The organism is Spirosoma horti, from assembly GCF_054776595.1.
Genome location: NZ_BAAHBQ010000004.1, coordinates 115,343 through 173,013, shown reverse-complemented (window position 1 = coordinate 173,013; position 57,671 = coordinate 115,343). Strand labels below are relative to the sequence as shown.

Below are 57,671 nucleotides of genomic sequence, written 5' to 3'. Positions count from 1 at the left end.
GAAACTTTTGGGGTTCTTCAAAGCAAAGATGATGGGCCGACTCCTCGAACCAAGTCACTTCTTTGACGGGCGCTTGCAAGCTTGTGTAATAGTCGGCTACCACGGTGGCCGGCACATGATGATCATAACGACCTAAACAAAAATATACCGGCACATTGACCGCTGAAATTTGACGTTTCAAATCAATGGTGGGCCAAATGGCATGATCCATTGGCCAGTTTAACCGATATATCTTTTTGGCTTTCAGGTAATCAAATAGGTTGTATTTTTTGGATCGCCACAGGATTCGATAAAATGTCCCCCCTAGGTCCTGATGATAGGAGCCCCCATACTTTTGGACTAAGTTTCGTTCTTGCAGGGTAGCGTCAAATCCGCCTTGGTAGAGTCCGTTAACCGGCGGGCCGATTCGCTTTAAGGTGCTTAAGCCAGCGGTGTCTTGACGTTGTTGAGCCTGAGTAAGAGCGAACTCATACGACACCTGTTCACTGCGTGGGCCATCGGTGATGGGGGAAACAGCCACTAAGGCCGCGTAATCGGTAGGATATTTATTAATGACGTGTAGGCCTAGGAAGCCGCCCCAGGAGTGCCCCACCAGAAATAGCTTATCTTGATGAAAGTACTTTTTTAGCCAAGTAGTCAGTTCATGCGTATCGTTGACAAACTGATCGAGTGTCATGCTGGCTGGTGAGATGTGGGAGGAATAGGACTTCCCCGATCCGCGTTGATCCCAGTAAATGACCACAAATTGCTCTTCTAAGGCGGCACTATGGTGCATATATAAGGGCATAGCTACCCCACCCGGCCCTCCATGCAGCCACAACAAGATAGGCTTGGTTCGATCGGCTCCCCTTATGGTGAGGAATTGTTTAGTACCATTGATTTTTAGTCGCCGGACTTCAGCAATGCTATTGGGTAGCCTCTTGCCATCGCTGGTTCTAATGGGTCGGGTGGTGCTACAAGCGGCACAAAAAACAAGCAGAAGGAATAATAAAGTTTTCCTCATCGTAGCAGTAAACGAGTGAACAAGTAAAGCGAAGATGCAGAAAACAATACTTGGGTTGCGTGTAGGTAGACTTAATCAGCAATGAGCCTTGTGCCAATAAAAACAACTTTCGATTTACAAGTTGAGTTTGTCTTTTTAAACGCCCCATTTTGAACGACGGTCGCCAATCATCTATTGATTATAATAATTTTAGATATGCACAATCTCAAATTGCCATCTCACTTGTCAATGTATCATTTACAGAATTGCACCTGAGTTTGTGAGGTACTCGACTTATGAAAACTGAGTTGAAATGTACCATAGTTTCACCAATCCACTATCGAGATAAACGTAACCGATCTAGCCTCAATGCTCCGCTTTGTACCGAACGGCCAGCCCGCTCATAATGTACCCGTTGTCGGTTGTGGATGTGTAATAGGTATAGCGCACCGACACGAGGGCGTCGGCACCCAGCTTTTTGGCTTGAATCGTCAGGCGGGACAGCATGAGCTCTTTCTGCTGCATATCGTTGCCCCGACTGACCATCCGGCGGTTCGCTGACTGGCGCTCATCCAGAGGTACTTCGCCTTTTACTTCTAAATCCTGCAGCGGGTCGAATGGGCGTTCGGGACGTTGATTCTCGTAAAACACATCCACCGGGTAACTGGGCTTATTTTGCAGGTAGACCATTGGCTTAAAGCAGCCGGTCAAACCCAGTAAGAGCATCGCTACAAATAGTTTTTTCATCGTTTTGGGGTGGAGAGGGTAGCCAATACCTCGGCGACAACGCGTGGATAATGTAAGTGCTCCAGTGCCTGCACACTACGGGCAATATCGTCGGGCGTATCGGATGGAGAAACTGGACAGGAGGCCTGAAAAATGATCTGCCCTTCGTCGTAATGCTCATTAACGAAGTGGATCGTAATGCCCGATTCCGTTTCACCGGCTGCCGCAACGGCCTCATGAACAAAATGGCCATACATGCCTTTACCACCAAATTTAGGCAATAAAGCCGGGTGAATATTAATAATCTTATTCGGGAAGGCTTGTACCAGGTCAGCAGGCATCAGCCACATAAAACCGGCCAGCACAATCAGGTCAATGTGCTGATTGTGCAGGAGATCGACAATCTGACTGGTAGTATAGAACGTTGTTCGATCAAAAAGCAGGACGGGAATATGGAGCCGCCGGGCGCGTTCGATAACCCCCGCCTTCGGGTTATTCGACAGAATGAGCGAGACGGTAACGTCGGTATTATCAGTAAAATAATCAGCAATTTTTTCGGCGTTTGAGCCAGAACCGGAAGCGAATAGGACGATGTGTTTCAAGGCAGGTGAAAATGTAATGGATTGACAGGCCGTGTCGGCGTCTTAAACCCGACACCACATAACACCATCAAAATTACAACTTTTGCCTATTTTTGTCAGTACTTGCTCAAATCCAATGCTGGCAACCCATCAACTCACGTTTGACTATAGCCCTTCGAAACAGTTCACGTTTCCCGACGTACACTGCGCTAATCGCGAAGCCTTCCTGATTCTGGGACAGTCGGGCACCGGGAAAACCACGTTCCTGCATCTGCTGGCTTTGCTGCTAAAGCCCAAAAGTGGGTCGGTTATTATTGACCAGACGGACCTAACCAAACTCAGTGCGGCCGAAACGGCGGCTTTTCGGGCTAAACACCTGGGTATCGTTTATCAGAAACCTCACTTCGTCAGTTCATTATCGGTGCTGGATAACCTGTTGATGTCAAATTACCTGGCCAATAAACCGCAAGATAAAAGCCGGGCGCGGGAGTTGGCCGGTCAACTTGGTTTTGCCGACCATCTGGCCAAGAAAACAAATCAACTCAGCCAGGGCGAACAGCAACGGGTCAGTATTGCCCGCGCCGTGATGAACCAGCCAGATGTTATTCTGGCCGATGAACCCACATCCAGCCTCGATGATGAGAATACCAGTCGTGTTGTAACTCTCCTGCGCCAGCAGTCGGAACAGATTGGGGCCAGCCTGATTGTCGTTACCCATGATCAGCGGTTGAAAGATGCTTTCCAGAATCGCGTAAATCTCTAATTTTTATTCTGTCCGTTCGGGTCTGTTTTTAGTTGTCAAAAACATTGATAAAACGTCTATGCGTAAACTTGTACTTGTCCTTTTGCTAATTCCGGTTCTTTCCATTGCTCAAAACCGAAAGAAAAAAGATTATCTTGTTTCGCTTACTACCTCCTATGGGACAATGCGGCTCGTGCTATATGACCAAACGCCGAAGCACAAGGAGAATTTCATCAAACTCGTTAATCAGAAGTTTTACGACAGCCTGTTGTTTCACCGCATCATTCCGCTGTTTATGATTCAGGGGGGCGACCCGAACTCCAGAAAGGCGCAGGACGACCAACCACTTGGCAATGGTGATGTGGGGTATAAAATTCCGGCGGAGTTTGTTCCGACTCTGTTTCATAAAAAGGGGGTGTTGTCGGCTGCCCGTGATAACAATCCCGAAAAAGCGTCGAGTGGGTGCCAGTTCTACATTGTTCAGGGGCGCGTTTGGGACGACGCTGGATTGCAGAAACAGATCGACCGTATCCAGACAATGAAGGGCCATGTGCCTACGGATGAGCAGAAGCAAGTCTATAAAACACTTGGTGGCGCGCCCCATCTCGATGGCAACTACACTGTTTTTGGCGAAGTCATCGACGGGCTAGCCATTGTCGACAGCATTGCCAAACAACCCCGGGATGAAATGGACCGACCGCTAAAAAACGTGCGCATGACCATGACCGGCGATTGGATCAAGAAAAAGAAAATTACAAAACAGTATCACTATCAGTATGTAGGATACAGGAATGAGAAGTGAGGAGTTGCTGACGCCAGCAAGTATCTCGCGTCGGCAACTCCTCACTTCTCACTCCTGTATCCTTACTCCTTTTTATGAAAAAAATTCTTCTCACCGGGGCCAATGGGCTGCTGGGCCAGAAACTGGTTGGCTTGCTTACGCAGCAACCGACTGTTGAACTAGTCGCTACGGCACGGGGCGAAAACCGGTTGCCCTTTTCAGACGGATATACGTACCGGTCGATGGACATTACGGACCGCCAGCAGGTGCTCGACGTGATCGGCGAGGTGCGGCCGGATGTCGTTATTCATGGGGCGGCTATGACCGATGTGGATAAGTGCGAAGTACAGAAAGATGCCTGCTGGGCGCAAAATGTGCATGCTGTCGAGTACATCATTGAGGCTTGCCAGAAAATTAACGCCTTTTTGCTGCACGTGTCAACCGATTTCATTTTTGATGGGGCCGCCGGTCCTTATGACGAAGCGGCTGAAGCTAACCCCATTAGTTTCTACGGCTGGAGCAAGCAGGCGGGCGAATCGGCCGTTCGGCACTCCAACCTTCGGTGGGCCATTGCCCGGACGGTGCTAGTGTATGGCATTGCCCACGATATGAGCCGAAGCAACATTATTTTGTGGGTGAAAAAATCGCTGGAAGATGGAAAAAATATTAAAGTCGTAACCGACCAGTGGCGTAGCCCAACGCTGGCCGAAGACCTGGCAATGGGGTGTTACCTGATTGCCGATCAGGAAGCGGAAGGTATTTTCAATATTTCCGGAAAAGAAGTGCTAACACCTTACGAAATGGCCATTCAAACGGCAGATTACTTCGGTCTTGACAAATCGTTGATCGCCCAGGCCGATGCGTCGACCTTTACGCAGGTGGCCCGTCGCCCTCCACGTACAGGATTCATTCTGGACAAGGCTAAAACGGTATTGGGCTACAATCCGCACAGTTTTGCCGAAGGTATTGCCGTGCTGGCTGAGCAACTTAACTAACGTACACGGATGGGTCAGGTGAAAATTTACGGGGTGCGGGAACAGCTACAGCCCATTCGGCAAGCGCTCTCCGATGTCATTCATTCGTGTGTGGTAGAAGCTCTTCAGTTTCCGCAGGACAAGCGGGCACACCGTTTTTTTTACCTTGATCAGGAAGACTTCTTCAGACCCGCTACCGCTTCAGAGCGCTACATAATTCTGGAGTTTATAATGATGGAAGGGCGCACGGTGGAGACCAAAAAGAAGCTGATTCATCTACTGTACCAACGCATCGATGAACAAATTGGGCTGGCGGTTACTGACCTCGAAATCTGTATACTGGAAAGCCCGGCTCACAATTGGGGGTTTCGGGGCCTGACCGGCGATGAGATCAAGCTCAACTATTCCGTTACTATCTGAACCATGACGCTCCATCTTCGCGTAAAGCCGGGTAGCAAAGTGGATCAGTTGTTTTACGATGCGGCTGGCCAGCTGAATGCCAAAATCCGGGCTCCGGCGCAGGATGGAAAAGCAAACGTCTATCTCGTTGATTTTCTGGCCAAACAACTTGGCGTTGCCAAGTCGAACGTCACGATAGTCGCTGGATTTACAAATCCGCACAAACGGCTTGAGATTGACGTAACGGCCGATGTGTATGCCGCATTTTTAGCGAAACTAAGTCAGGATAGGACTTAGTTTCGCTGTTTTTTACATCATCTTGATGCCGTTTTCCTTGAATCGCCGGTAGATGCTCAGTAGCACCTGGCTGCGGAACTGATCCTCCTTATTGACCGAGTTGATCCAGACCCTCACTTTCAGCTCAATCGCATCGCTGGTAATGGTCGACAGGAAAATTTCGGGAGCAATGCGTTTCACCGCATTTGGATGCTTCATGATCTCTTCTTTGATGAGTGGCTCAAGCGTATGAAGATCATGTTCGGCATCGGCTTTGAGCGTTAGTTCAATGCGTTTGGCTTTGTGATTGATGGTCCAGTTAACGACCTGCCCGGACAGGAGATCCCCATTAGGGATGATCACCTCCGATCCTTCCGTAGTCAACAGGCGGCTGGAGCGAATACCAATCGTTTTGACGCGTCCTTTTTTAGTCGCAATTTCAATGAAATCGCCAATCTGGAAGGGCTTGTCGAAGATCAGAATAATGCCGGAAACAAAGTTATTGACAATGTTTTGAAGGCCCAGGCCGATCCCCACGCCCAGCGCGCCTACCATAACGGTTACTTTATCCAGCCCAATTCCAGACGCAACCACCGCCATCAGCAAGCCACCAACCAGGATAACCAGCCGGACGATCACCAGCCGCGAATCGGAATTACTGATCGATCCGCCCACTTCGTCCTCGGTTTCCCCGAAAAAATACCCAATGTATTTCCGCATCGTGCTGGATATATAGAGCACAATAGCGAACATGATCATGTTGGCCCAGGTAAATGTGGTACTGCCTACGTGGCGTTCGGCAGAAAGGAAGTGTTCGATCCGGCCATAAATGGCATTATAGATATACAGGTTATTCGTGAAAATAACGACCCAGGCAATCAACGAAACAAAACTAAGAAAGGCGTGTAAGCCGATTTTGATCTTTTCGTAATTGAAGCGTGAGGCAATGCCTTTTGATAAGCGACCGCTAATGACCTGAAGGGCAAATGCCTCGTTAATAATCTGCACGAGCGTAAACAAGCCAATCGCCTGGGTCAACCCAAAAATAGCGGCCGTGCTGAAGATCTTGGCCAGACTAAGTCGGCCGAATAGGTTGCAGAATACGGCCAGTATATTCAAAATAATGTAAAGAATTGACACCTGTTTGATGAAGCCGGTTAGGGCCAGCGCTTTTCGGATTCGAAACAGAAACAGGAAGCCAAACAGGATGGAAATCAAGCTTAACAGCAGGAACCACAACCGAAAAAGTAAGCCGGGGTCAATAATCGACGATCGGGTGATGACCACCAGCATATACAAACCCACAATGGCCAGCCAGTAGTAGAACAATTGCCTGGTCCAGCTTCGATAAAACAGAAACGTGAGGGCAATGAGCAGAATGAACTGCATCAACTCGACATAAACGGCTGGTGGACGCAGGTCGAAAAAAGGGGCAATGTTAAAGACAAGAACTAGGGTCGCAAAGACAGGTACCGGTTTGAGGTAGCGGATTTTTGCTTCGGCGAGAATGTTCTCAATGGGTTCATGTCTCTTGATCGTGGTGAAGTTTGAATAGGCCCAGCCAAAAAACACCAAGCCAATAACGAGCATGTAGAGCCAGTTTTCGGCACTTCGGTTGATGTAATAGGACAGCATGTACCGCTGGCCTTCATACGATTTGGCCACCAGGTTGTCCAGCGATTCATCAGACCCTTCGCTTTTCGGAATCGACCAGAGAACGTCGTATTCTTTACCAATAATCTTGGCATTAAACTCCCGAATTCGCTCGTTGACAACGTTCGATAGTTCGGCTGTTTCGAAGTAACCATCCGAAACAGCGGCCTGCAATTTATTGATTCGGGTCAGATTTTTGTTCGTCGATTCGCTAGCGGCTATCCATTGCTGGCGCAAATCTTTTAGCGACTTGGCGTACAGGGCTCGGTAATTACTATCGGCCGGGACAACAAAAATCGAATCTTTCGCCAGGCCGATCAACTGGCCGTTCATAGCCGATAACTGAGTTTCGTAATCAGATAGTCCTTCTCGCCAGCTCTTGAGTTGTTGCTGAATATCGCCCAGTAAAACCTGAAACATGAGCATGTTTTTCATGTCATGTACTTTGCTGTACAGCGCCAGGTTAGTGCGTATGGTCTTTATATACGACTGAACTTCAGGCAGGTCTTCATCAATTTGCCAGGTATTGAATCCCCGGCGCGTTCGATTATTGATGTCATTCAGCGCCGTGTGCCCTTTCTCAAGCCGGGCAATGATACTATCGACGGGAATACCTGGTTGTGGAATAATGGGTAAGCTATCGACCTGACCCGTTTTAATGCCCTTCTGTGCGGACACTGACGATGTGAAAAGAAAGAAAACCGTTAAGAAACTGCTGAGAAAAAGAGGAAGCCGCGTGAAAAAAAGACACGCAGGCTGGCGATTGTTTAGTTGCATCATTGCAATCCACTATTAACTGGAAGTGCTGATGACCATTGGGCTTTTCGTACTTACTATTGGTTATGGCCACACAGTTAAGATAGGGTACCAGATACGAAAACGATACGGAATCGTTCTGGCAGCTATCCTCACTTCTCTTCACATTTGCCCTTCACACACTGGAGTGGTACCGAAGTTAATACGGCTAAACGCCCGAATTGTTATAATATCAACCCTATCCAATTGAAATAAGGACGAGGTTAACCCTGGCAGAATTAGCGACATTTACCCCTAAATCCCCTGAAGGGGACTTTACTCACGCGGGGACTTTGTTCCCTTCAGGGGATTTAGGGGTAAAATGGACCGGCGAACAAACACGTTTATTCACCCAAAGAATAATCCTAAGCAGCCTCAGTGAGTTATGACACGGCGTCGACCGGTTCTTCGACCTTCTTTGTCGATTCCCGGCGGGGAATATAGTGCCGGAAAAAACTGCTGATTTTCATCTGGAGAACACCAAATACGGCTTCTTTGAAGATCTTGGACGACATTTTGGACACGCCCCGCGTACGGTCGGTGAAAATGATGGGCACCTCCCGGAGTTTAAAGCCGTATTTCCAGCAGGTAAACTTCATCTCGATCTGGAAGGCGTACCCCACGAATTTGATTGGGTTGTGCAGAATCACTTCCAGCACCTCGGCCCGGTAGCAGATAAATCCCGCTGTTGGGTCCATGATCGACATACCCGTTATGAAGCGGACATAGACCCCCGCAAAGTATGACATCAGGACCCGGCCCATTGGCCAGTTCACCACATTGACGCCCCGAATGTAGCGTGATCCCACGGCTACGTCCGCCCGGTTAGGGCCTTCGTTGGAGCAGGCATGATATAGTTTGATTAAATCCTCAGGGTTATGAGAGAAATCGGCATCCATCTCGAACAGATATTGGTACCCCCGCGACAAAGCCCATTTAAACCCGTCAATATAGGCCGTACCTAAACCTAGTTTGCCCCGTCGTTCGAGCAGATGCAGCCGGGCCATCGACCCCCGTGGCGAAGAGCCGGTCACTAAAAACTCATCCTGTAAATCACGGACACGTTGAGCCGTTCCGTCCGGCGAGCCGTCGTCAACAATAAGAACATCGAAAGGCTCCGGCAGGCTAAACACCTTCCGAATGATGGCTTCGATATTCTCGATTTCATTATAGGTTGGGATGACGACCAGGCGCTCTTTCACAGGATTTTGAGTAAGTTAGGGGAGGGTATATGACTACAACAGCAAAGTACTCCTTTTTTGTCTAATAAAATCATTAAAAATTGTTAATCTGTAGGTGCTCAGCCAGTTGAGTCACTAGTTTCTTGGCTTTTCCGATACAATCTGACAACGAAACGCCACCATACCAGTTAGCACAGACAAACAATTGATCGGCCTCGGCGGCTTTTAGCGGTTGTTTAATGGCTACAATACGCGCGTCGTACTGGGGAATGGCGCGTTCCCAACGCGAAATTTTCCGAAAAACGGGTTTGTCCGCCCTAATCCCGAACCCACTAACCAGTTCCTGATGGACGTTATCTGCCAGTACGTTGTCCGGAAGCTGAGCGTTGCGGGCGCTCGTTTGGCCCCCCACAAAAGTGGTGAAAAGTACTTCGTTGGCCGGGCAGCGCCCATCAAAAATTGAGCTGCTCCAAATATGTCCGGCGGCAAACCGATCTTCGATTTTTGGATTCAAGCCTCCGAATCCATCCAGCGGGTGCTGCACATCGGCGCGCTTATAGACCGAATGGACGGCTGTCATGGGGGGATAGATAACCTGACGAAGCGAACGGGCGAAATCGCTATAATGTGGCTCTACCAACCGGGCGGCCGCATCGGTACCAACGGACAGAACCAATTTATCAACAAATTGAACGCCTGAACTGGTTTCGACTTGCCATCCACCGTTGGTCTGGCTAATCGACTTGACGGCCTCATTGAGTGACAGACTCGTTAAGTTGGCGGCCAGAGCGTTGGGCAGCATTTGCATACCATCCCGAAAACTGAAGGATTGGCGCCTGCCCGTAGCCGATTGGTTTTTGATCAGCCCACGCAGCACAGACCCATACTCTTTCTCGTAGGTTAGCAATACGGGAAAGGTTTCTGAAACCAGCAACTGCTCGGGGTCACCGGCGTAGATGCCCGCCACAAATGGCCCCAGGGCGTAATCGACAATCTCGCTGGAAAACCGCCGTCTGAAAAAGTCGGCCAGTGTCTCGCCGGGAGGAGAAAGCGTTTTGTTGTTTCGCTCACGGAAAATAGCGAGCTTGGTTTTCCAGCTAAAAAAAGGAGGTTCGCCAAAGGTGCCGAAGAGGAGAGAGAGCGGGCCGGAAGGCATTTTCCGGTACTTGCCCGCCCGAAATATATAACGGGCTTTGCTGACGGGTCGGCTAAAGGTCAGGTTGGGTGTTAGGCCAAGTCCATCGAGCCAGGCCAGCAGATCGGCATCGCCAAGCAGAGAATTGGGACCAATTTCGCACAGGTATTTTCCGTGATCAGGGTTTTCGGGTGTGGTAGGGCCTTCCCATTGGGATTGAATATAGCCGCCCGGCTGGCTGGCTGCTTCCCAAAGTCGATAATCAATGCCTTGTTTTTGTAATTCGTAGGCTACTGTCAGGCCCGAAATCCCCGCTCCGATAATACCGATTGTCATAAGGGCTTCTTTGTTTTCGTATTGATCTTCTTCTGCAATTTCTCGGTCACCTGCTTATAAATTGCTTCCATATCGGCCGGGTGCGACGAATAGAAAATATAACTTTTGCGGTAGGTAGCCGTATCGACGCCAAATTTTTTGAAAACCTGGCTCTCCATGTGCTTATACACAATATGCGACGAATCGACAGACCGCAAATTGATTCGGCTAATGCGGGCTTCGGCCAGATGTATGTCCGTCAGGATGTCGGCCATTTTCGCTTCGCTGATCAGATTCTCGGGTGGTTTGTTCTCGGGTGCCGTGCAAGCCGATACCAGCCAGCCGCTGAGCAGCAGACTCCACAGATGCCGTTGAAATAGGTTTCGATGCATACGCTGAAATGGGTAACTTTGTAAGGTAATCTCCGGTAGCAAAGTTCGGGATTGACTGTTAAAATAGTATAACGCCTGTTCTGCATGGACGAGTTCTTGGCCCGGCTCCGTAATTTTGATATCCGAATCCGCAAGGCGGTCAACTCGCAGATGCGTGGTAGTTTTCGGTCGGTGTTTAAAGGAACAGGCTTGGAATTTAGTGATTTACGAACGTATCAATATGGCGACGACGTGCGGGCTATCGACTGGAACGTGTCATCGAAAGGCCACGGTACTTTCGTGAAGGTCTTCCGGGAAGAGAAAGATCAGACCGTTTTTTTTATGGTCGATGTCAGTGCATCCCAGCAAGTTGGGGCGCGCCACCGCGACAAATTAAAGACAACCAAAGAGGTTTGTGGTGTATTGGCCCTGTCGGCAATTCGGGAAGCCAGCCATGTGGGGATGTATTGCTTTTCGGATCAGAAAGAGAAATATATCAAACCGGGAAATGGCCTGAAGACGGGTTATCAATTGATTATGAGCCTGTATAAACTACAGCCTCAATCGACCCGAACCAGCATTGCCGATGCGCTGCTTTTTACACTCAATGCTCTAAAACGCCGTAGTGTCGTTATTTTGCTCTCCGACTTTATTGATCTCAGTTATGAGCATAACCTGAAGGCGCTGGCCAAAAAACATGATCTGGTCGTTATTCACCTGTACGACCAGCGGGAAGTTAAGCTCCCCAAACTGGGCATTATTCCGGTGCACGACACGGAAACTGGGCGCACGGTCTGGGTAAATACGTCGTCGGTTTCGTTTCGGACGGAGTTGTACGATACCTTCCGACAGAATCAACTGCGGCTCGAACGTCTGTGCAAACAATACAATGCGAATTACCTGGCACTTGATTCGCAGGAGGATTTTGTGCCGAAACTTGTCGAATTATTTAGAGTCAGGAAATATTGATGAACCAATTCGGCTTTCTCCTCCTTGCTTTTTTCTGCTTTCTACCTAGTGTGGAGCAGGCAAAACCATTATCAGGCAAGTCGCCACTTGGACAGGATGCACCCAAACAGAGTTCTCCAGGGCAGTATCCACTGCGGGGCTATTTTCTGGTGGATAGCATTGAGATTGGTCGGCCATTTCGGTATTCGCTGACGTATCGTCACCCCGCCAATATCGATGTGTTATTCCCGGACACGGCCCGTTATTTTGCCCCTTATCGGGTACAGAAAGTAGCTGTGTTTGCAACCAGCACCACGGGAGTCGGACCTGCTGCCGTTAGTCGGGACAGCGCCGTTTATACACTGGTTTCGTTCGAAACCGATTCCATTCAATTGTTGCAGGTGCCTGTTCGAGTGCTCAGTGCCACCGATTGTACGGCCCAATGGACCCAGCTAGATACCGTTTTTCTACGGTCGAAACTACCACTGACGTTGCCCGATTCACTGGCCGCGCAATCGCTTCGGCTGGCTACCGACACCAAACTGGCACCCCTCCAACAGCAGTTTAATTATGTGGCGCTGGCCGCTGGTTTTATCAGTGCGAGTCTGGGGCTGGGTGTACTGTATCTGCTATTCGGGCGATTAGCGCGTCGACAGTGGCGGCTTTATCTTTTCAATCGGCGGCATGCCCGTTTTCTGGGTGAATACACCCGATTAAGCGACCAGCTCAGTTCATTTACAGCCGCCGAAACAGCCAATGAGGCTGTTTTGGCCTGGAAAGCTTATCTGGAGCAGTTGGACCCGCAGCCCTATATGTCATTGACCACGCCCGAACTGGCTGATCGGCTGCGTGATGAGCGTGTTGCCAGCGCTCTTCGGGAAGCTGACCGGATGATTTATGGGGGCACCTACACGCCACAATCACAATCGGCCTTACAGGTATTGAAGGAGGTAGCTACCCAGATGTACCTGCAGGGCCGAACAAAATTAATGCAGTCCGATGGCCGCAGGAAGGAGTCCGTATCCGCTTCTTCGACCGAACCGGCTTCTCTATCCTGATCCTATGCACCCCTGGTATTCACTTCATTGGTTCAGTCTGGCGCAGTGGCAGCAATTTCAACTGGCGCAGCCACTGGCGCTTTGGTTGATTCCGGGCATTTTGTTTCTGTTTTTCCTGCGCTACTATTTGTACCGGAATGCACAACAGCGGTTGAATATGTCAATGGGGCAGCTTAACGCACACAGTAGTAGAGCAGGGCGTCTGCAGGCATCCCGTTCATTACTAAGCATAGGGCGTTATCTGCTTCCAGTCAGTGTGTTCCTGAGCCTTTCCTGTTTGCTGATTGCATTGGCCCGTCCGCAAATCATTAAGCAACAACGTAGTGAACAAGCCGAGGGCATCGACATTATGATGGCGCTGGACGTATCGGAGTCGATGAGTGAAACAGACCTGCGCCCCACGCGTCTGGCGGTAGCCCGTCGGGTAGCCCAGACGTTCGTGAACGGCCGCAAAAATGATCGCATAGGCCTGGTTGTTTTTGCGGGGGAAGCGTTTTCCCTTTGCCCGCTCACCACCGATTATGGCCTTCTAAAACAGTACTTAAGCGACCTGAACGACCGAATGATCCGCACCTCGGGTACGGCTATTGGCGACGCGCTGGCTCGCTGCATTAACCGCATGCGCGACCGTACGGTATCGGCAACAGATACTGTGCAACGGGACGATGATGCCTGGAAAGTGGAACGTAGTAAAGTGATTATTCTCCTCAGCGACGGTGATAACACGGCCGGAAATCTGGATCCGATTACCGCTGCCAAGTTGGCTAAAGCGTTCGGTATCAAACTCTATACCATTGCCGTAGGCCGCCCGACTGCGTCGGCAACGAAGGCAACTACGGTTGATGAAGGCGTTCTGAAAACCATTGCAACCATCGGCAACGGAAGTTTTTTTCGGGCTACCGATGCCGGCCGCTTACAGGCTGTCTTTGCCCAAATCAGCCGACTGGAGAAGTCGCCAATACGCGTACAGGTTTATGAAGATGTTCAGGATTATTACAGAGTTTATGTGTATTGGGGCATCACCTTTTTACTGATTGCCCTACTCCTGAAAAACACAATCTTCGGGAATGTGCTGGAAGATTAATGGTCTTTGGTTTGTCGCTACCACACAAAAGCTGCACATGCGTAAGCGCCCAAAAACCGTAAACCACAAACCGAATACCAATAAATTATGCTGAAATCCTATTATAATGCCGAGGCTATTGAAGCAGGCTTGGATGAAGTGGGGCGGGGCTGTTTAGCCGGACCTGTGGTGGCGGCAGCGGTTATTTTGCCAAAGAATTACACGCATTCCATCCTGAATGACTCGAAGCAGTTGTCTCGCGTTCAGCGCGAAATGCTGAAAAAAGATATAGAACGCGATGCGCTGGCGTGGGCTGTTGCCGAAGTATCGCACGAAGACATTGACCGGATCAATATTCTGAACGCCAGTTTTCTGGCCATGCACCGGGCGGTGGATGCGCTGGCGATCAAGCCGGAGCATTTGCTGGTCGATGGGAATCGGTTCGTGCCCTATCCCATGATCCCGCACACCTGCATCATCAAAGGCGATGCCCATTATCTGTCCATTGCTGCGGCATCGGTGCTGGCCAAAACCTACCGCGACGACCTGATGGAACAACTCGGGCTGGAGTTCCCTGCCTATGGATGGGCCAGAAACGTAGGCTACCCGACGCCTGTCCATCGAGCCGCCATCCGGCAATTCGGGCCTACCAAATACCATCGAATGAGTTTCCGATTGGTGTGAAAATCCCCCGCCAATTCAGGCGGGGGATTTTTAATTCCCATGCTTTATTTTAGCCAGAAGTTATCTTCCTGGGCTATGTCGGCGGAGTATACTTTCGCCTTAACAATTTGCCCATTCTCTACGGTATACACGTCAATATTATCGACATCGAGTAGACCACCATTTGGCTGAACGGCTTTCCAGTGTACCAGACAGGCCACGCTGTTGGCGTTGGCTGTCAGTATCTTAATGTCGGTGAGCACCAGGCTGTTGGATGATACCTCAAACATGCCGCCTACCATTTTGAAGACATCCGCACTTGAGTTTTTGATACCCGAAAATCGGTTGTTGCCGGGTTGATCCCATTCTACATTCGGGTGGAGCGATGCGGCTAATTTCGCCTGATTTCCTTGCTGAACGGCGGTCAGAAAATCACGAACGACCTGCATAGATTGCGTTTCCATTGTTTTTGCGTTTGATTGGTTAATGGCGTTTTGATGTGTTGATCGAGTTGGTTTGCTGCTGGTTGTAGGTGTATTTGCCAATTGAGAAAAGGCCAGTATACCGGTGACTATGATTGTTTTCATGGCGTTTTTTTGACAAAGGTATTAGGCCGGATGCGGGTGTATTTTACCTTCAAACGCCAACCCGTTACCACTTTGCGACAAGGAAAATCCGAGATAAAGTATTTTCGTATGTTTACGTCATGCAAGACTATCAGAAACAGTTGGCCCTTAGCCTGCTGGCCTATGCTGTACAGAAAAATACCTCCCTGGAGGATTTATGTAGCTCTTCGGGTCTGATATTGAATGAGTTGAAACGGGAGAACGGTGTTTCTCCGGCAAGCCAGCAGATCAATTCACTCTGGCTTAATGCAACCCGGTTGAGCAACGATCCATTATTTGGCCTGCATTTTGGCGAATCGATGCAGGTGACTGCGCTGGGCGTTGTGGGTGAGTTGATCCGGCACAGCCGGACAATTGGTGAAGCGCTGACGCATGCAGCCTCCTTCTCCCAGTTGATTACCGATTTGTTGACGATGGATGTGGTTTCAGGGCTGGAATCGTTCACGATTCAGTTCAGGCCCAGCGTCAGTCGGCGGGCTGAGTCGCCCATAGTCTTTCGGCAGGTAATGGACTTTTTTATGGCCTTTACGCTCCACGAGGTCGACGGACTTATTCTGGAAAAAATTCAGCCGATTAAAGTGGAAATGCCCGTCAATGGCGACTATCTGACTGAATACGAACGCGTGTTACGTTGCCAATCGATTCAGAATAGCGATGCGTACATAATGGAGTTTAAGGCCAGTTTCTGGAATGAGCCTATCCTGACCGCCGATTATGAATTGCAGGCCGTGTTATTGCGAAAGGTAAGTGTACTGGAAGAAGCTCATAGGCAAGCAACGTCCTTAAGCGAACGGATCACAAACTATTTATTAGCGAATGCTTATCTGGGCCTCCCCACGCTGGATACCATTGCGTCGAATCTTAACCTGAGTAGCCGAAGTTTGCAGCGGAAACTGCAGGAAGAGGGTGTAACGTTTCAGCAACTGGCGGATTCCATGCGTAAATCGCTGGCGCTACATTACCTTCAGGCTGGTCGGCATCCGGTAAAAGAAGTGTCTTATATTCTTGGGTACAACGAGTTGAGTGCTTTCAGTCGGGCGTTCCGACGGTGGACGGGCACCACGCCGGTCAGCTACCAGAAAGGACAGTTTTCCACGGCAAAGCTTGACAAGGCCTAAGGATACAGCGTTCATAAAATCATGAAGCTGTTTGAGCTTTCAAAAAGATTTGGAAATAATTGTTTTTCTGTCATTCCGACGAAGGAGGAATCTGCGGTAAAAACGAAAAATTAGTCTTCCTACCGCAGATTCCTCCTTCGTCGGAATGACAGAAAAAAAGCTACTTCGTCATATAAAACAAAAGTTTAAGCAGCCTCCATAACACGCTACCGATAAGGAGTAATTACTAGTCAAGCCTTATACCAATTCAGGCGTTCGAGCCCGATTTCGCAGTTGTTCCGTTGGCCGGAAACGTTCGCCATATTGGTCGGCCAGCCGATCACAGGTGCTGACAAACGTCTCGATGCCAACAAAATCGACGAACGATACCGCTCCACCCGTGTAGGCCGGGAAGCCCCAACCTAAAATTGAACCCAGGTCAGCGTCCAGTTTGGTACGGACGACATTTTCCTCAAAACAGCGTACTGCTTCGATGGCTTGCCGATAAAGCAACCGTGTTTTCACCTCATCGAGCGTGGGCTGCTGCTCGGCTATTGGGAATAAATCCTGCAATCCCGGCCAAAGTTTTTTGCTTCTATCGTCGGCATAGTCATAGAAACCCGCCTTCGACTTCTTACCGAAGCGGCCCAGATCAACGAATTTTTTGGCGACTTCATAGCTCGTGTCGTCTTCACGAACGGCACCGTCTTTAATACCTTGTCCTGCGATTTTGTAGACCAGATCCAGCGCTACTTCGTCGGTTACGGCCAATGGCCCAACAGGCATTCCGGCATCTTTTCCGCCATTTTCGATCAGAACCGGGTTGACGCCATCTTTCAGCAATTCCATTCCTTCCGATGAATACGTACCGAAACAACGCGATGTGTAGAAACCACGGGCGTCATTGACAACGATGGGTGTTTTGCGAATCTTGCGGGTGAAATCAATGGCAACGGCAAGCGCATAATCTGACGTCTGTTTACCCATGATAATCTCCACCAGCATCATTTTGTCGACCGGCGAGAAGAAGTGAATGCCAATGAAGTTTTCAGGGTTGGCCGATGCCTGCGCCAGTCCGCTAATGGGTAGGGTGGAGGTGTTAGAGCCGAAAACGCGGAGGCCGTCCGGTGCCAGCATCGGTTCGGCCTCTTTGGTTACCTGCGCTTTTAGCTCGCGGTTTTCGAAGACGGCTTCGATGATGAGGTCGCAATCCTGCAACATCTGCACATCGGCCGTTGGTTTGATCAGGTTCAGAATGCTGTCGACTTTAGCTGGATCGACTTTGCCGCGTTCAACACCTTTCTGTAGGAGCCCACGCGAATAGTCTTTCCCTTTTTCAGCCGCTTCTACTGATATATCTTTCAGAACGACCTCGATACCTGCCTGGGCTGAGACGTAGGCAATGCCCGCACCCATCATGCCCGCGCCCAGAATACCCAGTTTTTTGACATCCGTTTTCGGGTGGTCTTTGGGTCGGCTCGCGCCTTTATTGGCTTCATTCATCCCCAGAAACATTGTCTGGATAAGGTTTTTGGCCACTTTCGAGGTCGCCACCTTTACGAAATGGCGCGCTTCAATAACCAGTGCCCGGTCGATATTGACTTGTAGTCCTTCGTACACACACGCCATAATTTCGAGTGGAGCGGGGGAGTTGCCTTTGGTTTTGTCCATCAGCATGGCTGTGCCAGCCGCGAATGTCTGAGCCCCTACCGGACTCTGGACATTGCCGCCCGGAACCTTGAAATTATCCTTGCCAACAATCTTGCCTGTCTTACGGTCAATCTCGTCCCATGGTTTAATCGGTTTTGGCCGGCCGGATGTTCCGTTGGCCTCGATCCAGGCATGGGCTTTCGCCATCATGTCGGCGGGGCTGTCGGCAATATCATCGATCATCCCCAGGTTTTTTGCTTCCTGAACACCCACCTTTTTTCCTTCGAGGAGCAATGGTAATGCGGCCTGAATGCCAATCATGCGGGGCAGTCGCTGCGTGCCACCTGCTCCGGGTAGTAAGCCGATGGTTACCTCAACCAGGCCAATGAGCGTTTTGGGGTTGTTCAGGGCAATGCGGTGGTGGCAGGCCAGGCAGATTTCGTAACCACCGCCGAGGGCCGTTCCGTTAATAGCGGCTACGGTTGGCTTGCCGGAGGTTTCAATGCTGCGAAAAATACGATTCAACTCCGACGAGACGTTCAGCATCTCCGTTGGTTCTTTATCATTGTTACGCAGAATCATTTTCAGGTCCGCACCAGCCACAAACTCAGGCTTGGCCGAGGTGATGATCAGCCCCTTGACCGACTCGTCGGCCATTGCCTGTTGTAGAGCCGCTTCGAACTGAGGTATCGACTCGTCGTTGAGAACGTTCATCGGCGACGAAGTCATTTCCCACGAAATAATAGCTACGTTCTGGTCTATGCTATACTTAATCATGCTTGAGAAGTTTGTTGTATTTTTACAAAAAACAAAGTTGATATGGGCGCCATAAGACTTATTCAAAAGCCAGAAAACGGCCAGATTACATTTAAGGTACCCGATGAGATGCGTGATGAGACCATCATTATTGAGTTTCGCCCGGTTCAGGACGAAGATCGAGCGTCATTGCTGGATATGTCGCGGCAATTATTCGATAAATTACCCGCTCTGAATCCAGACCTGGACTGGAATTCTTTGAATGTTTATGAGCAATAAGATATTCTTAGACAGTTCTATTTTAGTTGAATGGGCTAAGAAAACGCAACCTGACTTATTCAATCATTTACTACGTTCTTCATTTGACTTGTTCATCAGTCAAATCACACTTAGTGAGTTTACTTATTATTGGTTGGCTGTTGGTGGCGGGAAGGCTCCGGTGACTCTAAAAAGAGACGGAACCATTCCCGACGTTTTACGGCTGTACAGCCCTGCCGCTTTATTGAGTAAGTTGAAGTGGCTCGATGCAGACAAAACGATCATACCGCTACATCTTGGACTGATGGAAAAGTATAATCTGTTGCCCAACGACGCGCTTATTCTGGCTACCTGCAAACTCAATGGAATTGAGCAAATTGCCAGTTATGATGCTGACTTTGAAGCTGCCTGTCTTGGCGAAAACATACGGCTTGTTCAGTCGGTTAGTGAATTGGCGGCCTAATTGACGCGTTCGAAAATCGTGGCGATGCCCATGCCGCCCCCGATGCAAAGCGTCGACAAGCCGAATTGCTTACCCGTTCGTTCCAGTTCATCGAGCAACGTAGCCGAAATAATGGCTCCGGTTGCCCCCAGCGGGTGGCCCAGGGCAATGGCTCCTCCATTGACATTTAACTTGCTGTGGTCGACATGAAACTCATCCATAAACAGCATAGGAATAGCTGCAAAGGCTTCGTTTACTTCAAATAAGTCAATATCGCTGATCTGCATGCCTGCCCGTTTGAGCACTTTACGCGTAGCGGGAATAGGGCCCGTGAGCATAATCGTTGGTTCAGAACCCACAATCGCAAAGGCTTTGATACGGGCACGAGGTTTTAACCCCGATTGCTCCCCAAAAGCCGCGCTGCCAACTAATACGGCAGCTGCTCCGTCAACAATTTGCGACGAGTTTCCGGCATGGTGAACGTGGTTGATCTTATCAAATTGGGCGTACTTGAGCAGCGCCAGGGCATCCAGTCCCATCTGGCCCATGGCTTCGAAAGCGGGCTTGAGTTTACTCAGACTCTCGGTTGTGGTGCCGGGGCGGACACCCTCGTCGCGGTCGAGGACTGTGATACCAATTTCGTCTTTTAGCGGTATAAGGGATTTATGAAAGCGATTATCAGCCTGGGCCTGAACGGCCCGGCGGTATGATTCAGCCGCAAAACCATCCACATCGGATCGGGAGTAGCCGTACTTCGTCGCGATTAAATCGGCTGAAATGCCCTGTGGAACAATGTTATGCCGTGCAATGATTTGTGGATTCATGAAAATGGCACCCCCATCGGAACCCATCGGGACCCGTGACATCGACTCGACACCACCGGCGACGATAGCGTCGATCTGGCCCGACATGACGTAAGCCGCGGCCATGTTGATGGCCTCTAGTCCCGATGAGCAGAACCGGTTCAACTGCACCCCCGCTACAGACTCGTCATAACCAGCTTCGAGGGCAGCCGTGCGGGCAATGTCGGCACCCTGCTCACCAATGGGTGTTACGCAACCCATAATTACGTCATCGACCAGCGCGGTATCGAGTTGATTGCGATCGCGGAGTTCGCGCAGTACGCTGGTAAGGAGTTGAATGGGCTGCATATCGTGCAGCGAACCGTCGCTTTTGCCTCGTCCCCGAGGTGTGCGAACGGCATCATAAATGAAGGCTTCAGCCATAATTCTGTCGAAAAATTAGTATGCGTGCATACGGTTTTCAGTCGAACAAAAGTAGTGGCAAAAGCTGAACGAGGCAATAAATTAGGGTTAAATTGATAAACTGTTTAAGGAAAGCAAGAACGGTTCGTGGGAAGACAGACACATTAACGAGACTATAACTGCACAATTAAAAAGGTCAGGCCCATCATTGATGAACCTGACCTTTTTGTGTACTGATCAGCACTAATCCTGCAGAGATTCCGGCAGTTACTTGTCCATAACCACTGTCTGATCAACCAGATAAGCGCCCGATTGTGTAGTTAAATTATATACGCTTTTCACCGAACGAACCGCTTTTTGAACTCGTACAACATTGTATGCCGTAACACCATTGGTCGTTGCGTCGTACCGATACAAAACGTCGCCCGCTTTTACGTCGCCCAATGCTTTACGACCGTCAGCGGTCAGAATCGGGTGATTGGCTGTCGCTTCGAGCAACATCGGAGCCGTTAGAGTACTGCGCGTGTCAGCAGTAACTTCGTTGACTGGAGAGAGCCATACCCCCGCCAGTTCAAAGTTACCCTGGTGTACATCCAGCCGCGTTACCGTTGTTGGCGTAAGTGTTTTTGTGTTGGCATCATAGCCCAGAACAACATCGCCTACAGCCACACCGCTGATGTTCTTTGAGGAACCATCGGCCATCGTCACGGGGGCATCGGGTGCAAAGCAGAAATTATATTCTTCTTTTTTCTTGGCACCGCCTTCGTCGGATTTAGCCCCGCCACCCGATAGCAAGCCAGCCATCTCGCGCGACAATACGAATGTTAGCGTCGACATAAGGCCGGGTTCTTTCTCGCCGACATACTTCAGGTCGTCGATGTACGCGTCCCAGGCTTTGCGATCGGCCGATGCGCCGGGAATGACGAATGGTTTTATCTCCGCTGTTTTCGTGTTCTGGTAAATAGCCAGCAGGCCAAGTTCTTTCGTGTCTTCAGCCGTGAATACCTTGTAGAGATAGATTTTACGGGTGATGCCATCGCTGTACGTGAACACATAAGCGGGACGCTCCTCGTAGCGATCCAGAATAAAACCGCCGGATTTAAAATACGTATCCTTGTCGAGGTTAGCTACCTTAATGGCTTTGATGGCCTTGAGTTGCTCAACGGTCATGCTGGCGCTGGCCGATGCCGTTTGTGCCGAAACGCGTTGACTCAAAAACTGCGTGGCGATAGCGCAGCAGCAGAAAATCAGAATGGACAGTAGGTTGTTTTTCATGTTAATTTTTTGTGTACTCGCCCACTCGGGCATGAATTGCTTCAACAGTTCGGTGGGCAGAAGTAAACGCCCCGGCCATCCAGGCGGTCAGGTACGTCGTGTGCTCGCCGGCAAAATAAATATTGCCATCGGGCTCTAGCAAGGAAGGGTAATATTTCTTCCGGGTGGCATCGTCGTAGGTAGCCCAGCCACCTCCGCTATACGGCACCCGATGCCAGGCCAGAGAAAACGAATTCTCGAACTCCGCCGGGTATTGCGGATGAATTTTGACGCCTTGGGTAAGCGCCACTTTTTCACGTTCGGCAACGGGTAACGCGCCCACGGCTTCGGCCCGGCTGTAGAAATTGTAATAACCGATCAGGACGCCTTTTTTGCCCTGGAAACCGAATGACGGATACCAGATTTGGTTGATATCCATGTTGGTGCGCGAAATGCCACCGTAAATCCAGTCGTCTTCCTCCCAGAATCGGCGCTTGAATTGCAGGCCGATTTTGCCGGTTTTGATGTAAGGTACAAAGTCGGCGGCCCGTTTGATCGTACCTGATAAGTCGGATTCCAGGTTCTTGAGCATGGGCAAAGGTAATGTACAGACGCAGAAGTCGCCCGTCAGCTCTACCGGTTTGCCGTCTTTCTGGTACACGACCCGAACCCCGTTTTCTGTTTTACGAAGTTCCGAAACGGGTGCGCTGAACACAATTTTACCGGCCAGCTTCTTTTCCAGGGCCTTTGGAATGGCATCCATGCCACCCACGGGCTGTAACAACGTGGTTTGCTGTTCGTAGATGTAATCACCGACGTTGTAGAAAACGGGTTGCATGAAGCCCGACCGGAGTAAATCGGTCAATCCGAATGGATCGGTCGTGTTACCCGGCATGGTGCCCGCCCCGGGTTCCGCTTTGGTTTTATAGCCGCGTCGGTTGGTACCTTTGTAGAGATGGGCTGTGTTCAGGTCGCCCTCGTTTTTGAGGAAATCAATTAGTTTCTCAACGTCTTCTTTCGTTAGCTGCTGGTCCAGTGCCGATTGGTCCAGTGCTTTTGCCAGCAGTTCGGCGGTATAGCCGCGCATGTCGTTGTGATACTCTTTGATGCGCAGCCGCCGGTTGGCCAGATCGCCCGTTCCGCCTTCATTGAATAGGTAGGCCGCTTCGTTGTTGCCATTGAAAATTTGCAACGGCACATCCAGTTCGCGACAGTACTGCAGGGTTAACTGATGGTGGTGCGGAATGCGGGCGGCTCCGCCGTTGAAATACAACCCTTCGCCAAACTGGCAGGTCTGATCCGTACCACCGCCCATTTCCGTTTCTTTGGTGCCGCCCCGAATCGTCCAGACGCGTCCGCCCGAGCGAGAGCGGGCTTCCAGTATGGTACAATCGTAGCCAAGTTTCCCCAGTTCGTAGGCCGTTGCCATACCGGCCAGCCCTGCGCCTAAAATGATCACTTTTCGACCTTTGCCTTCTCCCGTTTTTCCATTGGCTGGTAAACTGAGCGCCGACGCTGGAGCGGGCTGTACCATTCCCCACGCCAATAGGCTGGCATAACTGGCACTGGTCGAATTAATAAAGTCTCTTCTTGTCATAGTGTATTCATACGGTACAGCCAGGGGCTGTATCAGCCGTTATTGCGGCTAAGATGAGTAAGAAATTAGTCTGACGACAGGCACAGCCTCTTGCTGTGCCTGTCATTTAACCTACTACTTTTTTAAAGCTATCCATAAACATGGCCATCTCGTCCATCGTCCCAACGCTGACCCGGCAATAAGGCTGCCCGTTGAAGTCGCGGGTTTGGATACCAATACCATTGGCAAACATCTGGTTGCTGAACGCCGAGGTTTTCATCCGGATGGGGAAAAGGATAAAGTTAGCCGACGATGGAATGACCTCATAGCCCATGTCCGTCAGGGCTTTTGTGGTGTAGGTACGTGCTTTTGCGTTTTCGGCCCGGCAGTGGTTCTGCCAGTCAATGTCTTTGTAGCTGGCAATACCCGCCATCAATGTTGTGATGCTCACGGCAAACTCACCGTTGGTATAGGCGTGCAACGTTTTCAGCATCTCGGGTTGGGCAATGGCATAGCCTAACCGCAGACCCGCAAAGCCGTGTATCTTCGAGAAGGTACGCGCCAGGATGACGTTCATGCCTTCGCTGACCAGTTTGCCTAGTTTTGGGCGTTCGGCGGGTTCGAAAAAGTCGATATAGGCTTCGTCGATGAACACCGGTACTTTGGGGGCTACTTCACGAATGAAGGCTTCCAGTTCGGCCGTCGGAATAATGGTACCCGTCGGGTTGTTGGGGTTTACAATGTAGACCATCTTCACATCGGGCGTAATGTTCGCCTTGATGGCCGGGAGGTCAAACTTGTAGTCTTTTGTCATCGGCAGCGCCTTGATCTTAGCCCCAAACTTTTCGGCCCGCTGCAGCAGGTCGTCATACGTCATGGTGCTGGTCAGGATGGTGCCTCCGCCTTTCGCGAAATAATCGGCAGCGGCCATCAGAATATCCGACGAACCAGGCGACATCATGATGTTCGCTGGTTTTACGCCTTCATCCGTAGCCAGCAGTGTTTTTAGTTGCGCAAATTCCATCCAGGCGTAGCGGTTACCCAGGTCGGCCGCTTTCACCAGTGCTTCTTTGGCGCTGGGAGCGATGCCCAATGGGTTTTCGTTTGCCAGCAAGCGAGCCTTCAGCTTAGGCATCTTGTCAAACGGATCATCGGTAAAGGCAAACTCATTGGTGAAGCCCGAAACGAATGGCGCATTGGGGCGGCTGGCAGCGGCAGGCGTGAACCGGCTTAAACCAAGACCAGCAGTTAGGAGACCGCTGGCGCGAAGCCAGTCCCGGCGAGTTAGTTGTGATGACATATTTGTAGGATTTTGTACTTATCTAGGATTAAATAAAAGTTAATCAGAATCTAACTCCTTAGTAGATAGGGTTTTGTGAAAGTACGAATTTATGCTAATAAAAAAGCGTCTTCGGCCGGAAAACGCTTTTAAAATATTTTGCTAGTAGGCGTATAGTCAAAATTTATATAGTCATCTTTAACTATAGGCCAAATAAAAAAAGCTAATTTACTTCCAGTGCGTCTTTTGTTGGTAATTTAGGGAACGGCGCATGGGGTTCTGCCTGGTACCAGAATACGGTGCTCGATACGTCCGACATTTGGGGAAGGTAACGTCCGCCACTTCGCCAGCCCAGATCCTGAATGGTTACCCGTAAGTCTTTCTCGAACCGAATAGGGTCCATGATGTGCCAACGGTACATGCCAAAACGCTGCTGGGATTTATACGTGCCATCTGGTTTAGTGACCTGATGCAAACCGACATAGGGCGTCGAGAAAGGTATGTATTGACCACCCCGATCGAAATTGTAAGAGCCGCAGAAGTAATCTTCCGTACCCGTACCGGCAATGGTTGGGAAATCGGTGTCGCCATCCATAAAGAATTTGATTTCGCCTTCGCCCCACCAGCCATTGTTGTTGACGCCCCAGGCCAGAAATGTGCCCACATACTGACCTTTTCCTTTTATGCCTTCCAGTAACGTAATGTCCTTTTTGTACGGATTTGGGTTCGTCCGGCGGAACTGCGCGTGAAAGTAAGCCATGTCATCGGGCACATCGGTGAGCGTGTAGTCGATCTGATAATACAGGTTCATCGGGTCTTTTTCATTGATGTTTTCCATCGTTATCCGGCACCGTTTCCGGAAGGGCATTTGCCAGTAGCAGTTAAACGCACTCCCCGGATTGACACTAACCGGCAACGAATTGAGTTGTGCGTATTCGCCCCAACCCATGCCAAAAAAGTCGCCCACGGGGACTTCGATAGACGGTGTCGGTTCATCATCCCAATAAACCCGCAGAATGGAGAAACGCCAGTTGCCGGTGGGCGTCATCCAGATATGCTGAATGGCACCCGGCCCCTGCACATCGGCCAGCGTGAAGGTTTCACCAGCTTTGATGCGAATGAACGGATTCACTTTCCAGCCCCGGCCCAGATCGCGGGCGGCCTCTTTGGCGTTGGCGTGGTTGGGGCGGGTGTCGGTCAGGTCGTCCATACCGCCTTTGCCTTTTTCGCCCGTAAAATTTTCGGGGCTAATGGAGCGAGTTTTCGCGTTCGACAGCCGGGAAAGATTGCCCAAATTCATATCCAGCCCGTTGAATGCGCCTGAATTACGTTGCTGGGCGAGGAGGAAGTTGGAAAAGGCGTAAACGAGTAGGAGAATACCCGCGAGAAGTAAACGAATTGCTTGCATAAGGGTAGGGAGTTTGTTCCTTTATAAAGGGAACTAGTCTGATTTTTACCACTCTGTCCATAAAAAAAGCCGATGCGGATGCATCGGCCTAGTTTATAAATGGACTGAACGTCCATTGAAAAGGTATATTTTATTTTCGATAAATGAATTGGACTTGGCCGACCGCTGTCTGTGTATCTGATAGGGTCAGAGTATAACTTATAGGAGCAGAGGCTGCGAGTTCTTCAATGTTTTTATTTTTAGAATATGTGTACGTATCCTGGCCTCCCATATCATATTTCAAATTGAGCGTGTTATTTGAAAAGTCCCACGTGCCAGCAGCATCATTAACCAAGATACTCTTATAGTTCTCGTTAAATGTATTGTCCGTATAGACATCTATCGTTGAACGGTATGACTCGACAGCAGACAAGTCTAATGCTTTTCCATTGGCATTTACCGTAGAAGGGAACCCACTCATAAGAGCTCTGTTCAATTCCCAACGTCCAACCACAGGTGAAACCGCCACTGGATCGTTTGATTTAGAACAGGAATTCATGCCAACCAAGGCAATTAAAGAAAAACAGACAGCATACACGTAGCGCTTCATAAGCAGTTGATTTTATTGAGTCAGATTTAAAGAACGAGACTGTAAACTACGGAAAAAATAAATAGAGCAATACTACTTCTACGTAGAATATACACTTACTGATGCACGGCTACGCACAAATTAAGCCTTTTCAGGGCCAATGGTGCTCCGTTGCTTTATAATGTCTTTGGTTTCAGGTACTTGTCGAACCACTGCAAATACCGGTCAACCCGATCTTTTTGATAGCTGGGAACGGTGATGCCGTGAAACTGACCCGGATAAATAATCAACTGCGTAGGCACGCCCAGCGACCGCAATGCCTGAAACATCTGCTCACTGCCCGCCGTGGGTACGTTGAAGTCTTTCTCGCCCGCCATAAAGAGCGTTGGCGTTTTGATGCGGTCAGCTTTCAGGAAAGGATAAGATAACTTCAGCCATTTATCCGTGTTTTTCCAGGGTGCCCCCAGTTCAGTTTCGTACTGATTGGTGTACTGGTCGATGCCATACATCGACAGTTGCAGCGAGCTACCGGCTCCGCTGGCGGCTGCCTTGAAGCGGGTGTCGGTGGCAATGGTATAGTTGGTTAGAATGCCACCGTAACTCCAGCCGCCAATGCCCAGCCGGTCGGGGTCGGCAATGCCTTTCTCGACGAGGTAATCCGTTGCGCCCAGGATGTCGAGCACTTCTTTGTTGCCCCAGTCGGCGTAAATGGCTTTGGTATAATCGAGGCCCCGCCCGTTGCTGCCCCGGTAGTTGACTGCCACCACCGCATACCCGCCTGCCGACAACAGTTGCCGGGTCAGGTCGAAGGAGAATTCATCCTGCGAAACGGGGCCGCCGTGGATGTAGAAAATGGTCGGTAGTTTTTTGTTGGTGGGTGTGTTGGCAGGCCGGTACAAGACATTGGATACCTGCGCGCCATCTTTACTTTTTGACGTAAACCCTTCGACCGACGCCAGTTCGAGCGGGGCCAGAAACGCGTCATGCGTATGGGTGAGCCGACGGGTTGTTCCATTTTCTACCGCATACAGTTCGCTGGGAATGTGGGGTTCACTCATCAGCGTGAGCCAGTTACCGGCCGATACGGTTTCCAGATCGCCAAATACCCGATTGCCAGTCGCGACTTTCGTGAATTTGCCATCGGCAAGGGTATACTGACCAACATAAGTCTGGCGGTCGTCCTGCACCAATACGCCAATCGTTTGCCCGTCTTTGGCCCAGCGTGGGTTCCGCACCGGCCGATCCAGTGTTTTGGATAATAAAGTCGGCTCGCCACCGTCCCGGTTAATGACTGCCAGAACGGGCTGGTCGTACATCAGAAAATTACCCGATGCCGTTGAGCGAGTGTACGCAATTCGCTTCCCATCCGGACTCCATACCGGGTTGTTGTCCGAGCCTGCCCAGGTTGTCAGTTGCTTCGGGCTGGCACCGGATTTGGCGTCGATTACGTAAATGTCGGTGTTCTGATTCCGATCCGGGTCTTCCGTGCGATTACTCACAAACGCCAGTTGTGAGCCATCCGGCGACCAAACGGGCGAGCTTTCGTCATACAGACCAGTCGTAAGGGTATCCAGTTTTTTGGTTGTTACGTCAAAGACGTACAGGTGAACGGAGCCTTTTTCGATATAGCCTTTTACGTCGGCTTTGAAATGGTAGCGGTCAAGCACAAATGGCTTCCGGACTTTCGTTTTGGCCGAATCAGCGTAGTCGGGGTCTCGCAGCGTCATAGCGATCTTTTTGCCATCCGGCGACCATGCGTAGTCATCCAGGTCGGTTTTGAGATCGGTCAATTTCTTAGCCTCGCCACCCCGCCGGTCCATCAGCCAGATTTGCCCTTTAGTCGCACCCTGCCGGGCCGATACAAACGAGATGTATTTTCCATCCGGACTGAACCGCGCTCTCGATTCGCCGTCGGGTGTGCTGGTCAACTGAACGGACTCCTTTCCATCCCAACTCACCATCCAGATGTCTGAATTGCGTTTATCTTTTGTGCTATCGACCGTCGACAGGCCATAGGTGATCCATTTACCGTCGGGCGAAACCTGCGGATCGCTGATCGTTTGGAGCCGGTAGATATCGGATGTGTTGATGGGGCGCTTTTTTACTGGCGTCTGCGCCATACCCACAATCGTTAGAAGAGAGGAGAACGTTAGAAGTACCAATCGGTTTGTCATGGTTATCTGAGGTAATGAGTAAGGCAGTGATAGCGCGAACGTCTTCGTTCGTGCTGATTATTCTTCGGCCTCTGGCCGTTTGACGATTACTTGCTTCCGGCCAGAGGCCGGTGAATAGTCAGCACGAACGAAGACGTTCGCGCTATACGTTCTCGATTCACCCCGCCAGTTCTTTCAACGCCCGCACAAACGCGTCCAGTTCGGCAGTCGTTGTGTACAAGTGGGGTGTAACGCGGACGCCCTGCACAGGTGGCGAGTCGATGGCAACGGTGAAAATCTTGTAGTTATCGAACAGGATCTTAGCCAGTTCGGCGGGCGTTCTCCCCACTACGCCCACATTCGCGATGGCGCAGGAGCGGGCGGGTGCTTCGGGTGTATTCAGGGTTATTTTGGCGTGGTGCCGCACCTGGTCTGTCCAGTAGCGTTGCAGATAGCGAAGCCGCGCTTCTTTGCGTTCGATGCCAATGCTATTATGAAAAGCAATGGCATCCTGAATCGCCAGATCGGTGGCGACGGGGTGAGTGCCGGTATGGTTCAGCTTTCGAATATCGGTATCGGCCACGCTGCTGTCGGCAAACATCGGCCAGAGGTTCGCAATCTTATCCCGGCGTACATACAGGATGCCCGCGCCCAGGGGCGTGCCGAGCCATTTGTGTAAACTGCTGGCATAATAATCAACGTTGCCGAGGTCGCTCATCGTAAAGTTCAACTGCCCGAACGCATGGGCCCCATCGACCAAGACCTCGACGCCGTGTTGATGCGCCATGTCGGTTAACTGACGAATCGGTAAAATCTGGCCCGTAATGTTGACCATGTGACAAACCATTATCAGCCGGGTTTTGGGTGTGATGGCGTTCTCATACAGACGCACGATCTCCTCGTCGGATTGGGGGTTATTCGGGAGCGATACCACCCGATTGACAATGCCGTGTCGGCGGGCCTGGAGTTTGAACATATCCAGCATGGCCCCGTAATCCTGCTGAGCCATAACGGCCTCATCGCCCGCTTTCCAGTGCAGCCCCCCAATGACGGTGTCGAGCGATTCGGTCGTGTTTCGGGTGATGATCAATTCCTCGGGAGAACAGCCCAGTAACGTTGCCAGTTGGGTTTGGGAAACCCGCTTATCGTCGAACTGGCGCGTTCGCATGTAGTAAGACGATACCGAGTTCACCGCCTGAATGTGTTTCAGGTAGCTATTCATGACTGGCCGGGCAGCCAGGGAATAGTAGCCATTTTCGAGCTGGATAAAATCGGTCGTGACGGGATACGCTGCCCGGATCGTACCCCAGAAATCCTCCTGCTTTGCCAGACTAAGGGACGGCGTATGCACATTGCTGGCCAGTGCCTGATCCAGCCCTGCCCAGGTCGACAAAGCTGCTGTACCGACGAGAGATTTGAGAAACTGCCGCTTGGAGAGGGTGGTCATGGAAGAATGGTCTACCGGTATCGATCGGATCAAAAAAAACGTAGTTACTACAGCGGCACAGAGAACTCGGAGTCGTTTTAAAAATAGAATCTCTGTGCCGCAGCGCTTACGCTACATTAGCGCAAATTCGGCACTGGCAAAACTGGCAAACTTTCGTTACCATCTTCACTCACGGCCTGTACGGCGAAATAATAATTGTCCTTCGAATAGGGAAGGGTCATGCCCAGCTTCGTCGTGAAAAACTTCTTCTGCCAGAACGGCCAGTAAGTTTCGCGCATGAGTACATAATAGCCTTTTACCTTACCGGCTGTGGGCGCCTGCCAATATAGAACGGTTGCGTTAGTCAGGTTCCGAACGTCGACCGTTACTTTCTGGGGCACGATGGGGGCTTTCGCCAGGTTGGCCAGTGTTGCCAGATTGATTGCCGTGTTTTTGCGGAGATATTCGAAGTCCATAAACTTGGCGTAGTCACCAAATTCAGTCCCGTTTTCCGTACGTAAATCCTGGTGCTGGTGTTCGTAATTCTCGTTCATTTCGGTCAGACGGACGGCCGCAAAGCCGCGTTGTACGTAGGGTGTATGATCGCCCCCGCGCAGGTAACGGTCATTCCGATACACCATGACGACCTCCAGATTTTCGACGTACCGCTCGCCAACTTCTTTCAGGTAACGGGCCAGCGTACGGGCTTTACCATCGTTCTCGTTGCCAAACTGCCGAATCTGACCAATACGACCGGTTGTGTCTTTAAGCAGCACACCGGGAAGCCCCTCGCTAAACACCCGTAGCCGTGTGTTATCGATGATGCGGGTATCACTGCTGTTATTGCTGCCCATGATGTCGTTGTTGAGAACGGCTTCTACGTTCCATTTCTCCTTCAACGCCCGTTCGGACAAGTGTTCGGCTCCCAGCAGGCCCTGTTCTTCACCCGTCAGGGTTACGAAAATGACCGTAGCCGGAAACGAGGATTTGCTCATAACCCGACAAAGTTCAATGACAGCCGCCGTACCGGAGCCATCATCATTGGCACCCGGTGCGTCTGATTCGCGGTTCATCACATTCGTGACGCGGCTATCCATATGGCCCTGCACGATAAAAACGCGGGTATCATTGGGGTCGGTGCCTTTTAGAGTTGCCATCACATTGCCCATGTTGGCGGGCTTGTCGACACGGCGGCCATCGGGCTGGAGGGTCCAGGTGTCAAGGGTGGCCATCATACGGCCGCCCGACTGTTTGGCGTATTGGTTGAATTTGCCCAAAATCCACTGACGGGCGGCTCCAAGGCCTTTTTTGCCCACCTGCGTGGTGGCATCGGCGGGTACGCTCAGGGTGTGGCGTGTGCCAAAGCTGACAAGTCCATTGATGTGCGCGCGCAGGCTATCGGCCGAAATCTGACTGATCAGGTCTGCAATCTGCGGGTCGCGGTTAAGGATGGTTTGGGCGTTGAGTAGGGGAGAAGCGAGAACGAAGGCGAAGAAAAAAGAAAGTAACGTTTTTGGTTGCATGAGTTTGCTGATTGAACAGGCGAAGCTACTAAAAAAGCGCAAACTAGCCTAGTTTACGCTTCTGGATCGACTTCATGCCGATTAATATTTTGTCAATTGGTACTCATGCAAAATAAGATAATCAACTATTTGCTCATATAGGTGGCCACGCCAAAGGCAATGACGGATATGACCAGGCCGAACATGAAGACAGAATATGACCAGCGCAGTAGTTTATATTTTCGGCCCAGCACTTTGCCCAGAAAGTAGATGTCGCGGATCATGCTGGAATACAGAAAATCAGAATCGTCCATCATCCGGCGCATGCCCCATTCGTAATCCGATAACCCCATCTGGTGAAAATTGCCAAAAAAGAGCAGATTGGCCGTTTTGTTTTCGATGTCTTCCCGGCTTACGAAACCACTCGTTACATTGGGTCGGGTAGCCAGCACGGCCAGCACGGTAGCCACCAGGCACGTCACCACCAACATCACCGTTGGAATGGTCAGAATGGGCCATTCTTCCAGCTTTCGGGTCAGGATACTAACAATCAACGACAACACGATGGTGTTGATCGAAATCATGATGTTGGCCTTGGTATCGGCCATCGAGCTCAACTGAAAATGGTTGGATGAGGTCAGGCGGAACATGGTCTCTACTCCGCGCTCGGGCTTACGCTCTTTTTTGACGCTGTCCGCTGGTTTTGCTTCACTCAGTGGGCGTGGTGAGTCTGGCTCTTTCGTCAGCTCGTTCACCTCATCTTTCGGCTCTTTGTGGTGCTTGCCCTTGTCTTTATCCGACTTGTCTTTGTCGTGTTTCCCGTGTTTGGGCTCATCTTCGGCATCGTCGTCGCTCAACTGCTGGCGGAGCTTCTCCAAATTGGCTAGCTGACGTGGTTCTAAAACCGTTTTGCCGTAATGCGTGAAATAGTGGTGATTCTCCAGAAAATCAGCTGTCTTTTTTCGCCATTTCTTCTTGCTGATTTTTTCGAACGTATGCTTCATCTCCTGCCGGAGATCTTCACTGCGTTCCAGAAAATCGGCGGTCGACAGGTGGCCCAGATCAGCGTCGCACAGGACTTCCGCTAATCGTTTTCCCTGCGGGTTCTGCGGCATTTTAGTTGCCTGAATACAGGCTTCCACGTCCTCGATACGTTTAGGCGATAAGCCCTGTTTTTCCAGAAAGGGCCGCGCTATATGGATTCCGTTTGCTTCGTGATTGTCGCAGCCGTTTGTATACCCAATATCGTGCAACCAGGCCGCAATGAGCACGGTTTCCCGGTCGGTATCCGATAATTTTTCATGGTCGGCAATCTCATTGGCAAACGCCACTACCGCCCGTGTGTGACTCAGGTTGTGGTAGGTATAATCTACCGCAAGGTGCTTTAGCAACGATTCGGCGTAGATTTGGGTTTGTTGAAGCAGCGAGGTTTCCTGGGCGATCATGGCGTTTGCTTTTACTAACGTGTCGTAAGCTACAACCTAACGAATAAAATTCCGATTTCGTTGCCGATTAGTTTTGGATTCTTTGTTTGTAGGCTGTTGGTTATCAGCTGTTTTCCTTTTTTTAGTACGCCGGGTGCGTATAGCCATTAACGATTCATCTATGCGATTTTTTTACGTTCTCACCATCCTGATTTTCATTAATTGGCTCGGCGGCCTCAGCGTATGGGCGCAAAGCCAGACGGGCTATACCGTTTTTTTGCTTGGCGACGCCGGTGCCCCGCAGGCCAGCGGACATGATCCGGTGTTGAATACGCTGCGTGCGCAACTCCAGAAGTCGGGCCCGAACAGCTCATTGATTCTGCTGGGCGATAATATTTACCAGTATGGTATGCCCGATGCGGACAATCCCGAGCGGGCCGACGCCGAACGCCGAATTCGGGAGCAGCTCGATTTACGAACGGCTTTTGGCGGACGGCTATTTGCCATTCCGGGCAACCACGACTGGGATAAAAGTGGTCGGGAAGGGTGGCAGCGGATCAAAAACCAGCAGGCGTATGTGCAGCAATATACGGGCCGCGACGATGTGTTTTTTCCCAGCGATGGCTGCCCTGGCCCGGTCGAAATCCAACTGTCAGATTCGCTGACGCTGGTGCTCATGGATACGCAATACTGGCTTCACCCCTGGGATAAACCCGGCGAAGGATCGGATTGCGCCACGAAAAATCTGCCCGATTTCTTGGCAAAGCTGGACGATATTCTCTACCGGAATCGGCACAAACGGGTGGTTGTGGCCGGGCATCACCCCATGTACAGCCACGGGCAGCATGGTGGCCATTACACGGTCAAAGACCACCTGTTTCCATTAACGGCCATTCGAAAACCGCTCTACATTCCGTTACCCGTTATTGGCTCTATTTATCCGGTCTATCGGTCGGTGTTCGGAAGTTTGCAGGATTTGCCCAACCCGGTATACCGTGAGATGCGCAATGGCATGGTGGCCATTTTCAACAAATACCGAAATCTGATTTATACCAACGGCCACGACCATAACCTACAGCTCATTCAGCACGACAGCCTGTATTATGTCACCAGCGGCAGTGGCGCCAAGCATGAACCCGTTGGCAAGCGCAAAGAAACGCTGTTTGCCATTGAGCGGAAGGGATTTGCCCGGCTGGATTTCGGGGTTGGTGATCAGGTGACAATTTCGTTTTACGTACCGAATGAACAGAAGCCCGACGGCGAATTACTGTACCAAACCACGATACAACTCCGGCCAGCACCCGCACCCGCCAAGGTTGGCAGCGCCGAAAAACGGCCTGATAGCCTTCGTGTTGTCCCCAGTACGCTCTATGCGGCTGGCCCGGTCAAGCGATTCTGGTTCGGCACCAATTACCGCGCTGTCTGGGCTCAACCCCTAACGGTGCCCGTGTTGAATTTACAGGCCGAAGGGTTGACCCCAACTGAACGCGGGGGTGGTATGCAAACGCTCTCCCTGCGACTCACCGACCGAAATAAACATGAATTTGCGGTGCGGTCCATCGAAAAATACCCTGAAAAGGCAATCCCGACGGCCCTCCGGAGCGGCCTGGTGAACGACATTGTGCAGGATCAGATTTCGGCTTCTCATCCGTTTGCGGCTTTGGCTGTGGCACCACTGGCCCAGGCGGCCGGAGTGTACCATACGCAGCCACGCGTCGTCGTGATGCCCAACGATAGCAGCCTGCGCGACTACCAGCAAGATTTTGCCAATACGCTTATGCTCTACGAAGAGCGAGCCGACGGAAATTACAAAGGAACGGGCCTGTTTGGCAATACGACCAAACTCTACAGTACGCCCAAACTGCTCGATAAATTGCAGGATGATAACGACAATCGCGTGGACCAGCGGTCGGTCCTGCGGGCCCGAATTTTCGATATGTGGATTGGCGACTGGGATCGGCATGACGACCAGTGGCGGTGGGCGAGTTTCAAATCGGGGAAAGGACTTCGGTTCGAGCCGGTTCCGCGCGACCGTGATCAGGCTTTTTTTGTCAACGAAGGTGTTTTACCAAGCCTTGTCAGTCGGCGCTGGCTGATGCCCAAAATACAGGGCTTCGGGGATAAGATCCGGTATGTGCCGGGGTTCAACACCAACGCTCGTTTTTTCGACCGCTCGTTCCTGACCGAACCCAGCCGGGCCGATTGGCTGGCTATGGCTGATTCGCTCAAACACAAGCTGACCGATCAGGCCATCGACGACGCCATGCGTCAACTACCCGAGTCGGCCAGGAAGCTAACGGCTGAAACAATAACGGCTAAACTTCGTCAGCGCCGAGCCGATTTGTCGCGCTATGCCGATGAGCAGTACCTGTTTCTGGCTAAAGCGGTCGATGTGGTGGGCAGTGATAAAGAGGAGTTATTTGACGTGACCCGGCGGCCGGATGGCCAGACGGATGTGGTTGTATATAAATTAAATAAAGACAACAACCCTACCCAGCAGCTATACGCCCGTCGATTCAGTCCGGCCGAAACCGACGAGGTTCGCTTGTATGGATTAGGGGGCGATGACCGGTTCGTACTTCATGGAACGGCGCCCGCTGGTAGTCTGGTGCGTATCATTGGCGGAAAGGGCGATGATGTCATAACCGACAGCTCATCGGTTCGGGGTTTGTCGCGGAAAACGTGGGTATATGACCTGCGTAAAAACACCACCATTACGGGTGGTTCGGAAACGCGTAGCCGTCTGTCAGACAACAAAGCCGTCAACACCTACGATCGAATGGCGTTTCAGTACAACCTAACCATGCCCCTGCTGACCATTCAGGCGAATCCCGATGACGGTCTCTTTCTGGGGGGCGGTGTTTTGCACCGCACGCAGGGATTTCGTAAAGAATCTTTTGCGCAGCAGCACCGCCTGACGGCCAGCCACGCCTTTGCCACAGACGCCTTTACGTTTCACTACGATGGCACATATACAGACCTTTTTGGCCGCGCCGATCTGGTGCTTAATGCCGACATCAAAGCCCCGAATTTTGTGCAGAACTTCTTTGGTCTGGGCAACGAAACGGTGTTTAACAAAGCTCTGGGTGTCAATTACTACCGGGTCCGGTTTGAAAACTGGAACCTGAATGCGCTAATCCAGCACCGGGTCGGAAAGGCCGCTTTTTATTACGGTCCCGCCATAGAACGGGTTGAACTCGAAGAGAAACAGCAAAAGTTCATTCAGGACTACGCACAGAGTATTCCGAACGGGAGGCACCTGTTTGAGTCGTTCTGGTATGGCGGACTGAAAGCGGGCTTTACGGTCGATACCCGCAATAGTCCGTTGCTAACAACTCGCGGCTTACTTTGGCGAACCTCGTTGACAGCCTATAAGGGGCTGAATGCTCAGTCCAATTCATTCACGCAGCTCCAGTCCGACCTCTCGTTCTATGCCAGTATCCGTTTACCGGCCCTGGTAACGATAGCCACCCGGGTAGGCACGAGTCTGAATCTGAGCGATAACTATGAATTTTTTCAGGCCAGCACGCTCGGCGGTCTGACCAACCTGCGGGGTTTCCGACGGACGCGATTCGCGGGGGAGAATGCGTTCTATCACAACCTCGATGTACGGATGCGCCTGTTCACCATTAAAACCTATCTCTTCCCGGCTTATGCGGGCCTATTGGCGTTCAATGACGTTGGGCGCGTGTGGCTCGACGGCGAACGGTCGCAAACCTGGCATCATGGCTATGGCGGGGGCATCTGGCTGGCACCGTACAATACCGCCGTTATTTCGCTCATTTATGCCCTCTCCAAAGAGGATCGCATTCCGATGCTTCGGGTTGGGTTTTTCTTCTGAGAAGAAATTTTTAGACCTGTATTCGTGCCGTCAGGTTCTCAAACCCGACGGCACAGTTAGGTTCTAAAATAACTGATACAACTCTATCTCCTCATCGACGCCTTTGATAAACGTTGGCCCAAGTGACTGAGCGGTTTCGGGTGGATTGGGTAGGGCATTATAGACATCGCTTGAAACCAGAAACTGCGTCTTGAAAAATTTATTAAGCTGTTCGATGCGCGCTGACAGAATCACCACATTGCCTGTAACCGAATATTGCTGACGTGTTTCGGTGCCAATATTGCCCACGACCGCATCGCCGATATGGATACCGATACCGACCGTTGTAGGAATCATCAGTTCGTCGTTTACTGCTTTTCGGAGTTGTTTCAGAATGGCGAAACCAGCTTCTACCGCTACCTCGGCCGGGTTTTCGGTTTCTACCGGCGCGCCAAATGTGATCATGCATCCATCGCCCAGAAACTGGTTTACGACGCCGTGGTATTCTTCCACAATACGAATGATGATCCCGAAAAATGCATTCTGGTAATCCATTACCTCCTCGGGCGTATGGTGGCTGGCGTAATTGGTGAAATTGCGAATATCCAGAAACATGATGGCCACCCGCATGTGCCGACTCTGGTACTTGCCTTTTTGCTCCAGCACAGCCTGGGCAATTTCGGGTGATACCTGCTGGCCAAACAGCAAAACGGCCTGTTGCTCGGTTTCAGTAGCCCGAATCGTATCCCGAATGATATCCCGAATTTGGCGGGATACATAGCCGGCCGCTATACCCGCCATCATCAGTAACCCTCCTTTGGCAATGAACATCAGTGGTAAATGCACGAACATATCTATTTCCAGATAGGGCTCTGCCAGGGGCGGGCGCGTAATCAGAAAATAGAGCGCAATAAATTCGGCCCCGGCAATGATACCTGTATAGGCTGATAACCAGAAGGTAAGCCGCAGGGTCGAAAGAATAATGAAAAAAAGATACATGTACACCAGCGGGCTATTCAGGATCAGCAATGGATCATAGAGGTGCCGGGATACAATAAACAGGATGAACGAAATCGACGTGATCTCGAACGATGCATTGGCAAATTTAAAAAACGTCGGTACTTCCTTATGGCGTTGCAGTTGCTGCTTCAGCCAGCGACGAATGTTCCATTCATACGCGCTCATTCCCAAAAAATAGGGCGTAATGGTGAGCATGATCGGGCCGGGCAGGTACATCAAATTGTCGGCCTTAAGAAAAGGCTGCAAGAGCAGCAAAATCAGGGTCGTAAACAGGAAAATTGCCGATAGTACGCCTGCGCGCTGGACCTCTCGCTTGAGCCGCTCATCGGAAAAGTGTTGTTGAAAATAGGACTCAATGGGTGCTTTTTGCATTGAGCGAAACGGAAATGTCATCTCATAGAAGACCGGATGGTTCGTCTCTGTTCAACAACCAGATGTCAGGATTGATTCATCATGCACTAGTTTCAGAATCGGTAGGACAGGCCTACGCCCGCGGCCACCTGGCCGGTGAGGGGAATAGGCGCCAGCGACATACCTATTCGGGGCTGACGCAGCAGTTCGTTGTAACGGATTACCGCTTTGTTGATCTGCCCATTGCCGATGATGGAAAGGGTAAGGGAAGCGACAATGGAGCTTCCGTACACGGTCCAGTACGTGCCGCCGGTGCGACTGGTGCTGAGCACGATATAGGCCAGAGGCACCAGAGCCGTTAGGCGGCTCAGGGTCGTCAGCGTGCGGAACGTCCGGAACCGATGGTTCACGGTTGGGTCGTTTAACTCATAAAACGGGATTTCCAGCGAATAGGTTGAGGAGAGCTTCTTGCCACCATAAAAGTACAGGCTTCCCAGTGACGATGACCCGTAAGCGCGCTCAATGGGCAGCAAATGCGCCGGAATAGGGGCGTTGCGGTAGTGCGACGTATCGTCGTCTCGTTGGCGCTGGGCGTTTACGGATAAGGTGAGCACTAGAAGTATGGTAGTGAGTAGTAAACTGGTTCGCATAAGGGTAGAACGAAAAAGGGGGCAGTTGGGCACCCGAATGACGTAAAAATAATGACGCACCTGTAGAAAGTATCGCTGCGAAAGGATAAGCGGTAGTCGTATTACCCGATGCGCTGGCCATTTTCGGTGAGCCGTTCGGTCTGGAGCAGCGTTACGGTACCATCGTCAGCAACGGCTCCAAGCACCAAGCATTCACTCAGGAAGGTAGCTATTTGTTTCGGGGGAAAATTAACGACTGCCACGATCTGTTTGCCAACTAAGGTGTCGGGTTGATACAGACTGGTAATCTGGGCCGAACTGCGCTTGATACCCAACTCGCCAAAGTCAATGGTTAGTTTATAGGCTGGTTTTCGGGCCTTCGGGAAAGCCTCAACCGCGATGATGGTACCCGTCCGAATATCGACTTTGTCGAAATCAGTCCAGCTGAGGGCATTTGGTGTCATGAGCTATCAAATCGAAAGAATAATGGCTAAATGAAAAAAGAGACTTGGCCAGTAAACAGGCACGTTGACAGGCCTGTTTACTGGCAGCTGTAAAAACAAAGCCTGAACCGATAACTTCGTTCCCGTTAAAATTTACTGCAAGACTACTAATTCGGAGAGGTATTTAAAAACTTTTGCCTGTTACCTCCCGTTACCCCACTATTGTCGTAAACCAAACTCTATTTTACCTATGAAAACTACATTACTCTTGCTGACGGTAGTTGCCGCCGGGGCTATGGCTAGTCCGGCTACAGTACCACCTGCCAGGACCATTAAAGCAAATTCGGTTAAAACACATATTAGTAAAAGCGCCATTGCGCCAGACCCGGATAATGGTGGCCTCAAACTAGCCCCCGGTTTTGGGGCATTGACCTTCGCCGATAACCTTGGAAAAGCCCGGCACATAGCCGTCGACAATGTTGGAACGGTATTTGTGAAACTGGAAAAACTCAACGAGGGCAAAGGCATCGTTGAACTGGTCGATGCCAATGGTGACGGACGCGCCGACCAGACAATCAAGTTTGGCGATAATACCGGGACGGGCATGGGCATTTATAATGGCTATCTCTATGCCTCATCTGACACATCGGTTTACCGCTACAAACTGACGAATGGCAAAGTGATGGACACAACGCCCATGGAGCCGATCATTGCTGGTTTAACGCTCCAGCGCCAACACGCCAGCAAGTCATTCGCAATCTCGCCAGACGGCAAACTGTTTGTCAACTTCGGCGCTCCCTCCAACGCCTGTCAGGAGAAAGACCGGCAGAAAGGCTCGAAAGGGATGGATCCCTGCCCAATTCTAGAAGAATATGCGGGTATCTGGCAGTTCGATGCCAATAAATTAAATCAGCATAAGGCTGATGGCAAACGCTACGCTACCGGCATTCGGAATGCCGTTTCGCTGGACTGGAACACGGCGACGAATACACTCTATGCGCTTCAGCACGGTCGCGATAACTTAAATAACTGGGGTGGTATTTTCACCGATGAGTACAGCGCTGAGTTTCCTTCAGAAGAGTTTTTGATGGTGAAAGAAGGCTCCGATTTTGGCTGGCCTTATTGTTATAACAACCATGAGAAAAATCAGAAACTTCTAGCCCCGGAATACGGTGGCGATGGCACGAAAGTGGACCGTTGTGCCGGAAAAGATAAGCCCATTATGGCCTTTCCGGGCCACTGGGCGCCCAATGACCTGTTATTTTATACCGGCACTCAATTTCCGGCCAAGTATAAAAATGGTGCATTTGTTTGCTTCCACGGCTCCTGGAACCGGGCACCATTGAAGCAGGGTGGTTATTTTGTGGCTTTTATTCCGTTCGGAAACGATGGCCGGCCTTCGGGTAAATATGAAGTATTCGCCGAGAACTTCGCGGGTGTAGCAGAGCAGGGCAAGCCCGGTACCAATGTGAACGCGGGTAAACTCGATCTGGCCAGTCCCGGCGATGCCAAAGCCCGTCCGGTAGGTCTGGCGCAGGGCCCGGATGGCTCACTTTACATTTCTGATTCCGTGAAAGGAAAAGTCTGGCGGGTGATGTACACCGCAAAAAAATAGGACAAAAACAGTCTTCTGGTCTGCCAGGCGTCAAAGCCTGACGCATAAAAAACGCGTATTACCATTGGGTGATGCGCGTTTTTTTTATGCTTATCAGTTTAGGCCTACCTTTGCCGACTGATAATGACTTCTTTGCTTTAATGAAAGATAAACTTTTCGACGGAATAAGCCTGCTTCTGATTGCCCTTGCCATTTACGTTCTCGACCATCAGCTCACCACCATATCCGACGTGCAGATGGGCGACGAAGGATTTTACATGTATCAGGGAATCAGTAATTTTCGGCTGGGTTTGCAAACGGACTGGGGCCCTGCTTATTCCCTCTGGTACAAGTTTCTTTCGTTCTTCGAGTCCGATACGATTCGTTTGTACTACCTGAACATGGCCCTGCTTTCGTCCTTACCGACGATTGCGCTGTATATAGCGATTCGGCTGGCTGGTTTTCGCTGGTACTGGTCATTGTACGCTACGCTGGTGTTTCATTTTTCCCGGATGAATTTCCCGGAAGGCGTCAAAGTGTCTATCCTTCTCTTTCTGCTGACGCTGCTGTTGTTCATCATCTGTGCCCGCTACCTGCGGAACCGCCTTCACCTGTCGTTTGCGCTACTGACGCTTTCGTATTTTCTGTTTGCCTATTTCCGGCCGGAATTTGTGGTGCCGTTCGGGTTGTGTTTGGTTTTGCTCATTGGCGCTACGGTCTGGTTTCGGCAATCATATTATCCGATAGCGGGCATTGGAGCGATTGTTCTGGTCCTATTTTTTGGTGTAGGAAGTCCCCTGTCCGAGAAAGGAGAAAAAGCATTCAAACAGGATTTCTCCTACAACTATGCCATGCGCCATCCCGAAGATAAGCGGCTAAGCACCTATAGCAACTGGGTCGATTCGGAAGTGATGTCGCAGATTATTTTTGGCGAGCGGGTCAAGGGATTCGGCGATGCGCTGATCAAACACCCTAAAATTGTGTTGACCGACCACCTGCTGCCGAACATCTACAACTTTGGCGTATTGCTCGGAACGGTGATCGAAAGTTATTTTCAGCCACTGACGCACCTGCCCGGCGGGAGCGCTATTCTCTCATTATTTAGTCGAAAAATTACCTGGGTCTTGCTGCTCGTTGGCTTTCTTGCACTGGTGTCTATTCGGAAGACAGCACTGGGCGTGAGTCGTACGGTTCTTGATAATCCCTGGCCGTATATCGTGGCTACAACGGCCATTATTCCGCCCATTGTCAGTTCGGTTTATTCCATGGGGATCAAAATTCGTTACCTGCCTGCTTTCTATTTCTTTATTCCGGTCCTAGTCGGCGTTATCGTGATGAACCTGGTGTTTCGTCCGTGGCTGAATGCCCTTATCGCCCCTCGAAAGTCGGTTATCCGCTTAGCCGGTACAGCATTGATGGGACTCTTTCTGATCGGTGTAGGTGCCTGGATGGTCTGGGAATGGCAGCACCAAACGCCAGCTACAACAAACGGGCGTAAATTGCTTCAATATACCAAACAGTTGATTGCCCCAATACCCGACAAAAACCAGATCCGGATCTTCGATAATCCGGATGAACTGCCCACGCACCTCAGCGGAACATCGATCTCGTATGATCGGTACAAACGGTATTCCGACTTTTATAAGTTCGTCGAGCAGAACGACATTAACCTGATCATTTTTCGAACCGAAATTGCGCAGTATTACAAAAACGATACAAGTATGCAGCGGTTCATCGAGCAGCCTCCGCAGGCGTTTATCCGCAAACCCGGCTTCGACCCAAACACCTACAGCTTTATTCGGAAGGATTTGCTGAAATAAGAATGGCGTTTTGTCTCACCCCTAAATCCCTTCAGGGAATATAGAGGTGAAGAGCCGATTATTTTTCGATTTGTAAGCCATTCATTCAAGCTTACAATCTCCCCTAAAAAATGGGCGTAACAACAACAGTTGCGTAATAAAAAGCGCCAACACTCGGCCCGGCCGTAAAGGTGGTATAGGGCCGGTTAAGCAGGTTTGTGCCGCCAAGCTTGAGCGATAAGGGAGCGTTAGCCCGGCTTGACTTCGTTAGCGTGTAGCTGATCTGTGCATCAAACGTGTTGATGGCCGGAACCATCCCGGTGGCCAGCGACGACTGCCATAAAAATGAACTCTGGTATTTGTAGTTCACCGAAAAGCCTATGTTTCTCCACAAGTCGGTGTTCGAGAGGCCCACATTGGTGATCCATTTTGGTGTGTTAAAGGCTTCTTCCAGCCCATCGCCCTGATCGGTTCGGTCGAGCCGGGCCAGCGACACATTCCCCGACAAAACCCAGTTTCGCCCTGCTGAATACCGAAGCCCCAGGCTGGAGCCGTAGTTGTAGACCGTAGTTTTGGAGTTCGTCCAGAGCCGATAGCGATCCTGCTGATTGCGGTCGGCCAGGTAATAGGCTAACGAATCGGGATTCTTGCCTCTGGGTATATTGGCTTCTACCTGGGCAATGAAATTGTGGTAAACGTTGTAGTAAAAATCGACATCTACGTACAGTCTTTTAGTAAAAAATAACCCCTTATACCCCACCTCAATGCTGTTGACCTGCTCGGGCTTCAGATACGTGTACGTATTCGGTTTCAACAGGCCTTTGTTCTTCTGAATGGCCTGATCCGTCGTTAGTTTATTGGTATTGACATCGGTGTTGATGGCTGCCTGAAAAGCGTCGATGGAAGTCCGGAAATACGAGCTTTCAAAAATCCCCTGCGACATGATTTTCAGGCCGCCAACCCGCTTCACACCACCCGAATTGACATTTGAAAAAGCTTCGAACAGCGAGGGAAACCGGTAGCCAGTCTGGTACGACGCCCGGAAATTGTGGTTCTCAATGGGCGAAAATACCAGCGAAATACGTGGGTTGACCCGCGGGTCGAAATAGCGGTTTTTATCCACTCGCAGCGACCCACGCAGGTTCAGTTTATCGTTGAAAAATGACCGGGAAGCCTGCACGAAACCACCCGTCTTGTCATAGATCAGGTTATGGTCGGTTGACTGGTCGGGGTTGATGAAGTAGTTGCCATCCGGATAAACGACGTACTGTCTGTAGTCGAAACCGGCCAGCAGGTCGATACCGGTTTTCTGCCGGAAAGTCGACCACAACACCCGCGTTGGTTCTACCTGTCCTTCGACGTGGTACATCCATGACTTTACCCGCAACGCTGCGCCAATATCCCAGTTGTTGATGTCGCGGAGCCTGGCAATCTGCTCGTTAAACCGGGCCGAACCTGGTTGCGGACGGCCCGCATCGGCTTGTGTACGGGCACTAAGCAGAGCATCCGTCACGGACTGACCCGCACTCGTGCTGGCTGTAAACTGGTTAGTGAAGTCGGCAAACCATTGATTATCGGATTTGAACGACTTATCTATGTTCTCCGCCATCGACCGGATATTGTAGGAGTCGCCGGTATTTTCCCGGGTTCGGTAGGCCCGAATCTGCACTGAGGGCGATTCGAGGGTTAGGCCGTGCTGATCGAGTACGTAATTATCGAGCCGGAACCGGTTGGTACGCTGATAAACATTGTCGAGGGTAGCCGCTTTGTAGCGATACGAGATCGTGAGGGTAGGGCGAATACGCCAGAAAATCCCTATATCACCCCGGAGATTATTGAGGCTCAGATCGGTGGTTTCGTTCTCGAAATAACCCGTTCGGGAGACGACATATTTCTTGCCACCAATGGTCAGCGTTCGTCGGTTGGCCGATTCGTCGCCGTAGTTATTGACCAGATCACGGCCGGGATTGTTGGCTCCGATTAATCCCAGCGATGTATTGGCGTTGGGGTTGAGGTCCGTTCCATCGCGGGCAATCCAATCGTAGCCACGCTGGTAGGTAAAATTGACCTTGAATGCCAGTCGGGAGCCAACCGTTTGGGCGTAGCGCAGGCTGGTTTCGCTGAATACTTTCGCCGACGATAGCGCATCATTGATGTGATTGAGCCCCATTTTTTGGCTGATGCTAAGACCCGTCGATGAAAATGGATCTTTGGTAATAAGCTGTGCGATACCATTCAAGGCGTTCAGTCCATACAGGGCCGATGCCGCGCCCGGAACGATCTCGACCCGTTGAATATCCAGGTCCGATGGCGCCAATGCGTTGGCAATGGGTGCGCCAATGTGCGGGGCCTGATTATCCATGCCATCCACGAGCTGCACGAAGCGTACATTGGTCGGGTTAGCAAATCCGCGCGTATTATACACTTTAAAGCCAAGGCTTGCTGTCAATAACTGAACGCCTTTCAGGTTCTCGATGGCATCGAAATAGGACGGCTGGGCGGACAGTCGTATTTGTCTCGCATCGAGCAATTCAATACTCACCGGCGATTTCAGGACACTCTCAGGGATTCTGGAGGCCGTCACAACGATTTCGGTCAATTGTATTTTTCGGAGCGAATCGTCGGGCGTAATGGTACTATCGGGCAAGACATGCGCATGGGCAAACTGAAGGGTACATAAGAAAAACAGGAAAAGATGCTTCATATAAGGCGCTATTTCTTTCCAAATATAGCGGCCGATATGTTTTTTAGGAAATAACGCTCTGAATTACTGCCAAAACTGATAATGTGGTTGGTAAAGCTGTTTATGTATGGGCATAAACTGATAATTGGGGTTATCATCTCGCCTGATTATGAAGTTTTAAGCTCATAAAATAAGGTTATTGGGAAAAGTCTATAAAGTCCTGTATGTTTATATGTAAAAAAATAACTTTGCCATTTACTTACTCAACACAATAGTCCACTTAATGCTTCCTGAACAATCCTTAATGCCGCTGCTTGAATCGTATGTGTTTACTGTTTCTAGTGCATTCATCAGTCAGGCTTCTTCCCAGAATCAAGCTGTCCTGATTAATTTACTCAACACAATTGGCAAGTTCTCGCCAGACAGTACTACCAATACGGTACCACCAATCAACGCAGTAAGTGAAACGGTTGCGGCATCGCCCTTCCGTGATTTACAGCAGCAATGGCAGGAAGCGCTGAGCAGTCCCGTGGTTAAAAAAAATGAGTTGGATGAGCACACGAAAGAACTTATACATCGGGCCATTGCCGCCAACCAGCGACAGATAGATGCTACTCTTCGGCACATGCATACAATGGGGTCGCTGATTGCACGGGTGAACGATATGGCTGACGCGACTCCCCAAAGAGACCGGCTGCTTTCACACTATAGAACTGTGCAGGAACATTACGTGGCCTATCTGGCCCAACTTAGGATCTTCCAGGAAAGAAAGTTCAGCCTGCTCGATTCGTAGGAATACATGTGGTTCTTTGGTTCTCAAGGCAGATTGTCCAGTTCGTCGGCGAGAAATTTTTGGAAGCGTTCCTGCAAACCACGGTAATAAGTAAGGTATTTATCGCCCTCGGCCGTAATGCTTGTCCCGCCCCCTTTTTCACCACCCGTCTGGGTCGTTACGAGTGGCGCATTGGCCTGTGTGTTCATCGAATGCACCATCTCCCAGGCCCGTTTGTAGGACATATTCATAGCTTTAGCCGCCTGATTGATGGAACCGGTGCGCTGGATATGGCCTAACAATTCCAGCCGGCCAATACCCATAAATCGTTCAGCGGTATCGTTGGATAGGGTTTCAAGCCAGATTCGGCCGTTTATTCGCAGATTCATGCCAGAAACGAGACGTTGTTCAGGCTGCTAAAGTACAACCGATACGCTAATTCGCTACCCGCTTCACGTTCATCTTCCTGAATGCGCCTTTCAATTGGACCAGCGCCGGGTTTTTCAGGCTGATCGAATCTTTGGCCTGCTGGCTGATGTTGCGGGCTACACTGTCGGACATGAACCAGCCGAGTGGGTATTTTTCGTTGTACGCCAGGCGGAGCGTCAGGTAATTGGTTTTCGGATTGGTGAACCGATCCATGAAGGAGTTGAACATGTTGTCGCGGGTGATGGAGCCATTATCCCAGGCGTTTAGAAAGGCCAGTAACGGGATCTGCACTTCCTGCAAAATAGACCGCTTGTGCGGCAGCCGTCCAATGGTGTTGCTGTTCTGAACGAAAAGAATGTAGGGAATGATCGTGACTCGTTCGGTCGTGTCCAGGCGACGAATAGAGGGAACCAGATTGTTTAGCAACTGGATGCAGGTTTCGACGCCCGAATTATCAAAATAACCGCCATCCACCACATGGCCCCCGTATCGTCGGGTGCGGCCATTACCCACAAGCGTATCCTTTTGAATGAGCCCGCCGTTGGTCACAATGGGGAAACGGCTGCATAGCGATGCGGCCGTTTTGAGCGGCACATCCGTGCCAAGCACATCCAGCGTCGACACCACATTTTTGAAGTAACGCGGATCAAGTTGCAGGTTGGACGTGATGGCTTTTTGACCCGATTCGGCGAGGGTTCCGTTGAGCAGGAGCGAAGGTAGATTGTAGTTGTAGCCCGCCCGCGTCTGATACAACTGGGTAAGGGCAGAATCGAGGGTCGATAGCTCAAGATTCGTTCGATAAGAGCTCGCCCAGGAGTCTTCGAGCCATTTGGCCCGTTCCAGAGCGGGCAGCGGAACGGGCACCAGCCGCTGAATGGATTCTGGAAATAGCAGGGCGGATGAAACGGCCGATAAATAATCGTCACGAATCACGTTTCGAAATTGCTCGAATCGGTTTGTGCGGTCCAGTTCAGCCACATCCCGAAGAAAGGCGGTATAGAAAACTGTGCCAACGCCCCCACCCGATACACCACTGAGCGCATACACATGACGGCTGAAACCCGGAATGATGGAATCGAGCCGGATGAGCGTTTCGGCGGTCCAGTTCAACGCCCGGATGCCACCCCCTTCGGCCGCCACCAGCACCAGCGGAATGGTATCGCCATCTTCCTGTCGGCGGGCATTTACCCATTGGGCAAAATGAGTCTCGACCGTCGGCCGTTGCCAGATGGGGGAGACCATGTTTCCGGTGGCTTGCCGAACGCTCGTGTTGTCGTTAAATGCGCTGATGATGACCAAATAGCCCACCGCTAGCAAGACAAGCGGGCGGTAGCGGTAATCGTTGAAGTAGACCAGAACGCTGCCCCAGAAGGTATACATCGTAATGCCGAAAATAATGACGGCCGTGGGACGTAGCCCGCGCGCAATGCCCCATTCAACGGGGAGGCTGAATAATGTAATCAGCAACAGCGTCAGCAATACGCCCGTCTGGATAACCAATCGCCCCAGCGGGTGTCGCCATAAGACGCGGACATCCTGCGAAAAATCGGTGTACCGATCCGAAAACCGCCAGTGAGCAGGCAGCGTGAAAACCGGAACCGATTGCTCGGCCAACTGGAACAGTACCAGCATAAAGCCGCTCAGGAGGAGCAGCAGATAAGGTTGCACGCGGTCGGGCTTCCAGAAAGCGTAGGCTAGAATCAGGGCCGGAATCATGCCGCCGAGCTTGGGAAGCCACCGGAGTAAACGATCACATTCTTCGTTGATCCGCAACCCAACGGGCGAAATATGCAGAATCATGCGCGTACTGCCGTAAACCAGCCAGCTCCAGACAAACGTGCTGAGCAGTATATATTGAAAAAGGCCATTGAACACACCACCGTCCATAACGGCATTAATCATATCGGCGGCCTGGTCGGGAACGGTCAGAATGTAGAGCGCCAGGAGCAGCGTAATGATGACAACAAAGGCGTTGCGCTGCGTCTGATAAAACGCGATGGTGTAGTTTCTGATTTGTTGAGAAAAGGACTGACTAGGCGTAGGCTGCACAGAAATAGGATTGATACATCAATAAATTGAATATACGCTTTTAGGGTTTACCGGCGAATAAAAGATCGGTTAAATTCTGGCGAAAAACCCACGATATAACGTTCACGGTGTTCATTCCGGTTGTACCTTTCGGCCGATAGTTTCTTCGCCAGGTGCACCCCGGCAATCTACTTCGGACTCCGCGTTCCGGCCGCTATTTCCCGGACTCCGCGTCCCGAATTTCTACTTTCTGTGCGCCTTTGGCGATCTGTCCCAACTATCATACTAGTATGGGCGCGAGTACACCTTTCAATGTCGAAATCCTCTCCCGGATTCAGTTCGCTTTCACGATTGCCTTCCATTACATTTATCCACCTCTGAGTATTGGTCTGGGCGTATGCCTGGTGGTGATGGAAGGGCTGTATTTAAAAACAAAAAATAAGGTTTATGAGGAGTTGACGCGGTTTTGGGTCAAGATTTTTGCCCTCATTTTTGGTATTGGCGTGGCTACGGGTATCGTTATGGAGTTTGAGTTTGGCACCAACTGGGCGACTTACTCACGCTATGTGGGCGATATTTTTGGCTCGGCGCTGGCGGCCGAAGGCATTTTCGCCTTTGCGCTGGAATCGGCCTTTCTGGGTATTCTGCTCTTCGGCTGGAACAAGGTTAGCCCGCGGGTCCATTTCATGGCAACCGTACTGGTGGCCCTGGGTTCTATCTTTTCGGCGCTCTGGATCGTGGTGGCCAATTCCTGGCAGCAAACGCCGTCCGGTTACCGCATCGAAGGGACAGGTTTGCAGGCGCGCGCCATCGTAACTGATTTCTGGGCGATGGTTTTCAATCCGTCGTCGCTGGAGCGGTACTCGCATGTACTGATTGGGGCACTGCTGGCCGGATCGTTTCTGGTGCTGAGCGTCAGCGCCTGGTACATCGTGAAAAAACGGTACCTGGTCCATGCCAAAGCTGCTTTCCGAATAGCGCTCTGGATAGCGGCTGTGTCGTCCCTGGCGCAGTTGTTTACGGGGAGCAAATCGGCGGAGGTTGTCACCAAATACCAACCAGCTAAACTGGCAGCTATGGAAGGTCATTTCGATAAACTCGCCCCGGCTGACATGTACCTGATGGGCTGGGTCAACGCCAAAGAACAAAAGACGACGGGCCTTAAAATTCCCGGCGGATTATCGCTGCTGGTGCATCAGGACATACACGCGCCCATTCCCGGACTGAACAGCATCAAACCTGAAAACCGCCCCACGGCCGTCAATTTCGTGTTTCAGACCTATCACCTGATGATCTCCATTGGAATGGCGCTGATTGCCCTGACGCTTTTTGGGCTGTACATGCTTTACCGCAAAAAGCTGTTTGAAACGCGCTGGTTAATGGTCGTATTCGTTTTCTCGGTATTGCTTCCGCAGATAGCCAATCAGGTTGGCTGGTACACGGCAGAAGTTGGTCGCCAACCCTGGGTGGTGTATGGCCTGCTCCGAACCTCTGACGCCCTGTCGCAGGCGGTCAAGGCCGAGCACGTGCTGGCTTCGCTCATCCTGTTCACATTCATTTATGTGATGTTGTTCGCTCTGTTTCTGTACCTGTTGAACAAGAAAATTCAGCACGGGCCGGATGTAAAAGATGATCGTGGCGAGCCGTCATCGCGCATGAATCCAGTATTAAACTAATGATAGAATGGGTGAGTGATAGAAGATTGAACGATGTCCAGTGAACTAGTTAATCATTCCATCACTCACCCATTCTATCAGTCAAAATTAAACATATGGACACTGTTCTTGGTATTGATCTTCCTACCTGGTGGTTTTTGTTGATTGGCGCGCTGATCACCGGCTATGGCATTCTGGATGGTTTCGACCTGGGTGCCGGGGCGCTACATTTGTTTTTTCGCAAAGAAGAAAGTCGCCGAATTGCGCTCAATGCCATCGGGCCGGTTTGGGATGGCAATGAGGTCTGGCTCGTTATTGGAGCGGGCTCGTTGTTTGCGGCTTTTCCATTGGTATACGGCACCATCCTCTCGGTCTTCTATCTGCCCTTCATTCTATTTTTGGTCGCCATCATTTTTCGGGCCATTTCAATCGAGTTTCGAAGTAAAGAATCAATGGCGTGGTGGCGGAAAACGTGGGATATTTCTTTCTGTGTGTCCAGCATTGTCATTTCGCTGCTGCTGGGCCTGATTCTGGGCAATCTGATTCAGGGTATTCCGCTGAATGCCAAGCATGAGTTTGTGGGTCGGCTGCGCGATTTTTTCAATCCCTATGCGCTGTTGATTGCCGTTACGGTACTGTCGCTCTTTATGATGCACGGGGCCATGTATCTGATCATGAAGACCGAAGATCGGATCTTCGCCCGCCTGACGATCATGGCCAACAACACCAGCAAGTTTTTCATTTTATGCTTCATTGCCACGTCGCTGACAACGCTTATTTATGTGCCGCATATGACGGCCATTTTCAAGCATTACCCCGAACTGTTTATTCTGCCCATTGCGGCCGTGCTGATCGTGCTGAACATCCGGCGAAGCATTGAAAAACGTCAGTATGGGCGCGGGTTCATTTCGTCGTCCGTTACGACCGCACTCCTGCTGATCCTGTTTGCTATGGGCTTGTACCCGAACCTCGTGTTGTCGAGTATTGATCCCAAAGGGCACATCAGCATTTATGAAGCAGCCTCATCGGATGGTTCCCTGCGGACAATGCTGCTTTTTGCGGCTATCGGCATGCCGTTGGTGGCTACATACACGCTGTTCATGTTCTGGACGTTCAGGGGAAAAGTGAAGCTGGAGGAACACAGTTATTGAGTAGAAGCGGTCATTCCGGTCAAGCCCGGCAATTTGTGTACCTTCGCGGCAAACCACCAAAAGATACGTTAAATGGACATAAAAGATAGTAACGGGACGATACTTGCCGAAGGAGACTCTGTGAAATTAATTAAAGACTTAAAAGTAAGAGGTTCATCGTCAACCCTAAAACGTGGGACGGTCGTTAAGAATATCCGCCTGACCGACGATGCTGAGGAAATTGAGGGCCGTATTGAGCGAACCGTGATGGTACTTAAAACAATGTTTTTACAAAAGATATGACGTCTCATTGCTAGGCAGTTTCTATCCGTTCTCCCCGTCGTAGCGCATTTACTAAGTTATGCGCCCGGCGGGTGGGTTCGGGAATACGGTAGCCGCCGTTGCAGGCCAGGGTGAGTGAGATGGCCGTTTCGAGGTCGATCAGGTGCCCTGGCGACACATAGACCGGGTTAACTTTATTCTTTGTGCGCAGGGCCGCGCCAATCACCTCCCGATAGTGCGTCATGGGCGACCAGTTGCCGCGCTCCGGTGCTGGTTCGTCGTATTTGCCCACCAATACCGATTTGCCGCAACCAAACGTGGGTCGGTTCAGAAACAGGCCTGCGTGGGAGGCAATGCCAATCCGGCGCGGGTGGGCCGTGCCATGACCATCGAACATGACGACATCGGGCTCCGTTTTCAGTTTCTGCCAGGCTTGCAGCAACGAAGGAATCTCGCGAAAGGACAATAGGCCCGGAATGTAGGGAAAGGGCGCGGTACTCACGACACCCGCTTCTTCGATAGTTTCGAGCGTATACAGGTTCAAAACGACGATGCCCGCATACACCGTTTCCTCAAACTTATTGAAGGAAATATCGCAGCCTGCAATGGTTTTTGGGGGTTTTGCTAACGGTTCAATACGAATCTGCGAGCGTAATTGCTGTTGTAAGGCGACAGCTTCAGCAGGTGTAACGTTCCAGTCGTGGAGGGTTTGGTAATTGGCCATAACAAGCGAGTAGTGAGTCATTACCTAACGAATGGAGCGTGTAGAGGTTTTGAAAAACAAGTTATAACCAGCCAAAACGTTCTATCAACCGCTCTTTCTGAGCCCTTGACACGGGTATGGATTGCTGATTGGTCATGACCACATAACTCCCTTCGCCCTTAACAAATTTTTTAATATGATTCAGATTGATCAAATACTGGCGGTGTATGCGCAGGAAATCACGCTCTTCCAGCAAATCCTGAATATCGCGCATTGACTTGGTAACCAGATGCTGCTGCCCATCGGCAACGTAAAATTTAGTGTAGTTGTCGTCTGATTCGCAGTAGAGGATATCTTTTAAATTTACGAAGGCTACACCGTTCTGGTAGGGTAGTGCAATGTGGTCGGGAAGGGATTTTGATCCGCTAACTAGTTGCTTTTTAAGCTGGGCAATCTGTTCGGGAGCCGTCAGTCGATTCTTTTCCACTCGCGAAACAGCCTGAATCAGCTCCTGCGTATCAACGGGTTTCAGTAGGTAATCGACGGCACTGTAGCGAAAGGCCTTGAGGGCAAACTTGTCATAAGCGGTCACAAACACCAGCGAAAACGGTATACCAGAAACGGCTTCCAATACATGAAACCCATTTTGCTGCGGCATCTCAATATCCAGAAAAACCACATCGGGCCGGTAGTCAATAATAGCCTGAATACCCTTGCTACTACTTGTACAGGAAGCTACCATTGCGATTTGCGGGCAGTGTTGCGATAATCGAAGACTGAGTAAGCCAACGGCATTGGGTTCGTCGTCAATAATAATGGCACGTAGCATATTATATGGGTGGGTTGACTTGTTAAATCGGTATTTCAATGATGACCTGGGTGCCAACCGCTTGTCCCTGAACAGTTATCAAGTCGACGATCCGCACCTGCGTTTGGGTATGATACAGTTGATTGATTAGCTCAATCCGCTCGGCGGTCAGTTTCATGCCAAACGATTTGTTCCTCATGGCCGATTTGCTTTTGTACTCGGCGGCTTTCTGACGTCCTACGCCATCGTCGGTGATTTCAATATGCAGCAGATCATCCCGTTGCTGTACTACCTGAATCAATACATTACCGCCTTCTTCCTTGTGCATCAACCCATGCCAGATGGCATTTTCAACAAAAGGCTGTAGTAACAAGGGCGGAATCTGAGTCAACTCAGCATCGATCTGATCGGATAGCTGAATTTGGTAATACAGTTTATTGGGAAAGCGCATCGACTCCATTTCGATGTAGAGCCGCAGCGTTTCCAGCTCATTAGCAAGGGTAACTTTTTCGGATTTGGAGTTTTCGAGCACCAGTCGAATCAGGCGCGAGAATTTGGTAAGGTAATCGGATGCTTTTTCGGCATTGTTCTGTGCCGTAAAGTATTGAATGGAATTAAGGCAGTTGAAAATAAAATGGGGGTTCATCTGTGCTCGGAGGGCGGCCATTTCCGTTTCCGAAAGTTTTAGCTGGTAGGCGGCAACGTTCTCTTTATAGATAGCTTCTTTCTGCTGGAGCGTAGCTTCTTCCAAAGCTAGTTTCGCTTTTACAGTCTGGTAAGACAAGCGATTCTGATATATAAAAACCAGTAGGCCTACTACCAGCACTAGTAAGATGGCCCTAAACCACCAGGTTTCATAAAAGGCGGGTCGAATGGTAAAGGCTATCCGTAAAGGGTTTCCGGCACCAGGGCTCGTACTCCGGGCATGAAATACATAGTCATTGGGGTCCAGATTAGTATAAAAGGCCTGATGGGTTTGTCCGGCATCGATCCAGGTTTTTTCCAGCCCTTCCAGGTAGTAAGCGTATTGATTGTCGGTTGGTTTACGGTAGTTAAGGGTCGAAAAATCAAAGCTGATCGCCGTTTCATTGGGCTTCAGGACAACGGGCTTCGACCAGTCGGTCACTACATCCTGATTATTGATTCGGGCTTTTGTAAGGTGTATGTTCGTAAAGGTTGCTGAGCGGTCGAGGGCAGCTATATCGAGTGTATTCCAGCCCCCCACATTGCCAACCAGAAGCTTATTGTCTGGTGTCAAACAAAGGCTCATGATAGTACTATTCGTAAGCAGGCCATCGTTGACCGTAAACCGACGGAAGCTATTTTTTGCTTCATCGAAAAGATGCAGTCCGTCGTATGTGCCAATCCAAACCTGGTTTTTGGCATCGACTAGGACACGTCCGCATTCGTTGTCATAAAGACCATCCTTCTGCGACCAGGCTCGTATAATTTTCCCGTCTTTATTTACCTTCAGCAGGCCAGGCCAGCCCACCGCCCAAAGATTCCCATTGGGGGCTTCGGCCATTTTCAGCATACCTATGTCAGTTTTAGTCTGTCGAAAGCGGTGGGCAGGTTCATCGAAGAGGAAAATTCCCTGGTAAGTTGTCAGCCAAACATGTCCCCGGCTATCGTCAAACACATCCATTACCCAGTTACCGTTTGCAAAGAGTTCGTCATGTGCTTCTTTCGACCACAAGCTACATTCGGTGTTTGTTTTCGGGTCAAAGACATGTACACTTTCGTAATGATTGATGAACCAGAACCGGCCTTTTCGATCAATCAGACCCAGCGAGTAAAAAGGAACCGAAAAAAAAGTGTGGTGAATAGAAAAGGGCGTAGCCAGATACCGGCCAGCTACCGGATCGAACCGAAAGACACCTTCAAACCGGTTGTCTGACTTATCTGCCTGGCCATCCTGCCAGGTGTGCCATTGATTGCAGCCCGCAAAAATTGTATGGTCTTCTGCCTGAATCAACCAGGTTACTTCGGCAAACGAACTGTATTGGGGGAATTTATAAAAGGTAGTTTTATTCGTTGTACGGTTCCATTTATAGAGTCCCTCGTAGGCGACGGCCAGCCATACGGTTTGCCCCGTCGGGTCTGATTTGTCGATCAGAATGGCATTTACGGGGTGTGTTTTAGTTGGTAATAGATTTGTTTTGATGAACTGGTTATGCGGGTCATATTTCAAAATGCCCTCCGATGTGCAAACCCAGAGGATACCCGTTTTGTGGCTCTTATAAATGTCCTGAACCTGATATTTGTGTGGGATGAGGTTCTCGAAAAATGAAAACTGCTCTGTATCGGGCCTGAATATACCCAGGCCCCTGTCGGTACCAACCCACAAAATCCGTTTTCCCAGTTCGTCGGTTCCTTCACAGACCGTTAGCAGGACAAAGTCACGATACTGATAAATCTTTGCCTGGTCAGTTTCGATATCATACCGCAATAAACCCCGGCCTGCTACGGTCACCCAGAGTACATTTGAGGTATTAATAATGCCCTTCCCAAAGTGCAAATTAGTACCTACAGCCGGGCGCGGGCAGTCTAAACCCAATTTGCAACTAAGCTTGTTAGTTTTTCTATCGAACTGCAACAGCCCCACTTCCATGCCTAATATCCACACGTTTCGTTGGCTATCTTCTACAAAACTGCCTTTATGAAAAATAAAGGTAGTTTTCTTCATAGGGTACCGGAAGGTTTTGTCGGTGGCTGGCTCGTATCGGCAAACAGTTTCCCGATCTGAAAACCAGACGTGTTCGTAGGAGTCGACAAACGTATTATTCCCCCCGCCTTCTTTAATGCCAACTATAGTTGTTGTTTTTAATGAATTAGGCTCGACTCGCACTAATTGTTCTTTTTCGGTGGAGCAATACAGGGTGCTGGTTTTCGTCATGGCAACACCATATACATTTTTGGTATCAGCCCGCTGAAAGGTATAGCCATCGTATCGACTAAGGCACTTGCGGGTACCAAACCACATAAATCCACTGGTATCTTCCACAGCACACGTCACCGACCGGCTGGGCAGGCCATCGCGGTCGGTAATATGCTCAAACGAGATGTTGGGCAGTTGGGCAAAACTCACGCGGGTGAGCAGAAATAATACCAACAATGCTCTCATTATCAGTCGTTGGGACAGCTTTTTAAGCTACTGTTGATAAAAAACGTCCGTTGGGCAGTGTTTTTAAGACTGTATGGGGCCGTGATCGTTAGTTCTTTTGCCCACGCATTGATGGCGGGCGTTGTGGATGTTGCTCCGTAGGTACCTATCGTGGCAGCCGTACCATCGGAGGTCATATCCATCTGGCGGCAATCGTTGGGCGTATGCCATTGATTGCCCGGACCCCACTCCCAAATGAGCCAGCCCATGCCCAGCGCATCGGCCTGTTGCGCAAACTGCACGTAATCAACTAGGCCCGCTTCCGAACAGGGGCTAACGGTCGAATCGCCGGTCCAGGCACCGTATTTTGACAATTCGCCAATAATGATTGGGATCGAAAGCTGGCTAACTTCCTTGAATCTGGTTCGGATGAAGGTGGGCTGGGCATCTGTATCGGCTTTGGGCCAGTAGGCGTGGAACGAGAAAATAATGTTTCGTTTCGGATCATCGTTCACGATTTCCGGACCTTTCACCGCAAAACAATGCAGACTTTTGCCCCGGTCCAATCCATCGATCATGAGCGGTACCTCGATACCCGCCTGGCGAAGTTGTCGAACCGCCGTTTTGTAGGCATTGGCATAGGCGTTGAGGTCGGCGGGGTTTGTTTCGTCGCCCCCCTGTTCTGCACTCCTGGCCGCTTCGTTGGCTATGTTGATAATCAGCGAGGTGCGGTGTTTCTGGATAACGGCTCTCACGGCCGGGCTTTTCCAGTAAGCCACATACTCGTTTAACTTCGAAAAGCCTCCATCGTCTGTATTGGTATAATCCCATAGTCCAATAATGGGAATGAGTTTATTCGCTCGGGCATTGGTAATGATCCGGTCGAGTCGAGCAGTACTTGTTGGTTTATGTGTTATATCATCACGCATCTGCCAGGCAATGCGAACGCAATTGGCACCGGTGCTGGCAATTTGTGGGAAATTACGGGCCCCCTCCGGGTCGTTTCCATCGAAATAAACCATCTTATTTACTCCTTTCAACACCACAGACGAGCCGCAGGGATCGAGCAGGCGTTTTCCATCCGTTTTAAACGTGTAGGTTTTAAACCCGCAGTAAGCAGGGCACGGAGGCCCGTCGGCAGGCTGGCCGAAACTA

The 57,671-nt window shown here is 50.6% G+C and carries 48 protein-coding genes (2 of these 48 running past the window's edge); 19 read left to right on the top strand and 29 right to left on the bottom strand.

What is annotated here, in order from left to right:
* From ACYVAM_RS12280 to purN, 3 genes are all read right to left on the bottom strand, one after another.
* Positions 1-1,003 carry the 5' portion of an alpha/beta fold hydrolase gene (locus tag ACYVAM_RS12280; RefSeq protein ID WP_461067332.1) on the bottom strand. The gene continues 68 nt to the left of window position 1, outside the view, so only the first 1,003 of its 1,071 coding nucleotides appear in the window; it begins with the start codon at positions 1,001-1,003; its stop codon lies off the left edge, out of view.
* A 345-nt stretch (positions 1,004-1,348) separates the two neighbouring features.
* Entirely contained in the window at positions 1,349-1,729 is a 381-nt protein-coding gene (locus ACYVAM_RS12275) for a hypothetical protein (protein WP_461067330.1), read from the bottom strand.
* Positions 1,726-2,310 carry a phosphoribosylglycinamide formyltransferase gene (purN, locus tag ACYVAM_RS12270; protein WP_461067328.1) on the bottom strand — a complete coding sequence of 195 codons (585 nt, stop codon included), beginning with the start codon at positions 2,308-2,310 and terminating at the stop codon, positions 1,726-1,728. Before purN ends, ACYVAM_RS12275 begins: the two co-directional genes overlap by 4 nt.
* A gap of 115 nt (positions 2,311-2,425) precedes the next feature.
* Between purN and ACYVAM_RS12265 the strand changes: the two genes are divergently transcribed.
* The 5 genes from ACYVAM_RS12265 to ACYVAM_RS12245 all read left to right on the top strand — a co-directional run bounded on the left by ACYVAM_RS12265 (position 2,426) and on the right by ACYVAM_RS12245 (position 5,482).
* Entirely contained in the window at positions 2,426-3,052 is a 627-nt protein-coding gene (locus tag ACYVAM_RS12265; protein ID WP_461067326.1) for an ATP-binding cassette domain-containing protein, read from the top strand.
* A gap of 58 nt (positions 3,053-3,110) precedes the next feature.
* A complete protein-coding gene (locus tag ACYVAM_RS12260) occupies positions 3,111-3,833 on the top strand; it encodes a peptidylprolyl isomerase (protein WP_461067324.1) in 723 nt (240 codons plus the stop codon).
* Positions 3,834-3,907: 74 nt separating this feature from the next.
* Positions 3,908-4,807: an SDR family oxidoreductase gene (locus ACYVAM_RS12255; RefSeq protein WP_461067322.1), complete on the top strand. Its 900-nt coding sequence runs from the start codon at positions 3,908-3,910 to the stop codon at positions 4,805-4,807.
* A 9-nt stretch (positions 4,808-4,816) separates the two neighbouring features.
* On the top strand, positions 4,817-5,206 hold the full coding sequence (locus ACYVAM_RS12250; protein ID WP_461067320.1) for a tautomerase family protein: 390 nt from the start codon (positions 4,817-4,819) through the stop codon (positions 5,204-5,206).
* A gap of 3 nt (positions 5,207-5,209) precedes the next feature.
* Entirely contained in the window at positions 5,210-5,482 is a 273-nt protein-coding gene (locus ACYVAM_RS12245) for a DUF167 domain-containing protein (RefSeq protein WP_461067318.1), read from the top strand.
* Between the two features lie 12 nt (positions 5,483-5,494).
* Here the strand turns inward: ACYVAM_RS12245 and ACYVAM_RS12240 are convergent, their stop codons facing one another.
* The 4 genes from ACYVAM_RS12240 to ACYVAM_RS12225 form a co-directional block, all read right to left on the bottom strand.
* Positions 5,495-7,792, bottom strand: coding sequence for a mechanosensitive ion channel family protein (locus ACYVAM_RS12240; protein ID WP_461067316.1), 2,298 nt, complete (start codon positions 7,790-7,792; stop codon positions 5,495-5,497).
* Positions 7,793-8,292: 500 nt separating this feature from the next.
* Positions 8,293-9,111 (bottom strand): polyprenol monophosphomannose synthase, encoded by an 819-nt coding sequence (locus tag ACYVAM_RS12235; RefSeq protein ID WP_461067314.1) that lies wholly within the window; start codon positions 9,109-9,111, stop codon positions 8,293-8,295.
* 73 nt (positions 9,112-9,184) lie between these two features.
* Positions 9,185-10,561 (bottom strand): protoporphyrinogen oxidase, encoded by a 1,377-nt coding sequence (hemG, locus tag ACYVAM_RS12230; protein ID WP_461067312.1) that lies wholly within the window; start codon positions 10,559-10,561, stop codon positions 9,185-9,187.
* A complete protein-coding gene (locus tag ACYVAM_RS12225) occupies positions 10,558-10,932 on the bottom strand; it encodes a DUF4296 domain-containing protein (RefSeq protein WP_461067310.1) in 375 nt (124 codons plus the stop codon). Before ACYVAM_RS12225 ends, hemG begins: the two co-directional genes overlap by 4 nt.
* Before the next feature lie 84 nt (positions 10,933-11,016).
* Between ACYVAM_RS12225 and ACYVAM_RS12220 the strand changes: the two genes are divergently transcribed.
* From ACYVAM_RS12220 to ACYVAM_RS12205, 4 genes are all read left to right on the top strand, one after another.
* The gene (locus ACYVAM_RS12220) at positions 11,017-11,880 is read left to right on the top strand and encodes a DUF58 domain-containing protein (RefSeq protein ID WP_461067308.1); all 864 of its coding nucleotides are present in this window, start codon (positions 11,017-11,019) and stop codon (positions 11,878-11,880) included.
* A 50-nt stretch (positions 11,881-11,930) separates the two neighbouring features.
* On the top strand, positions 11,931-12,917 hold the full coding sequence (locus ACYVAM_RS12215; protein ID WP_461067306.1) for a hypothetical protein: 987 nt from the start codon (positions 11,931-11,933) through the stop codon (positions 12,915-12,917).
* A 4-nt stretch (positions 12,918-12,921) separates the two neighbouring features.
* A complete protein-coding gene (locus tag ACYVAM_RS12210) occupies positions 12,922-14,001 on the top strand; it encodes a VWA domain-containing protein (protein WP_461067304.1) in 1,080 nt (359 codons plus the stop codon).
* Between the two features lie 87 nt (positions 14,002-14,088).
* A complete protein-coding gene (locus ACYVAM_RS12205) occupies positions 14,089-14,664 on the top strand; it encodes a ribonuclease HII (protein WP_461067302.1) in 576 nt (191 codons plus the stop codon).
* 44 nt (positions 14,665-14,708) lie between these two features.
* On the opposite strand, the gene ACYVAM_RS12200 is transcribed toward ACYVAM_RS12205, so the two are convergent.
* The gene (locus ACYVAM_RS12200) at positions 14,709-15,107 is read right to left on the bottom strand and encodes a nuclear transport factor 2 family protein (RefSeq protein ID WP_461067301.1); all 399 of its coding nucleotides are present in this window, start codon (positions 15,105-15,107) and stop codon (positions 14,709-14,711) included.
* Positions 15,108-15,349: 242 nt separating this feature from the next.
* On the opposite strand from ACYVAM_RS12200, the gene ACYVAM_RS12195 reads away from it, so the two are divergent.
* On the top strand, positions 15,350-16,387 hold the full coding sequence (locus tag ACYVAM_RS12195) for an AraC family transcriptional regulator (RefSeq protein WP_461067299.1): 1,038 nt from the start codon (positions 15,350-15,352) through the stop codon (positions 16,385-16,387).
* A gap of 237 nt (positions 16,388-16,624) precedes the next feature.
* Here ACYVAM_RS12195 and ACYVAM_RS12190 read toward each other — a convergent pair whose 3' ends face one another.
* Complete coding sequence (locus ACYVAM_RS12190; RefSeq protein WP_461067297.1) at positions 16,625-18,793, bottom strand: 3-hydroxyacyl-CoA dehydrogenase NAD-binding domain-containing protein; 2,169 nt, start codon at positions 18,791-18,793, stop codon at positions 16,625-16,627.
* A 42-nt stretch (positions 18,794-18,835) separates the two neighbouring features.
* On the opposite strand from ACYVAM_RS12190, the gene ACYVAM_RS12185 reads away from it, so the two are divergent.
* Complete coding sequence (locus tag ACYVAM_RS12185; protein ID WP_461067295.1) at positions 18,836-19,051, top strand: hypothetical protein; 216 nt, start codon at positions 18,836-18,838, stop codon at positions 19,049-19,051.
* A complete protein-coding gene (locus ACYVAM_RS12180; RefSeq protein WP_461067293.1) occupies positions 19,041-19,493 on the top strand; it encodes a type II toxin-antitoxin system VapC family toxin in 453 nt (150 codons plus the stop codon). Before ACYVAM_RS12185 ends, ACYVAM_RS12180 begins: the two co-directional genes overlap by 11 nt.
* Here the strand turns inward: ACYVAM_RS12180 and ACYVAM_RS12175 are convergent.
* The 10 genes from ACYVAM_RS12175 to ACYVAM_RS12130 all read right to left on the bottom strand — a co-directional run bounded on the left by ACYVAM_RS12175 (position 19,490) and on the right by ACYVAM_RS12130 (position 33,288).
* Positions 19,490-20,698 carry an acetyl-CoA C-acetyltransferase gene (locus ACYVAM_RS12175; RefSeq protein ID WP_461067291.1) on the bottom strand — a complete coding sequence of 403 codons (1,209 nt, stop codon included), beginning with the start codon at positions 20,696-20,698 and terminating at the stop codon, positions 19,490-19,492. The two genes, ACYVAM_RS12180 and ACYVAM_RS12175, sit on opposite strands and share 4 nt — an antisense overlap.
* Positions 20,699-20,944: 246 nt before the next feature.
* Positions 20,945-21,952, bottom strand: coding sequence for a Hint domain-containing protein (locus ACYVAM_RS12170; RefSeq protein ID WP_461067289.1), 1,008 nt, complete (start codon positions 21,950-21,952; stop codon positions 20,945-20,947).
* 1 nt (position 21,953) lies between these two features.
* Positions 21,954-23,528 carry a flavin monoamine oxidase family protein gene (locus tag ACYVAM_RS12165; protein ID WP_461067287.1) on the bottom strand — a complete coding sequence of 525 codons (1,575 nt, stop codon included), beginning with the start codon at positions 23,526-23,528 and terminating at the stop codon, positions 21,954-21,956.
* Positions 23,529-23,634: 106 nt separating this feature from the next.
* Complete coding sequence (locus ACYVAM_RS12160; protein WP_461067285.1) at positions 23,635-24,807, bottom strand: pyridoxal phosphate-dependent aminotransferase; 1,173 nt, start codon at positions 24,805-24,807, stop codon at positions 23,635-23,637.
* A gap of 202 nt (positions 24,808-25,009) precedes the next feature.
* Positions 25,010-26,194, bottom strand: coding sequence for a glycoside hydrolase family 172 protein (locus tag ACYVAM_RS12155; RefSeq protein ID WP_461067283.1), 1,185 nt, complete (start codon positions 26,192-26,194; stop codon positions 25,010-25,012).
* Between the two features lie 130 nt (positions 26,195-26,324).
* Positions 26,325-26,783, bottom strand: coding sequence for a hypothetical protein (locus tag ACYVAM_RS12150; RefSeq protein WP_461067281.1), 459 nt, complete (start codon positions 26,781-26,783; stop codon positions 26,325-26,327).
* A gap of 155 nt (positions 26,784-26,938) precedes the next feature.
* A complete protein-coding gene (locus tag ACYVAM_RS12145; protein WP_461067279.1) occupies positions 26,939-28,936 on the bottom strand; it encodes an alpha/beta hydrolase family protein in 1,998 nt (665 codons plus the stop codon).
* Between the two features lie 157 nt (positions 28,937-29,093).
* Positions 29,094-30,362 carry an aminotransferase class V-fold PLP-dependent enzyme gene (locus tag ACYVAM_RS12140; RefSeq protein WP_461067277.1) on the bottom strand — a complete coding sequence of 423 codons (1,269 nt, stop codon included), beginning with the start codon at positions 30,360-30,362 and terminating at the stop codon, positions 29,094-29,096.
* A gap of 116 nt (positions 30,363-30,478) precedes the next feature.
* Positions 30,479-31,864 (bottom strand): M20/M25/M40 family metallo-hydrolase, encoded by a 1,386-nt coding sequence (locus tag ACYVAM_RS12135; protein ID WP_461067275.1) that lies wholly within the window; start codon positions 31,862-31,864, stop codon positions 30,479-30,481.
* A 125-nt stretch (positions 31,865-31,989) separates the two neighbouring features.
* Positions 31,990-33,288 (bottom strand): Pycsar system effector family protein, encoded by a 1,299-nt coding sequence (locus ACYVAM_RS12130; protein ID WP_461067273.1) that lies wholly within the window; start codon positions 33,286-33,288, stop codon positions 31,990-31,992.
* Between the two features lie 160 nt (positions 33,289-33,448).
* Between ACYVAM_RS12130 and ACYVAM_RS12125 the strand changes: the two genes are divergently transcribed.
* Positions 33,449-37,108 (top strand): BamA/TamA family outer membrane protein, encoded by a 3,660-nt coding sequence (locus ACYVAM_RS12125; RefSeq protein WP_461067271.1) that lies wholly within the window; start codon positions 33,449-33,451, stop codon positions 37,106-37,108.
* A gap of 63 nt (positions 37,109-37,171) precedes the next feature.
* Here ACYVAM_RS12125 and ACYVAM_RS12120 read toward each other — a convergent pair whose 3' ends face one another.
* The 3 genes from ACYVAM_RS12120 to ACYVAM_RS12110 form a co-directional block, all read right to left on the bottom strand.
* On the bottom strand, positions 37,172-38,479 hold the full coding sequence (locus ACYVAM_RS12120; protein WP_461067269.1) for an adenylate/guanylate cyclase domain-containing protein: 1,308 nt from the start codon (positions 38,477-38,479) through the stop codon (positions 37,172-37,174).
* Between the two features lie 92 nt (positions 38,480-38,571).
* The gene (locus ACYVAM_RS12115; protein ID WP_461067267.1) at positions 38,572-39,108 is read right to left on the bottom strand and encodes a hypothetical protein; all 537 of its coding nucleotides are present in this window, start codon (positions 39,106-39,108) and stop codon (positions 38,572-38,574) included.
* 101 nt (positions 39,109-39,209) lie between these two features.
* Positions 39,210-39,551, bottom strand: coding sequence for a tRNA-binding protein (locus ACYVAM_RS12110; protein WP_461067265.1), 342 nt, complete (start codon positions 39,549-39,551; stop codon positions 39,210-39,212).
* 229 nt (positions 39,552-39,780) lie between these two features.
* Here ACYVAM_RS12110 and ACYVAM_RS12105 point away from each other — a divergent pair, with 229 nt between their 5' ends.
* Positions 39,781-41,145 (top strand): PQQ-dependent sugar dehydrogenase, encoded by a 1,365-nt coding sequence (locus ACYVAM_RS12105; protein ID WP_461067263.1) that lies wholly within the window; start codon positions 39,781-39,783, stop codon positions 41,143-41,145.
* Between the two features lie 140 nt (positions 41,146-41,285).
* On the top strand, positions 41,286-42,944 hold the full coding sequence (locus ACYVAM_RS12100) for a hypothetical protein (RefSeq protein WP_461067261.1): 1,659 nt from the start codon (positions 41,286-41,288) through the stop codon (positions 42,942-42,944).
* A gap of 103 nt (positions 42,945-43,047) precedes the next feature.
* Here ACYVAM_RS12100 and ACYVAM_RS12095 read toward each other — a convergent pair whose 3' ends face one another.
* On the bottom strand, positions 43,048-45,627 hold the full coding sequence (locus tag ACYVAM_RS12095) for a TonB-dependent receptor plug domain-containing protein (RefSeq protein WP_461067259.1): 2,580 nt from the start codon (positions 45,625-45,627) through the stop codon (positions 43,048-43,050).
* A gap of 262 nt (positions 45,628-45,889) precedes the next feature.
* On the opposite strand from ACYVAM_RS12095, the gene ACYVAM_RS12090 reads away from it, so the two are divergent.
* Positions 45,890-46,399 (top strand): hypothetical protein, encoded by a 510-nt coding sequence (locus tag ACYVAM_RS12090; RefSeq protein ID WP_461067257.1) that lies wholly within the window; start codon positions 45,890-45,892, stop codon positions 46,397-46,399.
* Positions 46,400-46,422: 23 nt separating this feature from the next.
* On the opposite strand, the gene ACYVAM_RS12085 is transcribed toward ACYVAM_RS12090, so the two are convergent.
* The gene (locus tag ACYVAM_RS12085) at positions 46,423-46,767 is read right to left on the bottom strand and encodes a winged helix-turn-helix domain-containing protein (RefSeq protein ID WP_461067255.1); all 345 of its coding nucleotides are present in this window, start codon (positions 46,765-46,767) and stop codon (positions 46,423-46,425) included.
* A gap of 46 nt (positions 46,768-46,813) precedes the next feature.
* Positions 46,814-48,856 carry a hypothetical protein gene (locus ACYVAM_RS12080; RefSeq protein ID WP_461067253.1) on the bottom strand — a complete coding sequence of 681 codons (2,043 nt, stop codon included), beginning with the start codon at positions 48,854-48,856 and terminating at the stop codon, positions 46,814-46,816.
* Between the two features lie 269 nt (positions 48,857-49,125).
* On the opposite strand from ACYVAM_RS12080, the gene ACYVAM_RS12075 reads away from it, so the two are divergent.
* The 3 genes from ACYVAM_RS12075 (at position 49,126) to ACYVAM_RS12065 (ending at position 51,923) form a co-directional block, all read left to right on the top strand.
* Complete coding sequence (locus ACYVAM_RS12075) at positions 49,126-50,511, top strand: cytochrome ubiquinol oxidase subunit I (protein WP_461067251.1); 1,386 nt, start codon at positions 49,126-49,128, stop codon at positions 50,509-50,511.
* 95 nt (positions 50,512-50,606) lie between these two features.
* On the top strand, positions 50,607-51,641 hold the full coding sequence (gene cydB, locus ACYVAM_RS12070) for a cytochrome d ubiquinol oxidase subunit II (protein ID WP_461067249.1): 1,035 nt from the start codon (positions 50,607-50,609) through the stop codon (positions 51,639-51,641).
* Positions 51,642-51,713: 72 nt separating this feature from the next.
* Entirely contained in the window at positions 51,714-51,923 is a 210-nt protein-coding gene (locus ACYVAM_RS12065; RefSeq protein WP_461067247.1) for an alkylphosphonate utilization protein, read from the top strand.
* A 10-nt stretch (positions 51,924-51,933) separates the two neighbouring features.
* Here ACYVAM_RS12065 and nfi read toward each other — a convergent pair whose 3' ends face one another.
* The 4 genes from nfi to ACYVAM_RS12045 form a co-directional block, all read right to left on the bottom strand.
* Positions 51,934-52,626: a deoxyribonuclease V gene (gene nfi, locus ACYVAM_RS12060; protein ID WP_461067246.1), complete on the bottom strand. Its 693-nt coding sequence runs from the start codon at positions 52,624-52,626 to the stop codon at positions 51,934-51,936.
* 61 nt (positions 52,627-52,687) lie between these two features.
* Positions 52,688-53,434, bottom strand: a complete 747-nt coding sequence (locus ACYVAM_RS12055; protein ID WP_461067244.1) for a LytR/AlgR family response regulator transcription factor — start codon at positions 53,432-53,434, stop codon at positions 52,688-52,690.
* Positions 53,435-53,456: 22 nt separating this feature from the next.
* Complete coding sequence (locus tag ACYVAM_RS12050; RefSeq protein WP_461067242.1) at positions 53,457-56,537, bottom strand: sensor histidine kinase; 3,081 nt, start codon at positions 56,535-56,537, stop codon at positions 53,457-53,459.
* 2 nt (positions 56,538-56,539) lie between these two features.
* Positions 56,540-57,671, bottom strand: the 3' portion of a protein-coding gene (locus ACYVAM_RS12045; RefSeq protein ID WP_461067240.1) for a cellulase family glycosylhydrolase. It continues 56 nt past the right edge of the window; the window shows 1,132 of its 1,188 coding nt (coding positions 57-1,188); its start codon lies beyond the right edge, outside the window — the gene reads right to left on this strand; the stop codon is at positions 56,540-56,542.

What these genes read in the sequence shown, in the direction of transcription:
- ACYVAM_RS12275 (WP_461067330.1), bottom strand. Translation starts at nt 1,729, where the DNA reads ATGAAAAAACTATTTGTAGCGATGCTCTTACTGGGTTTGACCGGCTGC.
- ACYVAM_RS12265 (WP_461067326.1), top strand. Translation starts at nt 2,426, where the DNA reads ATGCTGGCAACCCATCAACTCACGTTTGACTATAGCCCTTCGAAACAG.
- ACYVAM_RS12260 (WP_461067324.1), top strand. Translation starts at nt 3,111, where the DNA reads ATGCGTAAACTTGTACTTGTCCTTTTGCTAATTCCGGTTCTTTCCATT.
- ACYVAM_RS12255 (WP_461067322.1), top strand. Translation starts at nt 3,908, where the DNA reads ATGAAAAAAATTCTTCTCACCGGGGCCAATGGGCTGCTGGGCCAGAAA.
- ACYVAM_RS12250 (WP_461067320.1), top strand. Translation starts at nt 4,817, where the DNA reads ATGGGTCAGGTGAAAATTTACGGGGTGCGGGAACAGCTACAGCCCATT.
- ACYVAM_RS12245 (WP_461067318.1), top strand. Translation starts at nt 5,210, where the DNA reads ATGACGCTCCATCTTCGCGTAAAGCCGGGTAGCAAAGTGGATCAGTTG.
- hemG (WP_461067312.1), bottom strand. Translation starts at nt 10,561, where the DNA reads ATGACAATCGGTATTATCGGAGCGGGGATTTCGGGCCTGACAGTAGCC.
- ACYVAM_RS12225 (WP_461067310.1), bottom strand. Translation starts at nt 10,932, where the DNA reads ATGCATCGAAACCTATTTCAACGGCATCTGTGGAGTCTGCTGCTCAGC.
- ACYVAM_RS12220 (WP_461067308.1), top strand. Translation starts at nt 11,017, where the DNA reads ATGGACGAGTTCTTGGCCCGGCTCCGTAATTTTGATATCCGAATCCGC.
- ACYVAM_RS12210 (WP_461067304.1), top strand. Translation starts at nt 12,922, where the DNA reads ATGCACCCCTGGTATTCACTTCATTGGTTCAGTCTGGCGCAGTGGCAG.
- ACYVAM_RS12205 (WP_461067302.1), top strand. Translation starts at nt 14,089, where the DNA reads ATGCTGAAATCCTATTATAATGCCGAGGCTATTGAAGCAGGCTTGGAT.
- ACYVAM_RS12200 (WP_461067301.1), bottom strand. Translation starts at nt 15,107, where the DNA reads ATGGAAACGCAATCTATGCAGGTCGTTCGTGATTTTCTGACCGCCGTT.
- ACYVAM_RS12195 (WP_461067299.1), top strand. Translation starts at nt 15,350, where the DNA reads ATGCAAGACTATCAGAAACAGTTGGCCCTTAGCCTGCTGGCCTATGCT.
- ACYVAM_RS12190 (WP_461067297.1), bottom strand. Translation starts at nt 18,793, where the DNA reads ATGATTAAGTATAGCATAGACCAGAACGTAGCTATTATTTCGTGGGAA.
- ACYVAM_RS12185 (WP_461067295.1), top strand. Translation starts at nt 18,836, where the DNA reads ATGGGCGCCATAAGACTTATTCAAAAGCCAGAAAACGGCCAGATTACA.
- ACYVAM_RS12180 (WP_461067293.1), top strand. Translation starts at nt 19,041, where the DNA reads ATGAGCAATAAGATATTCTTAGACAGTTCTATTTTAGTTGAATGGGCT.
- ACYVAM_RS12175 (WP_461067291.1), bottom strand. Translation starts at nt 20,698, where the DNA reads ATGGCTGAAGCCTTCATTTATGATGCCGTTCGCACACCTCGGGGACGA.
- ACYVAM_RS12170 (WP_461067289.1), bottom strand. Translation starts at nt 21,952, where the DNA reads ATGAAAAACAACCTACTGTCCATTCTGATTTTCTGCTGCTGCGCTATC.
- ACYVAM_RS12165 (WP_461067287.1), bottom strand. Translation starts at nt 23,528, where the DNA reads ATGACAAGAAGAGACTTTATTAATTCGACCAGTGCCAGTTATGCCAGC.
- ACYVAM_RS12160 (WP_461067285.1), bottom strand. Translation starts at nt 24,807, where the DNA reads ATGTCATCACAACTAACTCGCCGGGACTGGCTTCGCGCCAGCGGTCTC.
- ACYVAM_RS12155 (WP_461067283.1), bottom strand. Translation starts at nt 26,194, where the DNA reads ATGCAAGCAATTCGTTTACTTCTCGCGGGTATTCTCCTACTCGTTTAC.
- ACYVAM_RS12150 (WP_461067281.1), bottom strand. Translation starts at nt 26,783, where the DNA reads ATGAAGCGCTACGTGTATGCTGTCTGTTTTTCTTTAATTGCCTTGGTT.
- ACYVAM_RS12145 (WP_461067279.1), bottom strand. Translation starts at nt 28,936, where the DNA reads ATGACAAACCGATTGGTACTTCTAACGTTCTCCTCTCTTCTAACGATT.
- ACYVAM_RS12140 (WP_461067277.1), bottom strand. Translation starts at nt 30,362, where the DNA reads ATGACCACCCTCTCCAAGCGGCAGTTTCTCAAATCTCTCGTCGGTACA.
- ACYVAM_RS12135 (WP_461067275.1), bottom strand. Translation starts at nt 31,864, where the DNA reads ATGCAACCAAAAACGTTACTTTCTTTTTTCTTCGCCTTCGTTCTCGCT.
- ACYVAM_RS12130 (WP_461067273.1), bottom strand. Translation starts at nt 33,288, where the DNA reads ATGATCGCCCAGGAAACCTCGCTGCTTCAACAAACCCAAATCTACGCC.
- ACYVAM_RS12125 (WP_461067271.1), top strand. Translation starts at nt 33,449, where the DNA reads ATGCGATTTTTTTACGTTCTCACCATCCTGATTTTCATTAATTGGCTC.
- ACYVAM_RS12120 (WP_461067269.1), bottom strand. Translation starts at nt 38,479, where the DNA reads ATGCAAAAAGCACCCATTGAGTCCTATTTTCAACAACACTTTTCCGAT.
- ACYVAM_RS12115 (WP_461067267.1), bottom strand. Translation starts at nt 39,108, where the DNA reads ATGCGAACCAGTTTACTACTCACTACCATACTTCTAGTGCTCACCTTA.
- ACYVAM_RS12110 (WP_461067265.1), bottom strand. Translation starts at nt 39,551, where the DNA reads ATGACACCAAATGCCCTCAGCTGGACTGATTTCGACAAAGTCGATATT.
- ACYVAM_RS12105 (WP_461067263.1), top strand. Translation starts at nt 39,781, where the DNA reads ATGAAAACTACATTACTCTTGCTGACGGTAGTTGCCGCCGGGGCTATG.
- ACYVAM_RS12100 (WP_461067261.1), top strand. Translation starts at nt 41,286, where the DNA reads ATGAAAGATAAACTTTTCGACGGAATAAGCCTGCTTCTGATTGCCCTT.
- ACYVAM_RS12095 (WP_461067259.1), bottom strand. Translation starts at nt 45,627, where the DNA reads ATGAAGCATCTTTTCCTGTTTTTCTTATGTACCCTTCAGTTTGCCCAT.
- ACYVAM_RS12090 (WP_461067257.1), top strand. Translation starts at nt 45,890, where the DNA reads ATGCTTCCTGAACAATCCTTAATGCCGCTGCTTGAATCGTATGTGTTT.
- ACYVAM_RS12085 (WP_461067255.1), bottom strand. Translation starts at nt 46,767, where the DNA reads ATGAATCTGCGAATAAACGGCCGAATCTGGCTTGAAACCCTATCCAAC.
- ACYVAM_RS12075 (WP_461067251.1), top strand. Translation starts at nt 49,126, where the DNA reads ATGGGCGCGAGTACACCTTTCAATGTCGAAATCCTCTCCCGGATTCAG.
- cydB (WP_461067249.1), top strand. Translation starts at nt 50,607, where the DNA reads ATGGACACTGTTCTTGGTATTGATCTTCCTACCTGGTGGTTTTTGTTG.
- ACYVAM_RS12065 (WP_461067247.1), top strand. Translation starts at nt 51,714, where the DNA reads ATGGACATAAAAGATAGTAACGGGACGATACTTGCCGAAGGAGACTCT.
- nfi (WP_461067246.1), bottom strand. Translation starts at nt 52,626, where the DNA reads ATGGCCAATTACCAAACCCTCCACGACTGGAACGTTACACCTGCTGAA.
- ACYVAM_RS12055 (WP_461067244.1), bottom strand. Translation starts at nt 53,434, where the DNA reads ATGCTACGTGCCATTATTATTGACGACGAACCCAATGCCGTTGGCTTA.
- ACYVAM_RS12050 (WP_461067242.1), bottom strand. Translation starts at nt 56,537, where the DNA reads ATGAGAGCATTGTTGGTATTATTTCTGCTCACCCGCGTGAGTTTTGCC.